This is a genomic window from Streptomyces sp. NPDC044984 (assembly GCF_040646935.1).
Taxonomy (GTDB): Bacteria; Actinomycetota; Actinomycetes; order Streptomycetales; family Streptomycetaceae; genus Streptomyces.
Genome location: NZ_JBEZBE010000014.1, coordinates 56,272 through 110,742, shown reverse-complemented (window position 1 = coordinate 110,742; position 54,471 = coordinate 56,272). Strand labels below are relative to the sequence as shown.

The 54,471-nt window shown below is 71.7% G+C and carries 58 protein-coding genes and 1 pseudogene (2 of these 59 cut by a window edge); 27 read left to right on the top strand and 32 right to left on the bottom strand.

What is annotated here, in order from left to right; translation table 11 throughout:
* Window positions 1-175, bottom strand: the 5' portion of a protein-coding gene (locus AB0A94_RS17505; RefSeq protein WP_030219886.1) for a WhiB family transcriptional regulator. 83 nt of this gene lie to the left of the window's left edge; the window shows 175 of its 258 coding nt (coding positions 1-175); it begins with the start codon at window positions 173-175; its stop codon lies off the left edge, out of view.
* Between the two features lie 318 nt (window positions 176-493).
* Window positions 494-1,462, bottom strand: a complete 969-nt coding sequence (locus tag AB0A94_RS17500) for a diacylglycerol kinase family protein (RefSeq protein ID WP_361745176.1) — start codon at window positions 1,460-1,462, stop codon at window positions 494-496.
* A 115-nt stretch (window positions 1,463-1,577) separates the two neighbouring features.
* Here AB0A94_RS17500 and AB0A94_RS17495 point away from each other — a divergent pair, with 115 nt between their 5' ends.
* Entirely contained in the window at window positions 1,578-2,021 is a 444-nt protein-coding gene (locus tag AB0A94_RS17495; RefSeq protein ID WP_361745174.1) for a hypothetical protein, read from the top strand.
* 21 nt (window positions 2,022-2,042) lie between these two features.
* On the opposite strand, the gene AB0A94_RS17490 is transcribed toward AB0A94_RS17495, so the two are convergent.
* From AB0A94_RS17490 to AB0A94_RS17480, 3 genes are all read right to left on the bottom strand, one after another.
* A complete protein-coding gene (locus AB0A94_RS17490) occupies window positions 2,043-3,179 on the bottom strand; it encodes an RNA polymerase sigma factor SigF (RefSeq protein ID WP_361745172.1) in 1,137 nt (378 codons plus the stop codon).
* Between the two features lie 17 nt (window positions 3,180-3,196).
* Window positions 3,197-3,610 carry an anti-sigma regulatory factor gene (locus AB0A94_RS17485; RefSeq protein ID WP_004925829.1) on the bottom strand — a complete coding sequence of 138 codons (414 nt, stop codon included), beginning with the start codon at window positions 3,608-3,610 and terminating at the stop codon, window positions 3,197-3,199.
* 258 nt (window positions 3,611-3,868) lie between these two features.
* Window positions 3,869-4,129 carry a UBP-type zinc finger domain-containing protein gene (locus tag AB0A94_RS17480; RefSeq protein WP_217129570.1) on the bottom strand — a complete coding sequence of 87 codons (261 nt, stop codon included), beginning with the start codon at window positions 4,127-4,129 and terminating at the stop codon, window positions 3,869-3,871.
* Between the two features lie 60 nt (window positions 4,130-4,189).
* On the opposite strand from AB0A94_RS17480, the gene AB0A94_RS17475 reads away from it, so the two are divergent.
* Window positions 4,190-5,782 carry a Na+/H+ antiporter gene (locus tag AB0A94_RS17475; protein ID WP_361745170.1) on the top strand — a complete coding sequence of 531 codons (1,593 nt, stop codon included), beginning with the start codon at window positions 4,190-4,192 and terminating at the stop codon, window positions 5,780-5,782.
* Between the two features lie 4 nt (window positions 5,783-5,786).
* Here the strand turns inward: AB0A94_RS17475 and AB0A94_RS17470 are convergent, their stop codons facing one another.
* The 3 genes from AB0A94_RS17470 to AB0A94_RS17460 all read right to left on the bottom strand — a co-directional run bounded on the left by AB0A94_RS17470 (window position 5,787) and on the right by AB0A94_RS17460 (window position 7,853).
* Window positions 5,787-6,707 (bottom strand): pyridoxal-phosphate dependent enzyme, encoded by a 921-nt coding sequence (locus AB0A94_RS17470; RefSeq protein ID WP_361745168.1) that lies wholly within the window; start codon window positions 6,705-6,707, stop codon window positions 5,787-5,789.
* Window positions 6,704-7,129 (bottom strand): DUF6010 family protein, encoded by a 426-nt coding sequence (locus tag AB0A94_RS17465; RefSeq protein WP_361745166.1) that lies wholly within the window; start codon window positions 7,127-7,129, stop codon window positions 6,704-6,706. The genes AB0A94_RS17470 and AB0A94_RS17465 overlap by 4 nt, the downstream gene beginning before the upstream one ends.
* Before the next feature lie 133 nt (window positions 7,130-7,262).
* Complete coding sequence (locus AB0A94_RS17460) at window positions 7,263-7,853, bottom strand: N-acetylmuramoyl-L-alanine amidase (RefSeq protein ID WP_361745165.1); 591 nt, start codon at window positions 7,851-7,853, stop codon at window positions 7,263-7,265.
* Window positions 7,854-8,147: 294 nt separating this feature from the next.
* Between AB0A94_RS17460 and AB0A94_RS17455 the strand changes: the two genes are divergently transcribed.
* From AB0A94_RS17455 to AB0A94_RS17415, 9 genes are all read left to right on the top strand, one after another.
* Window positions 8,148-9,554, top strand: a complete 1,407-nt coding sequence (locus AB0A94_RS17455) for a family 2B encapsulin nanocompartment shell protein (RefSeq protein WP_361745163.1) — start codon at window positions 8,148-8,150, stop codon at window positions 9,552-9,554.
* Between the two features lie 133 nt (window positions 9,555-9,687).
* Entirely contained in the window at window positions 9,688-10,800 is a 1,113-nt protein-coding gene (locus tag AB0A94_RS17450; RefSeq protein WP_361745161.1) for a family 2 encapsulin nanocompartment cargo protein polyprenyl transferase, read from the top strand.
* A gap of 193 nt (window positions 10,801-10,993) precedes the next feature.
* Window positions 10,994-11,608, top strand: a complete 615-nt coding sequence (locus AB0A94_RS17445; RefSeq protein ID WP_361745159.1) for a GNAT family N-acetyltransferase — start codon at window positions 10,994-10,996, stop codon at window positions 11,606-11,608.
* 247 nt (window positions 11,609-11,855) lie between these two features.
* Window positions 11,856-12,392 (top strand): hypothetical protein, encoded by a 537-nt coding sequence (locus AB0A94_RS17440; protein ID WP_361745288.1) that lies wholly within the window; start codon window positions 11,856-11,858, stop codon window positions 12,390-12,392.
* Between the two features lie 124 nt (window positions 12,393-12,516).
* Window positions 12,517-14,226, top strand: a complete 1,710-nt coding sequence (ctaD, locus tag AB0A94_RS17435) for a cytochrome c oxidase subunit I (RefSeq protein WP_361745157.1) — start codon at window positions 12,517-12,519, stop codon at window positions 14,224-14,226.
* A gap of 3 nt (window positions 14,227-14,229) precedes the next feature.
* Window positions 14,230-14,754: a hypothetical protein gene (locus tag AB0A94_RS17430; protein ID WP_361745155.1), complete on the top strand. Its 525-nt coding sequence runs from the start codon at window positions 14,230-14,232 to the stop codon at window positions 14,752-14,754.
* 146 nt (window positions 14,755-14,900) lie between these two features.
* On the top strand, window positions 14,901-15,485 hold the full coding sequence (locus tag AB0A94_RS17425) for a dihydrofolate reductase family protein (RefSeq protein WP_361745153.1): 585 nt from the start codon (window positions 14,901-14,903) through the stop codon (window positions 15,483-15,485).
* A 26-nt stretch (window positions 15,486-15,511) separates the two neighbouring features.
* On the top strand, window positions 15,512-15,745 hold the full coding sequence (locus AB0A94_RS17420; RefSeq protein ID WP_361745151.1) for a hypothetical protein: 234 nt from the start codon (window positions 15,512-15,514) through the stop codon (window positions 15,743-15,745).
* 9 nt (window positions 15,746-15,754) lie between these two features.
* Complete coding sequence (locus tag AB0A94_RS17415; RefSeq protein ID WP_361745149.1) at window positions 15,755-15,997, top strand: hypothetical protein; 243 nt, start codon at window positions 15,755-15,757, stop codon at window positions 15,995-15,997.
* On the opposite strand, the gene AB0A94_RS17410 is transcribed toward AB0A94_RS17415, so the two are convergent.
* The 4 genes from AB0A94_RS17410 to AB0A94_RS17395 are packed head-to-tail and all read right to left on the bottom strand — an operon-like array spanning window position 15,994 to window position 18,947.
* Complete coding sequence (locus AB0A94_RS17410) at window positions 15,994-16,737, bottom strand: VOC family protein (RefSeq protein WP_361745147.1); 744 nt, start codon at window positions 16,735-16,737, stop codon at window positions 15,994-15,996. The two genes, AB0A94_RS17415 and AB0A94_RS17410, sit on opposite strands and share 4 nt — an antisense overlap.
* Entirely contained in the window at window positions 16,734-17,162 is a 429-nt protein-coding gene (locus AB0A94_RS17405; RefSeq protein WP_361745145.1) for a VOC family protein, read from the bottom strand. Before AB0A94_RS17405 ends, AB0A94_RS17410 begins: the two co-directional genes overlap by 4 nt.
* Before the next feature lie 9 nt (window positions 17,163-17,171).
* Window positions 17,172-17,594 carry a helix-turn-helix transcriptional regulator gene (locus AB0A94_RS17400; RefSeq protein WP_361745143.1) on the bottom strand — a complete coding sequence of 141 codons (423 nt, stop codon included), beginning with the start codon at window positions 17,592-17,594 and terminating at the stop codon, window positions 17,172-17,174.
* 57 nt (window positions 17,595-17,651) lie between these two features.
* Window positions 17,652-18,947, bottom strand: a complete 1,296-nt coding sequence (locus AB0A94_RS17395) for a hypothetical protein (protein WP_361745141.1) — start codon at window positions 18,945-18,947, stop codon at window positions 17,652-17,654.
* Window positions 18,948-19,143: 196 nt separating this feature from the next.
* Between AB0A94_RS17395 and AB0A94_RS17390 the strand changes: the two genes are divergently transcribed.
* Together AB0A94_RS17390 and AB0A94_RS17385 are read left to right on the top strand one after the other, a co-directional pair.
* Window positions 19,144-19,707, top strand: a complete 564-nt coding sequence (locus AB0A94_RS17390; RefSeq protein WP_361745139.1) for a hypothetical protein — start codon at window positions 19,144-19,146, stop codon at window positions 19,705-19,707.
* Window positions 19,708-19,715: 8 nt separating this feature from the next.
* Window positions 19,716-19,850: pseudogene (locus AB0A94_RS17385) on the top strand (site-specific integrase); the annotation flags it as partial.
* Window positions 19,851-19,857: 7 nt separating this feature from the next.
* Here the strand turns inward: AB0A94_RS17385 and sodN are convergent.
* Window positions 19,858-20,253, bottom strand: a complete 396-nt coding sequence (gene sodN, locus AB0A94_RS17380; protein ID WP_004983535.1) for a superoxide dismutase, Ni — start codon at window positions 20,251-20,253, stop codon at window positions 19,858-19,860.
* A gap of 146 nt (window positions 20,254-20,399) precedes the next feature.
* Between sodN and sodX the strand changes: the two genes are divergently transcribed.
* Window positions 20,400-20,834 carry a nickel-type superoxide dismutase maturation protease gene (sodX, locus tag AB0A94_RS17375; RefSeq protein ID WP_217129586.1) on the top strand — a complete coding sequence of 145 codons (435 nt, stop codon included), beginning with the start codon at window positions 20,400-20,402 and terminating at the stop codon, window positions 20,832-20,834.
* Here sodX and AB0A94_RS17370 read toward each other — a convergent pair.
* On the bottom strand, window positions 20,717-21,367 hold the full coding sequence (locus tag AB0A94_RS17370; protein ID WP_361745137.1) for a CGNR zinc finger domain-containing protein: 651 nt from the start codon (window positions 21,365-21,367) through the stop codon (window positions 20,717-20,719). The genes sodX and AB0A94_RS17370 overlap by 118 nt on opposite strands.
* 100 nt (window positions 21,368-21,467) lie before the next feature.
* On the opposite strand from AB0A94_RS17370, the gene AB0A94_RS17365 reads away from it, so the two are divergent.
* Window positions 21,468-22,238, top strand: a complete 771-nt coding sequence (locus tag AB0A94_RS17365; protein WP_361745135.1) for a class I SAM-dependent methyltransferase — start codon at window positions 21,468-21,470, stop codon at window positions 22,236-22,238.
* A gap of 58 nt (window positions 22,239-22,296) precedes the next feature.
* Here AB0A94_RS17365 and AB0A94_RS17360 read toward each other — a convergent pair whose 3' ends face one another.
* Genes AB0A94_RS17360 through AB0A94_RS17350 form a run of 3 tightly spaced genes read right to left on the bottom strand, consistent with a single transcriptional unit; the run spans window position 22,297 to window position 25,027 of the window.
* Window positions 22,297-23,106, bottom strand: coding sequence for an amino acid ABC transporter ATP-binding protein (locus AB0A94_RS17360; protein ID WP_361745133.1), 810 nt, complete (start codon window positions 23,104-23,106; stop codon window positions 22,297-22,299).
* Window positions 23,103-24,038: an amino acid ABC transporter permease gene (locus AB0A94_RS17355; RefSeq protein WP_361745131.1), complete on the bottom strand. Its 936-nt coding sequence runs from the start codon at window positions 24,036-24,038 to the stop codon at window positions 23,103-23,105. The genes AB0A94_RS17360 and AB0A94_RS17355 overlap by 4 nt, the downstream gene beginning before the upstream one ends.
* A gap of 32 nt (window positions 24,039-24,070) precedes the next feature.
* On the bottom strand, window positions 24,071-25,027 hold the full coding sequence (locus tag AB0A94_RS17350) for an ABC transporter substrate-binding protein (RefSeq protein WP_361745129.1): 957 nt from the start codon (window positions 25,025-25,027) through the stop codon (window positions 24,071-24,073).
* Between the two features lie 583 nt (window positions 25,028-25,610).
* Between AB0A94_RS17350 and AB0A94_RS17345 the strand changes: the two genes are divergently transcribed.
* The 4 genes from AB0A94_RS17345 to AB0A94_RS17330 all read left to right on the top strand — a co-directional run bounded on the left by AB0A94_RS17345 (window position 25,611) and on the right by AB0A94_RS17330 (window position 28,860).
* Window positions 25,611-26,849, top strand: coding sequence for an NADP-dependent malic enzyme (locus AB0A94_RS17345; protein WP_361745127.1), 1,239 nt, complete (start codon window positions 25,611-25,613; stop codon window positions 26,847-26,849).
* A 165-nt stretch (window positions 26,850-27,014) separates the two neighbouring features.
* Window positions 27,015-27,980, top strand: coding sequence for a zinc-binding dehydrogenase (locus AB0A94_RS17340; RefSeq protein WP_361745125.1), 966 nt, complete (start codon window positions 27,015-27,017; stop codon window positions 27,978-27,980).
* Between the two features lie 107 nt (window positions 27,981-28,087).
* Window positions 28,088-28,297 (top strand): helix-turn-helix domain-containing protein, encoded by a 210-nt coding sequence (locus AB0A94_RS17335; protein WP_361745123.1) that lies wholly within the window; start codon window positions 28,088-28,090, stop codon window positions 28,295-28,297.
* Window positions 28,297-28,860 (top strand): Clp protease N-terminal domain-containing protein, encoded by a 564-nt coding sequence (locus AB0A94_RS17330; RefSeq protein WP_361745121.1) that lies wholly within the window; start codon window positions 28,297-28,299, stop codon window positions 28,858-28,860. Before AB0A94_RS17335 ends, AB0A94_RS17330 begins: the two co-directional genes overlap by 1 nt.
* Window positions 28,861-28,906: 46 nt before the next feature.
* Here AB0A94_RS17330 and AB0A94_RS17325 read toward each other — a convergent pair whose 3' ends face one another.
* The 7 genes from AB0A94_RS17325 to AB0A94_RS17295 all read right to left on the bottom strand — a co-directional run bounded on the left by AB0A94_RS17325 (window position 28,907) and on the right by AB0A94_RS17295 (window position 38,252).
* Complete coding sequence (locus AB0A94_RS17325) at window positions 28,907-29,944, bottom strand: helix-turn-helix transcriptional regulator (protein WP_361745119.1); 1,038 nt, start codon at window positions 29,942-29,944, stop codon at window positions 28,907-28,909.
* 1 nt (window position 29,945) lies between these two features.
* Window positions 29,946-30,818: a DUF4097 family beta strand repeat-containing protein gene (locus AB0A94_RS17320; protein ID WP_361745117.1), complete on the bottom strand. Its 873-nt coding sequence runs from the start codon at window positions 30,816-30,818 to the stop codon at window positions 29,946-29,948.
* Between the two features lie 397 nt (window positions 30,819-31,215).
* Complete coding sequence (locus AB0A94_RS17315; RefSeq protein WP_003992906.1) at window positions 31,216-31,395, bottom strand: DUF6104 family protein; 180 nt, start codon at window positions 31,393-31,395, stop codon at window positions 31,216-31,218.
* A 79-nt stretch (window positions 31,396-31,474) separates the two neighbouring features.
* A complete protein-coding gene (locus AB0A94_RS17310) occupies window positions 31,475-35,296 on the bottom strand; it encodes a multifunctional oxoglutarate decarboxylase/oxoglutarate dehydrogenase thiamine pyrophosphate-binding subunit/dihydrolipoyllysine-residue succinyltransferase subunit (protein WP_361745115.1) in 3,822 nt (1,273 codons plus the stop codon).
* A 291-nt stretch (window positions 35,297-35,587) separates the two neighbouring features.
* Window positions 35,588-36,700, bottom strand: coding sequence for a HAMP domain-containing sensor histidine kinase (locus AB0A94_RS17305; protein ID WP_361745113.1), 1,113 nt, complete (start codon window positions 36,698-36,700; stop codon window positions 35,588-35,590).
* Entirely contained in the window at window positions 36,697-37,437 is a 741-nt protein-coding gene (locus tag AB0A94_RS17300) for a response regulator transcription factor (RefSeq protein ID WP_028959305.1), read from the bottom strand. The genes AB0A94_RS17305 and AB0A94_RS17300 overlap by 4 nt, the downstream gene beginning before the upstream one ends.
* A gap of 125 nt (window positions 37,438-37,562) precedes the next feature.
* Window positions 37,563-38,252: a spermidine synthase gene (locus AB0A94_RS17295; protein WP_361745111.1), complete on the bottom strand. Its 690-nt coding sequence runs from the start codon at window positions 38,250-38,252 to the stop codon at window positions 37,563-37,565.
* Between the two features lie 150 nt (window positions 38,253-38,402).
* On the opposite strand from AB0A94_RS17295, the gene lon reads away from it, so the two are divergent.
* On the top strand, window positions 38,403-40,817 hold the full coding sequence (gene lon, locus AB0A94_RS17290) for an endopeptidase La (RefSeq protein WP_361745109.1): 2,415 nt from the start codon (window positions 38,403-38,405) through the stop codon (window positions 40,815-40,817).
* 80 nt (window positions 40,818-40,897) lie between these two features.
* Here the strand turns inward: lon and AB0A94_RS17285 are convergent, their stop codons facing one another.
* Entirely contained in the window at window positions 40,898-41,722 is an 825-nt protein-coding gene (locus AB0A94_RS17285) for a lysozyme (RefSeq protein WP_361745107.1), read from the bottom strand.
* 261 nt (window positions 41,723-41,983) lie between these two features.
* Here AB0A94_RS17285 and AB0A94_RS17280 point away from each other — a divergent pair, with 261 nt between their 5' ends.
* Window positions 41,984-42,478: a MarR family transcriptional regulator gene (locus AB0A94_RS17280; RefSeq protein ID WP_361745105.1), complete on the top strand. Its 495-nt coding sequence runs from the start codon at window positions 41,984-41,986 to the stop codon at window positions 42,476-42,478.
* 17 nt (window positions 42,479-42,495) lie between these two features.
* Here the strand turns inward: AB0A94_RS17280 and AB0A94_RS17275 are convergent, their stop codons facing one another.
* Window positions 42,496-43,290: a hypothetical protein gene (locus AB0A94_RS17275; protein ID WP_361745103.1), complete on the bottom strand. Its 795-nt coding sequence runs from the start codon at window positions 43,288-43,290 to the stop codon at window positions 42,496-42,498.
* Window positions 43,291-43,685: 395 nt separating this feature from the next.
* Here AB0A94_RS17275 and AB0A94_RS17270 point away from each other — a divergent pair, with 395 nt between their 5' ends.
* From AB0A94_RS17270 to AB0A94_RS17250, 5 genes are read left to right on the top strand one after another with little or no spacing between them, the layout of a single operon-like run.
* Window positions 43,686-46,838, top strand: coding sequence for a nitrate- and nitrite sensing domain-containing protein (locus tag AB0A94_RS17270; RefSeq protein ID WP_361745101.1), 3,153 nt, complete (start codon window positions 43,686-43,688; stop codon window positions 46,836-46,838).
* A complete protein-coding gene (locus tag AB0A94_RS17265) occupies window positions 46,835-47,338 on the top strand; it encodes a roadblock/LC7 domain-containing protein (protein ID WP_361745099.1) in 504 nt (167 codons plus the stop codon). Before AB0A94_RS17270 ends, AB0A94_RS17265 begins: the two co-directional genes overlap by 4 nt.
* Window positions 47,335-47,754 carry a DUF742 domain-containing protein gene (locus tag AB0A94_RS17260; protein WP_361745097.1) on the top strand — a complete coding sequence of 140 codons (420 nt, stop codon included), beginning with the start codon at window positions 47,335-47,337 and terminating at the stop codon, window positions 47,752-47,754. The genes AB0A94_RS17265 and AB0A94_RS17260 overlap by 4 nt, the downstream gene beginning before the upstream one ends.
* Window positions 47,735-48,373, top strand: a complete 639-nt coding sequence (locus tag AB0A94_RS17255) for an ATP/GTP-binding protein (protein ID WP_361745095.1) — start codon at window positions 47,735-47,737, stop codon at window positions 48,371-48,373. Before AB0A94_RS17260 ends, AB0A94_RS17255 begins: the two co-directional genes overlap by 20 nt.
* Before the next feature lie 54 nt (window positions 48,374-48,427).
* Complete coding sequence (locus AB0A94_RS17250; protein WP_361745093.1) at window positions 48,428-49,690, top strand: styrene monooxygenase/indole monooxygenase family protein; 1,263 nt, start codon at window positions 48,428-48,430, stop codon at window positions 49,688-49,690.
* Here the strand turns inward: AB0A94_RS17250 and AB0A94_RS17245 are convergent.
* From AB0A94_RS17245 to AB0A94_RS17230, 4 genes are all read right to left on the bottom strand, one after another.
* Window positions 49,654-50,817, bottom strand: a complete 1,164-nt coding sequence (locus tag AB0A94_RS17245; protein WP_361745091.1) for an NlpC/P60 family protein — start codon at window positions 50,815-50,817, stop codon at window positions 49,654-49,656. The genes AB0A94_RS17250 and AB0A94_RS17245 overlap by 37 nt on opposite strands.
* 103 nt (window positions 50,818-50,920) lie before the next feature.
* Complete coding sequence (locus AB0A94_RS17240) at window positions 50,921-51,235, bottom strand: hypothetical protein (protein ID WP_217129608.1); 315 nt, start codon at window positions 51,233-51,235, stop codon at window positions 50,921-50,923.
* 29 nt (window positions 51,236-51,264) lie between these two features.
* Window positions 51,265-51,918, bottom strand: a complete 654-nt coding sequence (locus AB0A94_RS17235; protein WP_361745089.1) for a helix-turn-helix domain-containing protein — start codon at window positions 51,916-51,918, stop codon at window positions 51,265-51,267.
* 170 nt (window positions 51,919-52,088) lie between these two features.
* A complete protein-coding gene (locus AB0A94_RS17230; protein WP_361745087.1) occupies window positions 52,089-53,027 on the bottom strand; it encodes a diiron oxygenase in 939 nt (312 codons plus the stop codon).
* A gap of 224 nt (window positions 53,028-53,251) precedes the next feature.
* Here AB0A94_RS17230 and AB0A94_RS17225 point away from each other — a divergent pair, with 224 nt between their 5' ends.
* A complete protein-coding gene (locus AB0A94_RS17225; protein WP_361745086.1) occupies window positions 53,252-53,854 on the top strand; it encodes a Uma2 family endonuclease in 603 nt (200 codons plus the stop codon).
* Here AB0A94_RS17225 and AB0A94_RS17220 read toward each other — a convergent pair.
* The gene (locus AB0A94_RS17220; RefSeq protein ID WP_361745084.1) at window positions 53,851-54,354 is read right to left on the bottom strand and encodes a DUF3291 domain-containing protein; all 504 of its coding nucleotides are present in this window, start codon (window positions 54,352-54,354) and stop codon (window positions 53,851-53,853) included. The genes AB0A94_RS17225 and AB0A94_RS17220 overlap by 4 nt on opposite strands.
* A gap of 66 nt (window positions 54,355-54,420) precedes the next feature.
* Window positions 54,421-54,471 carry the 3' end of a penicillin-binding transpeptidase domain-containing protein gene (locus AB0A94_RS17215; protein ID WP_361745082.1) on the bottom strand. 1,407 nt of this gene lie beyond the right edge of the window, so 51 of the gene's 1,458 nt are visible here — the last part of the coding sequence; the start codon falls outside the window, past its right edge; the stop codon is at window positions 54,421-54,423.

Below are 54,471 nucleotides of genomic sequence, written 5' to 3'. Positions count from 1 at the left end.
CGCCGCTGTCCTGACCGGACTCGAGCGCCCACTGCAGGCAGCTCTCGATCACCGGGCAGCGACGGCAGACGGCCTTGGCTTCCTCGATCTGCAGCAGCGCAGGACCGGTGTTGCCGATGGGGAAGAAGAGCTCGGGGTCTTCCTCGCGGCAAACGGCGTTGTGACGCCAGTCCATGGCTGCTACCTCTCCTGGGTATGTAATGCGATTGCTTGTGAATGTGAACGCTTTCACGAATCCCTCAACAAGGGAAGGGCCGACCGCCAGGTTCGCTGGCGTGGTCCTTGGGTTTGAAGAGGGGTTCCGGTGATCTGTGGAGGCCGGTGTTGCGGGCCGTCCCGATCGCCAAGAAGAGACTCGCAAACCTCGGCGGCGGATACAACCCCTTCCGGAAAGTTTTTTTTGATTCTTCGGTGTCGACTAGGTCACAGCCGTACTTCCATGGGGTGGATCCTGGCCTAAACGTTCGACTGAAAGGACTTTGGCCCTTTCTGCTCACACAATCACACGCAGTGCACGGCGTACGCCTGTGAACGTCACGCTGGTTCGCAGCCCCAGGTGGTCACCGTCCATCTGGAGGGGCAACGGCACCTTCGAATGCAAGGTGAAGCGCGTCAGATCGTGCCGGGAGACCGCATGCCTGCCGCGGGGTCCGCGCTCCGGGGACGAAGTGAGCAACTGGGTGCCATACCGGGCAACCGCGGCGGTGGAAAGCCGGCTCAGGCCGAAGAGATCGAGGCCCGTATCGAACGAGGCCTTAGGTGACGCGTAGATCGGGCGATTGCCGAGAAACGTCCACGGCGAGGTGTTCGAGACTATGGAGAGCACCAGATCGGTGACCGGCTCCTCGCCCGGATGCTCCAGGGTGATCACCCCGCGCCGCCGGTGCGGCTCGCCGAGCAGCTGACGGACCACCTGGCGCATGTACAGCGCGTGGGTCGACTTCCTGCCGCGCTCCCGCTGCTGCTCCACCCGGCCGACCACGCCGGCGTCAAAGCCCAGCCCCGCGTTGAAGGTGAACCAGCGGGCCGGTACGGCCTCGTCTTCCGAGCCCGGCGTGCCCGAGGTCAGCCCCAGGCCGACGGTGCGCTCGCGGCCCTCGCGCAGCGCGTCCAGCAGGACGCCGGTGGCCTCCACGGGCTGGTTGGGCAGGCCCAGGGCGCGGGCGAAGACATTGGTGGAGCCGCCGGGGACCACGGCGAGACCGGGCAGGTGCTCCGGGTCGGGCCCCGCGTGCAGCAGACCGTTGACGACCTCGTTGACCGTGCCGTCCCCGCCGAGGGCCACCACCAGGTCGATGTCGTCGCTCTCCGCGGCCTGCCGGCCCAGGTCGCGGGCGTGTCCGCGGTACTCGGTGGTGACCGCCTCCAGCTTCATCTCGCTGGCGAGCGCGTGGATCAGCACATCGCGCGTGCGCGCACTGGTGGTGGTTGCCGCCGGGTTGACCACGAGAAGTGCACGCATGACGTGCAGGGTACCTACTGAGGGGTACCGGGCCCAGACCGAGGCGGGGGCGGAGAGGGAGACGGGGCGTGAACCTCGACACGGGGGCGCGCACGGCGAGGGCTACCCTTCAGGGGTGAGCAGTGAGCAGACCCCCACCACCGCCCCGGACGCCACCGGCCCCCGCCCGCGCCGTCTGACGTACGCCGCGGCACTGGCCGCCCTGGAGGGGCTCGCGCTGGTGGCCGGCGGCGTGTGGATGTCGGTCCTCGCCCTCACCGGCGAACCGGACGACCGCCGGCAGGCCGTCACCGGCGGGGTGACGCTGATCGTGCTCGCGCTGCTCCCGCTGCTCGCCGCGCGGGGACTGTTCGCCCGGCGGAGCTGGAGCCGCGGCCCCGCCGTGATCACACAGATCGTCGCGCTGCCGGTGGCCTACAACCTGCTGCGTTCCGACAGCGTGGCCATCCCCGCCGGAATCCTGCTCTCCGTCGTGGCCGTCACCGCGCTCGTCCTGCTGCTCAACCCCGAGACGACCCGGGCCCTCGGCATCCGGGGACCCGGGAACGCCGGGAAGTAGCGCCCCGGCGGCCGCGCCGGGTCACTCCTCCACGAGCAGCTTCTCCCGCAGCTGGGCCAGGGTGCGGGCCAGCAGCCGGGAGACGTGCATCTGCGAGATGCCGACCTCCTGCGCGATCTGCGACTGGGTCATGTTGCCGAAGAAGCGCAGCAGCAGGATCCGCTTCTCGCGCGGCGGCAGGTCCTCCAGCAGCGGCTTGAGCGACTCCCGGTACTCCACGCCCTCCAGCGCCTCGTCCTCGGCGCCGAGGGTGTCGGCGACCGCCGGGGACTCGTCGTCGGTGTCGGGGACGTCCAGGGACAGCGTGGAGTACGCGTTCGCGGACTCCAGGCCCTCCAGGACCTCCTCCTCGGAGATGGCCAGCTTCTCGGCCAGCTCGTGCACCGTGGGGGAGCGGCCGTGCAGCTGGGACAGCTCCGCCGTGGCCGTGGTGAGCGACAGCCGCAGCTCCTGCAGCCGGCGCGGCACCCGCACCGCCCAGCCCTTGTCGCGGAAGTGCCGCTTGATCTCGCCGACGACCGTCGGGGTCGCGTACGTCGAGAACTCCACCCCCCGGTCGGGGTCGAAGCGGTCGACCGACTTGATCAGCCCGATGGTGGCGACCTGCGTCAGGTCGTCCAGCGGCTCCCCGCGGTTGCGGAAGCGGCGCGCGAGGTGCTCGACGAGCGGCAGGTGCATGCGCACCAGGCGGTTGCGCAGCTCCGCGTACTCGGGAGTGCCGTCCTGCAGCGTGCGCAGCTCGAGGAACATGGCGCGCGCCCCGCTGCGGTCCTGCGGGTCGTGGTGCGCGTACCCGCCCTGGGTGCCCGAAGCACCGGGGGTGCTCCGCGCGCCCCGGGTGGCGGGCGCCCGCGGCGCCTCGTCCTCGGCGTGTCGCTCGTGCTCGCTCATCGTCCCGCCCGTCGCCCTTCCCCGAGCGCTCGCCTCGTCCCCCGCCGGGTTGGCCCTGGCGGGGGCGCCCCCTCGACCCGGAGCGACCCCGGCCGACCCGGCCGCGGGCGTGCTCCGCCCGGCACCCCCGGACTGCCCGCCGCCCGGGGTGACGGCCTCCGTGGAGTCGTCCTCCGGGTGCGGCCGGGCCTGCTCGGGGATGCCGTCGATGCCGTCCGGCACGCGCTCGGCCGGCAGCTCCCGTGTGCCGCGTTCTTCGTCCCGCACCGGCCCGTCCTCGCTCCTCACGCCGGCCCGGGTCCCGCGCCGCGCTGTTTGTAGAGGCTGATCGACACGGTCTTGTCCTCGTCCACGGCGGAGGAGACCTTGCCCGCGAGCGCGGACAGCACGGTCCAGGCGAAGGTGTCCCGCGAAGGGGCGTGACCGTCCGTGGTCGGCGCCGAGACGGTCACCTCGAGCGAGTCGTCGACGAGCCGGAAGACACAGCTGAGCACCGAACCCGGCACGGCCTGCTGGAGCAGGATCGCGCAAGCCTCGTCGACCGCGATGCGCAGGTCCTCGATCTCGTCGAGGGTGAAGTCCAAACGGGCCGCGAGGCCGGCCGTGGCCGTACGCAGCACCGACAGGTAGGCCCCCGCGGCCGGCAGCCGGACTTCCACGAAGTCCTGGGTCGCGGGCTCGCCTGCGATCTGGGACACCCTCACCTCCAAGGTGGTACAAGCGTTTCAGGGCCTGGTTCGCCCCCGGGTAACGCGCTACGTGGTTCAGCGGTGACGCTATCGCGCTCTCGACGGTCCTGTCCCCGGGACCCCGACCCGCATGCTGTCACTCATAGTAAAACTATGAATACGCTCCGTGGCTAGGGGTCTGCGGCTCCCAAATGGGAAGAGCGCGCGCCGCATTGACGTACCCAGACGTCAGACGGTCGAACCGTCCGGCACCGGGGTCACGCCGGGTCACACGAGTACGTGGTCGACGAAGCACCAGCGCCAGTCCTCGCCGGGCTCGTGGGTCCGCATCACGGGGTGGCCGGTCTCGTTGTGGTGCTCAGTGGCGTGCCGGTTCGGCGAGGAGTCGCAGCACCCGACGTGACCGCAGGTGAGGCAGAGGCGCAGCTGCACCGGATCGGTGCCGTCCCGCAGGCACTCCGGACACGTCTCACCGAGCGGGACGGGTTCCGGGTGCGGCAGCGCGTCGGCGTGCGTGCACTGTTTCATGATTGCCAGATTACGACGCCCGCGCGGAGAGCCGCGCGGAAAAACGAGGGTGGGCCGGACATGGACGTGATGCCGCTGCTGTTGCTGGTGGCGGGCAGTGCCGCGATCGCCGCGGCCGCCCGCCGCACCCCGGTGCCGCCGCCGCTGCTGCTGGTCGCCGCCGGGCTGGTGGTCAGCTACCTCCCCGGGGTGCCCGCGTACACGCTCGACCCGCACATCGTCCTGCCGCTCGTCCTGCCCCCGTTGCTGCACACGGCGGCCACCGAGAGCTCCTACCTCGACCTGCGGGCGCAACTGCGGCCGGTGGCGCTGCTGTCGGTGGGGTACGTGCTGTTCGCGACGTTCGCCGTCGGCTGGGTCCTGTACCTGATCGTGCCGGGCCTGCCGCTGACCGCGGCGCTGGTGTTCGGCGCCGTGGTGGCCCCGCCGGACGCGGTCGCGGCGACGGCGGTGGCGCGCAGGGTGGGGCTGCCCTCCCGGATCACCACCATCCTCCAGGGCGAGTCCCTGCTGAACGACGCCACCGCGATCACCGCGTTCCGGGTGGCCGTGGCGGCCGCGGTCGGCGAGGGCGCGACCTGGGCCGGGGGGATCGGCGAGTTCCTGCTCGCGGCGGTCGGCGGACTGGTGGTCGGCCTGGTGCTGATGGCACCGCTGCACTGGCTGCGCACCCGTGTGAAGGAGGCGCTGCTGCAGAACACGCTCTCCCTGCTGATCCCGTTCGTCGCGTACGCCGCCGCCGAGCAGGTGCACGCCTCCGGCGTCATCGCCGTGGTGGTCGTCGCCCTCTACCTGGGGCACCGCGCGTGGGAGGTCGACTTCGCCACCCGCCTCCAGGAGGACGCGGTGTGGAAGATGGTCGCGTTCGTCCTGGAGTCCGCGGTGTTCGCGCTGATCGGACTGCAACTCCCCGTCGTCCTGAGAGGACTCGGCGAGTACGAGGGCGCCGACGCCGCCTGGTACGCGGTCGCCGTCTTCGCGGTGGTCGTCGTCATGCGGTTCGTCTGGGTGTACCCGGCCACCTGGCTGCCGCCGCTGCTGTCGGCGAAGATCAGGGAACGCGAGGGGAGACCCGGCTGGAAGGCGCCGTTCGTCATCGCGTGGGCCGGAATGCGCGGCGTGGTCTCGCTGGCCATCGCCTTCTCGATCCCGGTCACCGCCGAGGGCGAGGACTTCCCGCAGCGCAACCTGCTGCTCTTCCTGACCTTCACCACCGTCATCGGCACCCTGGTCGTGCAGGGCCTGACACTGCCCCCGCTGATCCGGGCGCTCAAGCTCCCCGGACGCGACGCGCGGGCCGAGACCCTGGCCGAGGCCAACGCCCAGGCGCAGGCCTCCCGGGTCGCCGAGCAGCGTCTGGACGAGCTCCTGGCCGACGGGCGCAACACCCTGCCCGCACCGCTCGCCGAACGCCTGCGCACCGTCCTGGAACGCCGCCGCAACGCCGTCTGGGAACGGCTCGGGCAGGTCAACCCGGTCACCGGGGAGTCGGTGGACGACACCTACCGGCGGCTGTCACGGGAGATGATCAGCGCGGAACGCGAGGTGTTCGTCCGGCTGCGCGACGGCCGTCACATCGACGACGAGATGCTGCGCACGCTGCTGCGCCGGCTGGACCTGGAGGAGGCGGCGGCGTTCCGGGAGACGACCTGACCGCTCACGGGAAGGGCCGGCCGGTGATCACCGCGGCGACCGTGCTCCCGCGCGGGAACGCGTCTTCCTCCGCGAGGGCGACAAGGGCGTAAAGCAACTTGGCGACATAGAGACGTTCGACCGGGATGCCGTGGCGGTGCTCGAAGTCCTCGGCGAACGCGTCGAGTTCCGGGGGGATGCGGGCGTAGCCGCCGAAGTGGAAGCGGTCGTCGAGGCTCCAGTCGCCGCGCGGGCCGCCGAACGCCTCGCCCTGCAGGGCCCGTATGTCATCGGCCAGGAAGCCGCCCCTGAGCACGGGTATGCCCAGCGCGCGCGTTCCGCCGCCGAGCCCGGCGGCCAGTCCGGCCAGCGTGCCGCCGGTGCCGCAGGCCACCGCCGCCACGTCCGCCCGGCCGGCCAGCTCCTCCCCGAGCGCCCGGCAGCCGCGCACGGCGGCGGGGTTGCTGCCGCCCTCGGGCACGACGTACGCGTCCTCGGCGCCCGCCGCGCGCAGCACGGCCGCCAGGGTCTCCGGCTCGGTCTTGCGGCGGTACGTCGACCGGTCGACGAAGTGCAGCCGCATCCCGTCGGCCGCGCACCGGGCCAGCGAGGGATTGAGCGGGCGGCCGGCGAGTTCCTGCCCGCGCACCACGCCGACGGTGCGCAGGCCGAGCAGCCGGCCGGCGGCGGCCGTGGCCCGCAGGTGGTTGGAGTACGCGCCCCCGAAGGTGAGCACGGTCCGCCCGGCCGCCTCGGCGAGGTTCGGCGCGAGCTTGCGCCACTTGTTGCCGACCAGTTCGGGGTGGATCAGATCGTCCCGCTTCAGCAGCAGCCGCACCCCGTGCCGCTCGAACCGCCCGTCCGCGGCCTCCCGCAGCGGGGAGGGCAGCCGTGGACGCAGGCCCGCGGGGGCGTCGCGGGGGACGGGGGTGTCGGAGCCGGTCACGGGACCATTGTCGCCCGCGGCTCCTCGCGGCCGCGGTCGCGGTCGCGGAGCACGTCGATCAGGGAGGGGCCGCCCCACAGGCACCACAGCGCGATCACCGGGTCGCAGATCGCGCAGCCCAGGGAGGACGTGTGGGCGAACGGGATGATGGGGTTGCCCTTGACGTGGTGGACGATGTCCCACGCGGTGTGCAGCAGCCAGCCGACGCCGATGAACGTCCAGGACTCCAGGCCGCGGAACGCGACCCAGGTGACCAGCGCCGTGAAGGCGAACTCCCAGCCGCCCAGGTCGCCGCCGCTGAGGTAGGCGGCGCCCGCACCGGCGACCATGAGGGCGTTCAGGCGCCGCCGGTGCGGTTCGCGGACGAGGGACATCAGCAGGGCGTAGAGGACACCGATGCCGACCGGGGCGACGTACTGCATGGCGAGGCCTTCTCCTGGGACCGTCAGGGACGGTTCACCACGCTAGGAGCGGACCGCCGCGGGCCCCAGGGGAGCGGGCGACAGCTTCCGACGGGTTGTCGCCAGGCGGGCCGCGCGCCGTCGCGCCCGCGCGTCACTTCAGCCGGTCGCCGATCCGCTTCCGCATCGAGCCCATCGTGAACCCGCGCGGGTCCACCTTCCCCGGCTGCCACTCCTTGTGCCCGATCACCGACCGCTCGTTCCAGCCGTGATGACGGCACACGGCGGCCGCGGCCCTCTCGACGGCCTCCAGCTGGGCCGCCGGCCAGGGGTCCTCGCCGTCGCCCAGGTTCTCGCACTCGAATCCGTAGAAGTGCCGGTTGCCGTCGGTGTTCGCCTCGTTGTCCTTCGGCAGCGCCCGCTCCGCGATCACCGCCCGGAGCACCTCGTCGTCGCCGAGCCCCGCGTGGTTGGCCCTGCCGTAGCCGACGAGGTGGACCCGGCCGTCCTTGGTGATGACGCCGTGGCACAGGGGTCCGGGCAGGCCCTCGTAGCCCTTGCGGCAGATGTCGACCGTGCGGGCGCTGCCCTTGGTCACGGTGTGGTGGATCATCACGCCGTGGACCGGGCCCCACGGGCCCTTGTGGTCGCGGTTGTGGTCGCGCCAGTCGCCGACCTCGACGACCGTGAGTCCTTCCGCCTTCAGCGCGCGCAGGAACGCGCTCGCGGACATGGGTGGGGCCATGACCGCCCTCCTTCGTGCCGGGCGGCGGCCACCCTTCGCGACCGCTCGCTACCGGGCCTATACCGAAAAGGAGCGCGTTCAACTACTGGTTCGTCCCCTGTGCGAGCCGATCCGGACAATTTCCTTCCGGTACGGCCCCATCGGACGGGTGCCCCATGTGTGCCCAGCCCTCCCAAGATCCAATCCCGCTCGATCGGGTAATGGTGTGCGCACGCTCCGTGAGGAAGGCTTGATCGCGCAATGCCGCGCCCGGCACGACCGGGTGCGGGATCACCATTGGGGAGGGCATTCTCTATGTCGGTAGGCGAAGAGGTCCGTTCGGAGCAGGCCGGGCAGCAGCAGAGCCTCGGCACGGCGGCCGCGCGGAACCTGGCCACCACGACCAAGTCCGTGCCGCAGATGCAGGAGATCAGCTCGCGCTGGCTGCTGCGCATGCTGCCCTGGGTCGATGTGCAGGGCGGTACGTACCGTGTCAACCGGCGGCTGACGTACGCCGTGGGTGACGGCCGGCTGACGTTCGTGAAGACCGGCGACCGCGTCGAGGTCATCCCCGCGGAGCTGGGCGAGATTCCGGTGCTGCGGTCGTACGAGGACGAGGAGGTGCTGGCCGAGCTGGCCGCCCGCTGCCGGCAGCGGGAGATCGGGGCCGGTCAGGTCATCGCCTCCTTCGGCAGCCCGGCCGACGAGGTGTACCTGCTGGCGCACGGCAGGGTGGAGCGGGTCGGCACCGGGCCCTACGGCGAGGACGAGTCCCTCGGAGTCCTCGCCGACGGCGCCTACTTCGGCGAACAGGCGCTGCTGGGCGAGGACGCCATCTGGGAGTACACCGCCCGCACCCTCACCGCCTGCACCGTGCTCGTGCTGCCGCGCGAGGCCGTCGAACAGGTCGCCGAGCGGTCGGACACCCTGCGCGAACACCTCCGCCGGCGACTCACGGTCCCGGGGCAGCGCACCAACAAATACGGCGAGAAGGAGATCGACCTCGCGGCCGGTCACAGCGGAGAGCCGGACATCCCGCACACCTTCGTCGACTACGAGGCCAGGCCGCGCGAGTACGAACTCAGTGTCGCCCAGACCGTGCTGCGCATCCATACCCGCGTGGCCGACCTCTACAACCAGCCCATGAACCAGACGGAGCAGCAGATCCGGCTGACCGTCGAGGCACTGAAGGAGCGCCAGGAGCACGAACTCGTCAACAACCGCGACTTCGGTCTGCTCCACAACTGCGAGTACGACCAGCGGATCCAGCCCCACGACGGCGTGCCGAGCCCCGACGACATGGACGAGCTGCTCAGCAGGCGGCGCGGGACCAGGCTGCTCCTCGCCCACCCGCGCGCGATCGCCGCGTTCGGCCGTGAGCTCAACAGGCGGGGACTGGTCCCGGAGACCATCGACATGGGCGGCAACCGCATCCCCACCTGGCGGGGGGTGCCGATCTTCCCGTGCAACAAGATCCCGGTGACCGAGGCCCGGACGACCTCCGTCATCGCCCTGCGTACCGGTGAGGAGGACCAGGGCGTCATCGGACTGCGGGCCGCCGGCATCCCCGACGAGATCGAGCCGAGTCTGTCCGTGCGGTTCATGGGCATCAACGAACAGGCCATCATCAAGTACCTGGTCACGACCTACTACTCGGCCGCGGTCCTGGTACCGGACGCGCTCGGCGTCCTGGAGAACGTCGAGATCGGCCGTTGGCGATGACCTGCCGCCGGCTCCCGTCCCGCACACCGTGTCCCCGCCCGCCCGGGCGGGTACACCTCGGAGGTATGCGCTCGACGGGTGCGGAGGCGCCATCCTTCCGCTCCTTCACCGAGTCGGTCCCAGGGGGGAGTCGATGACGGAGTCCATCACGGAGCCGAAGACGGGGCGTGCGACGGAGAGCACGGCCACGGTGCCGGCCGTGCCGGAGCAGCGGCCCGGTGACGGGCACGAGGCGACGGTGCTGCTGGAGCGGGCGCGGGCCGCGGTCGACCCGGTGCTGCGGGCCGCCGTCGGCTCGCTGCCCGGCCCGATGCGCCGCATCGCGCTCCACCACTTCGGCTGGGACCAGACGGACGGCACCCCGGCCGGGGGCGGTTCGGGCAAGGCGATCCGCCCCGCCCTGGTGCTCGCCGCGGCCTCCGCCCTGGGCGGGCCCGTGGCCCGGGCGGCCGCCGTACGGGCGGCGGCCGCCGTGGAACTGGTCCACAACTTCACGCTGCTGCACGACGACGTGATGGACCGGGACACCACCCGCCGCCACCGGCCCACCGCCTGGACCGTGTTCGGGGACGCCGGCGCGATCCTCGCCGGGGACGCCCTCCAGGCGCTCGCCCTGCGGCTGCTCGCCGAGGACCCCCATCCGGCGGCCTCGGCGGCGGCGGCCCGGCTCGCGGACTGCGTGGTCGAACTGTGCGCGGGGCAGCACGCCGACACGGCCATGGAGCAGCGGGGCCCCGACGAGGTCACCCTCGCCGAGACGCTCGCCATGGCCGAGTCCAAGACCGGCGCGCTGCTCGGCTGCGCCTGCGCGATCGGGGCACTGTACGCGGACGCCGGGGACGCGGACGTGGCGGCACTGGACGGGTTCGGCCGGAAGGCGGGACTGGCCTTCCAGCTCATCGACGACGTGATCGGCATATGGGGTGATCCGCGCCGCACCGGCAAGTCGGCCGGCGCGGACCTGGCCGCCCGCAAGAAGTCGCTTCCGGTGGTCGCCGCGCTCACCTCCGGCACCCCGGAGGCCGCGGAACTCGCCGCCGTGTACGCGACCCCGCACCACGAGGAGGACGACCTGGAGGAGCTCGCACTGGCCGTGGAACGGGCGGGCGGCCGGGACTGGGCGCAGACCCAGGCGGCCGACCGGATGGCCCGGGCGATGCAGGAAGTGGCCCGCGCGGTTCCCGATCCGGAGGCGGCGGGCGGGCTGCTGTCCCTGGCCGAGTTCGTGACACGGCGCACCACCTGACGGCCCGCCGGCCGTCTCCCCGGCCCCGGAGTCACAGGGTGCCGTGCGGCTCCTGACCCCGCACGGCACCGTGGCTCCGGTCCGGCGGGTCCCGCACTTCCCCACGGTGTGCGGGGCCCGCCCTCCCCGCGACGGCCGTCCCGCTACGCTCAACGTCCGTACGTGCAACGTCGGTTGAGGTGAAGGGGCGGACATGGGCGTGGCGATCCGGACGGCTGGGGACGGGGACCGGGAGCTGGTCGTCCGGCTCCTGGACGAGGCGTTCCAGGACGACCCGGTCAGTGGCTGGGTCTTCCCCGGCGACGAGTACCGCCGTACGACGCACCACAGGCTCATGGCCGCCTTCACCGACGTCGTGCTCGCCGAGGGGCGTGTCGACCTCACCGAGGACGGCTCGGCGTGCGCCCTCTGGATGTCCGTACCGGCGGACGAGCCCGGGCACGGCGAGGAGCAGCCGGACGACGACGGTTTCGCCCGGATGCGCCAGGCCGTCGACCCGGACAACGAGCGCGTGGAGCTGATCGGCCGGCTCACCGCGGAGATCCACCCCTCGGGGCGGGCCCACGAGTACCTGTGGATGATCGGCGTGGCACCCGGTCGCCAGGGCGAGGGGCTCGGCACCGCGCTGATCGGCTCCGTCCTCGACCGCTGCGACCGGGAAGGGCTGGCGGCGTACCTGGAGGCGAGCAGCGAGCGCAGCGCCCGGTTGTACCGGCGCCTCGGCTTCGAGGCGTCCGGTGAGCCCCTGATCCTCCCGGACGGCCCGCGCATGTGGCCCATGTGGCGCGAACCCCGCACCACCGGCTGACGGACCGGCCGGGAGGGACCGATTCCCGCCCCGTACTTCCGGCCCTTGCCCCCGCCCCGTGCTCCCGGTCCGAGGCCGCGCGGCCGGCTGTCGGTGGGTCCGGGTCCTCGAATCCGGGTCCTCGGAAGGGACGTTCGGCCCTGGCGGCCGGCGTGCGTCCGGACTTCACTGGCTCGCGGGCAGCGCCCGCCGGCCGTACCGAGGGGTCCGGCGGGTGTCGGACGACGAGGCCGGCGGGGACGGGACGATGACAACGGCGGGCGACGACGGCACGACGGGCGGGCACATCGCGGTGGTGGGGCACGCCGACCTGACCCCCGCCACGCTCCTGCTGGTGGAGGACGCGTTGCGGGCCCGGCTGGCGCGGCGGCCCGCCCCGGCCGTGGCCATGGTGCGCACCGGCGCGGGAACGCCGCCGGCGTCCGGCCGGGCCGCGCGGGCGGCGGGGTGTTCGCTGGCCGTGGTGATCCCCACGCGTATCGGGGTGCCGGCCATGCCGCCCCGGCGGGACCGGATGGCGGCCGGCGAGCTGCTGACCCTCGCCGACGAGGTGCGCCTGCTGACCTACGACCCGGCGGAGCGCGACTCCTGCGTCGGCGTGGACGAACGGCTCGTCGCCGCCGGCGGCCTCCTCCTGGCCGTCCGGGACGGCTCCCCGTCCAACGGCCGCGACGCCACCGCCCACCTGGTGACCTACGCCCGCGCCCGGGGCGTCCCCGTGGAGATCGTGTGGCCCGCGGGGGCCGCCCGGGAAGCGCCGCCCGCCCTCCACGCGGAGCGCTGACGGCGGGAACAGGGACCATCGACCCCTGCCCGGAGACCCGTACAGGGACCCTTCGCCCCATGCGGACCCCTCTCCCCGCCGCCGATCATGGGCGCGCGGAACAGCCTGGGGAGGAAGACGTCCGGTGGACGAGATACGCATGGAGAAGGTCGGAGCCACGGAGGACGGACGGCCCCGTCCGGTGCCGCCGTCGTCCGGAGGGACCGCCTCGGTGGGGACGCCTGTGGTGCGCCGGGCCGCGTGGGTGGACTGGCTGACCACCACCGACCACAAGAGGATCGGCACGCTGTACCTGGTCAGCGCGTTCGTGTTCTTCGTCGTCGGCGGGGTGATGGCGCTGATGATGCGCGCCGAGCTCGCCCGGCCGGGTCTGCAGATCATGTCGAACGAGCAGTTCAACCAGGCGTTCACGATGCACGGTTCGATCATGCTGCTGATGTTCGCGATGCCGCTGTTCACGGGCTTCGCGAACTGGATCATGCCGCTGCAGATCGGCGCGCCCGACGTCGCGTTCCCGCGGCTGAACATGCTGGCCTTCTGGCTGTTCCTGTTCGGCTCCTCGATCGCCGCCGCCGGTTTCCTCACCCCGGGAGGAGCCGCCGACTTCGGCTGGTTCCTGTACGCCCCGCTGTCGAACGCGGTCTACTCACCGGGCATCGGCGCCGACCTGTGGATCATGGGCGTGGCCCTGTCCGGCTTCGGCTCGATCCTGGGCGCGGTCAACTTCATCACCACGATCATCTGCATGCGCGCTCCGGGCATGACGATGTTCCGCATGCCGATCTTCACCTGGAACGTGCTGCTGACGGCGCTGCTGGTGCTGATCGTGTTCCCGGTGCTGGCGGCGGCGCTGTTCGCGCTGGAGTGCGACCGGAAGTTCGGCAGTCACATCTTCGACTCGGCCACCGGCGGAGCGCTGCTGTGGCAGCACCTGTTCTGGTTCTTCGGCCATCCCGAGGTGTACATCCTGGCGCTGCCGTTCTTCGGCATCGTCTCCGAGGTGATCCCGGTCTTCTCCCGCAAGCCGATGTTCGGCTACATGGGACTGGTCGGCGCGACGATCGCGATCGCGGGTCTGTCGGTGACGGTGTGGGCGCACCACATGTACGTCACGGGCGGTGTGCTGCTGCCGTTCTTCGCCTTCATGACGATGCTGATCGCGGTGCCGACGGGCGTGAAGTTCTTCAACTGGATCGGCACCATGTGGAAGGGCTCGCTCAGCTTCGAGACGCCGATGCTGTGGACGCTGGGCTTCCTGACCACCTTCCTCTTCGGCGGCCTGACCGGCGTCGTCCTGGCCTCGCCCCCGCTGGACTTCCACGTCTCCGACACCTACTTCGTCGTGGCGCACTTCCACTACACCGTCTTCGGCACGGTCGTGTACGCGATGTTCGCCGGGTTCCACTTCTGGTGGCCGAAGTTCACCGGCAAGATGCTCGACGAGCGCCTCGGCAAGATCACCTTCTGGACCCTCACGGCCGGCTTCCACCTGACTTTCCTGGTCCAGCACTGGCTGGGTGTCGAGGGCATGCCGCGCCGCTACGCCGACTACCTCGCCGCCGACGGCTTCACCGCCCTGAACACCCTCTCCTCCATCGGGTCGTTCCTGCTCGGCCTGTCGATCCTGCCGTTCTTCCACAACGTCTGGAAGACGGCCAAGTACGGCGAACCGGTCGGCGTCGACGACCCCTGGGGCTACGGCCGCTCGCTGGAGTGGGCGACCTCCTGCCCGCCGCCGCGGCACAACTTCCGCACCCTGCCGAGGATCCGCAGCGAGTCCCCGGCGTTCGACCTGCACCACCCCGAGATCGCCGCGCTCGAACCGGCGAGGTGAGCCGTGCCGCAGCCCGTACTGGCCCTGGGGTGCGCGGCGGCGACGGCCGCCGGCTGCGTCTGGTACCTGCCGGCCCTCGCCGACCTGCGCGCCGGAGCCGACCGGCCGCTGTCCCGCCGTACGGCGGCGATCGCCTGCCTGACCGGCTGGGGCACGCTCGCGACGGTCGCTCCGGTGCTGCTCCTGGCCGCCGCGTGGTGGGTGCCGGCCGTCGTGGCGGCCGCGGGCGGCACGGCCGCGGCCGTTCTGTGGACCGGCACCGCCGTGCGGCGCGCCGGTGAGCGGCGGGAGGCGGCCCGGCAGTGGGCGCGGTTGCCGTACGAGCCGCCGCCCACCGCCCGTCACCCCCGCGGGACGGTCGCCGCGCTGGTCGTCGCCGGCCCGGTCGCGGCAGTGACGGCGGTCGTCGCCCCCGTCGTGGTCGTCACGGTTCCCGCGCTGGTCGTGGGCCTGCTCCTCATGATCGCCGTACGGCACACCCGCATGGTCCGCCGTACGGCGGCGAGCCGCGGCCGCCCCCCGGGATAGCGGGCGGTCGCCCGGGCGCGGCGCCGACACATACGGAATCCCTCTCCTCACTTGCCCCGGGTTCCGCTTATTCCCTTGCACCACTACAACTGAAGTACTACAAATGGAGTTGTTCGAAAGAGGGCAGTCCACGGAAAGAGGCCGCTTTGCGCAAGCTCACGTACTACATCGCCTGCTCCATCGACGGCTTCATCGGGGACCCGGAGGGTGACGCGTCGGCGATGTACGCCTTCGTCGACGAGGAGTTCCTCGGCTTCCTCGTGGCGGAGTACCCGGAGACCATCTCGACCCCCGGCCGCCGGCAGATGAACATCGACGACCTGCCGAACAAGCGGTTCGACACGATCGTCCAGGGCCGGGGCAGCTACGACATCGCCCTGAAGGAGGGCATCACCAGCCCCTACGCCCACCTGCGCGAATACGTCGCCTCCCGCACGCTGGGGGAGTCGCCCGACCCCAACGTCGAGATCATCGCGGACGACCTGGTCGGCCGGGTGCGCGCGCTGAAGGCGGAGGACGGCGAGCTCGGCATCTACCTGTGCGGCGGGGCCGAGCTCGCCGGCGCACTGGTCGACGAGATCGACGAGCTGGTCATCAAGACGTACCCCATCGTGCAGGGCTCCGGCATGCCGATGTTCGGCTCCGGCTTCGCGATCACGCAGTTCGCGCTGGAGTCGGTGCGCTCGTTCGGCAACGGCGTGCTGGTGCGGACGTACAGCAGGAAGCGCTGAACCCGCTCCGGGCCTACCCTGGGGGCATGGACAGCGAACGACCCGTCTGTCCCGCCTGCGGGCAGCCGGTGGAGACGGTGGTCCGGCGCCACAAGACGCTGGGCGCGTGGGTCCCGGTGTGGGTGCGCGGCCCGTGCCGCAACCCGAGATGCGAGGAATCCCACGAGGCCGGGGAGACCGGACGAGCCGAACGCCCCGGTGACACCGAGGCGGGACCGGTACGGAAGGACACCGTGCGCCAGGCTCACACCCGGCGCTAGCGTTGCGGCATGGGCGCGGTGTGGCGGTGGGGCGTGGGCATCTGGACGGTCGTCGTGATCGTCGGGGGCGGACTGACCCTGTGGTTGCGGGACACGGCCGAACCGCCGCCCCCGGCAGGCTGGGAGAGGACGGGGACCGACCCGGCCCCCGGCCTCCCGGAGGGCTGGGAGACGAGGTGCCCCGTCCCCGAGCCGCCGCCCGGCGTCGAGGACGGCGCGGTGGTCACCGCCTGCCTCCTCACCACCGACTAGTCCGGCCGGCGGGCGAGTCCGCCCGTCTCCGGGTCCCGGCCGGTCAGACAGTACGTACCGCCCGCCGGATCCCGCATCACCGTCCAGTGGCCGAACACGGCCACGCACACGGCGCCGAGCTCCTCGTGCCGCACCCGGGTCGCACCGATGTCGGCGCAGGCGAGGTCCAGATGTGCGGCAGCCGGCCGTTCCTCCTCCAGCCGCTGGAGCAGGATGCGTACGGGCAGCCCGGCCGGCGGCCTGATCACATGGAACTCGGGGCGTGAACCGGGCACCGCGTCCCAGCCGGGCAACAGCCCGCTCCAGAAGGCGACGTCCGCGTCGTAGCCGGACGGCGGGAGATCGAGGCACACCTGGTCCAGACGGCTGCCGTGGACTACGGGCGGCCGTACCGACTCCCCGCGCCAGGGCACCGCGCAGAACAACTGCCCCGCGGGCGACCGCAGTACGGCCCACCCCTCGTGCTCGCCGACCGCCTCCGCGCCCAGCCGCAGCGCGTCCGCGACGAACCCGGGCAGGTCGTCCACGGAGAAGTCGAGATGAGCGCCGCCCCGGCCCGAGACGACCCTCTGCATCCCCACGCAGGCGTCGGCACCGTCCGCCGACAGGGTCACGAACTCCCCGCTGTCGCCGCTCGGTTCGGACAGCCGGGTCCCGGTGACGGCCGTCCAGAACCCACCGGCCCGGCCGGCCCCGGACGCGGGCCGGTCGATGAAGGCGTACGTCCAGCGGACGCTCACCGCCGGGGCCGTTCCATGAAGCGCAGCATGTTCCCCGCCGGGTCGCGGAACGCGCAGTCACGCACCCCGTACGGCTGGTCCACCGGCTCCTGGAGCACGTCCACACCGGCGGCGCGGACGCGCTCGAAGAGGGCGTCGCAGTCGGTGGTGGTGAAGTTGACCCCGCGCAGCATGCCCTTGGCCAGCAGCTCGGCCATCGCCTGCCTGTCACCGGGGGAGGCGTCCGGGTTCGCGGCGGGCGGCTCCAGCACGATCTCCACGTCCGGCTGCTCCGGCGAGGCGACCGTCACCCAGCGCATCCCCTCGAACCCCACGTCGTTGCGGACCTCGAGCCCCAGCACGTCACGGTAGAAGGCCAGCGCCTTGTCGTGGTCGTCGACGGCGATGAAGCACTGGGCGAGCCGTACATCGTTTCCTGTGTCCATGTGCCCACGCTAAGAGGTTTCGCTCGGATCGACCCGCGCCCGGCCCCGGACCGGCCGGGTGTACATCCGCGCCACGCACGGCGGGATGACCGCGCTCTCCTCGTGCGACCGGGCCCGGTACGCGCTCGGCGTCTCCCCGACCAGCTCGGTGAACCGCGCGCTGAACGACCCGAGCGAGGTGCAGCCGACCGCCAGGCACACCTCCGTCACCGTGAGGTCGCCCCGCCGCAGCAACGCCTTGGCACGCTCGATGCGCCGGGTCATGAGGTAGGAGTACGGCGTCTGCCCGTACGCCGCGCGGAAGCTGCGCTGGAAGTGCCCGGGTGACATCAGCGCGGTCCGCGCCAGCTCCGTGACGTCGAGCGGCTCGGCGTACTCCCGGTCCATCCGGTCCCGGGCCCGCCGCAGCCGCACCAGATCCTCCAGCTCCATCCGCCCAGCATCCCACGCCCCGCGACGGTGCGCGGAGCGCCGTCACGGAAAGGCGGATCAGGGCGGAGCCGGCAGCGCTGCCGCCTGGGACAACAGAGGAGGCATCTCCCGCTCGACCAGGGGTTTGAGCAGGTTGAGCGCCGCGCCGCGTGGGGGCGCGAGAGGGCTCGGGACCCTCCGGGGAGGAACGGCACCGCTCTCGACGACGCCGCGGAGAACGGCGGCCACCTCCGCGTCGTCGGCTTCGGCCAGGACGGCCGCAAGACGCAGAGCATCCGTCCGGGGCCCCGTGGGCCGGCGCTCGGCCAGGCGCCGGATGCGTGTACCCGAGGCGCTGTGCCGGGTCGCCGCCGCGAGGGCTGCGAGGGTGAACCGTACGGCTTCGTCCTCGCCGTCCCAGCGGTCCAGAAGGTGCGGCGCCGCGGCTTCGACCGCACGGCGGGCGGCGAGTTCGTCCACCGTCTCCTCCAGCGGAAGGCCCAGGGCGACCCTGCGGTCGGCTCCGGAAGCAGCCAGGCGCTGCCCGATGGTGGCCGCCTCGAACAGGAACGTGGTGAGGACGGCTCGATGCGCGGGGTGGATGCCCTCGTGGCGTGCGAGACCGGCCAGCAGGGGAATCTCCTCGGCGGTGTGCGGGTAGCAGGTGCCCTGGTGCATGACCGAGTCGGCCAGTTCGAAGACGACTTCGCGATCGCCGGAGAAGCCGTCGGCCTCGGCGGTGAGCCACCAGGCGGTTCCGTCGGGCAGCTCCCCCTGCTGGGCTTCCTGGTCACGGGCGACTTGCCGCACGCACTCGAGCACGGGCGGAAAGGGACGTCCGGCGGTGGCGCACCGAAGCGGCGTGGCCGGATCCGGTTCTTCCACCGGTGGCGGGAAGCCCGAGATCACGTCGCGCCGCATGCGGTGGGCGTGCTTCTGGTCGAGTTCGTGGACCAGCCCCCGGCGGTCGAATCCGGACAGCATGGTCTTCCGGTTGGCCTGGGATCCGCCGTTCCGGAAACCGCCGTGCGCCCTGCCGACGGCTTCGACAGCCGCCCTCTCGCAGTCGTGCTGGTGGAACTCCGAGGCCCGGTCGGGAGCTTCCTCGTCCACCAGGCTGTCGACGCTCCACCAGCCCTCCAGTTCGGGCCGGGAGAACTCGGGCTTGCCGAACAGGAGGTTCCCGGGGTCCAGATGCGGAAGGTACACCGGGCGCACGGTCACCCACCGGTGTCCACGTCGCGTCAGTGCCGAGGCCACCGAGCGGGCGTCCGCTTCACTCGGAGCGGCGACGGAGTGGTGGACCACCGTCTCGGAGGCCGGCCAGGAGGCCGGCTCGTCGACGCCATGACGTGACGTGAGTTCGTTCGGCATACGGCGAAGCATAGGAAGCAGGTCGGACAACGGGCCGCCCAGCGCCCCCTGCGTCCGCTCACGAAGCACCTTGAGCCCGACACGGCGAGCGTCCTCCCCGAGGGGTACGCCGCCCGGTACGGCGTCCTTCGCGCGGGGTAGTGGTTCGGCCCGTAGGGGTGATCCCCGGCTGTGCCCGCTTCACGAGGATGAGGCCATGAAGCTGGAGATCCTGCACACGCCCCCGCCCGTCAGCGACACCGAGCGACCCGTTCCCCGCTGGGCCGTGGGCCTGGCCTACGCGCTTCCGCTGCTCCTGCTGCCGTCGTGCCTGTGGCGGCTGCCCTTCGCCCTGCACTTCGAGATGGGGCAGGTGCAGGATCTCGACATGCCGCCCTACTGGGTGAGCATCCCGTACGTCCTCGGGCTCAGCGTGTTATCGGAAGTGATCGCGATCCTGACCATCGGGCTGGTCCGGGGCTGGGGAGAGGTGGCACCCACCTGGATCCCGGTCATCGGCGGCAGACGCGTCCGGCCGATGGCGGCCGCCGTCCCCGCCGTCCTCGGCGGCCTGATCCTCACCCTGCTGTTCACCAATGTCCCGATCGGCGACGGTCGCAAGCTCACCCTGTACGGCATCGCCGACAACGCCGGATACACCAACGACGCCTGGCAGGCGCTCGCGACGGTGTGCCTCACCCCCGTCGCCGCATGGGGACCCGTCACCATCGCTCTCGGGATCGCCTACTACCGCCGCCGAACCGCGCCGTCGCAGGGGTAGCGGTCCGGCGGATCCGCACCCACCTGTGGCCGGGCGAAGAGGACCGCACCCGGGCCGTCATGGACGCCGTGCTCGGCGGCCTGCGGACCGGGTGCGGACTCGGAGACACTGCAACCAAGGAAATCGCAGGTCAAAAGGCATGACCGAAGGTCAGGCCTTCTTGGTCTCCCAGAAGATCTTGTCGATCTGGGCGATGTAGTCCAGGGCCTTCTGGCCGGTCGCCGGGTCCGTCGACGCCTTGGCGGCCGAGAGGGCCTTCAGGGTGTCGTTGACCAGCTGGTGCAGCTCCGGGTACTTCTCGAAGTGCGGGGGCTTGAAGTAGTCGCTCCACAGCACGGAGACGTGGTGCTTCGCCAGCTCGGCGCGCTGCTCCTTGATGACCGTGGCACGGGCCTGGAAGTGCGGGTCGTCGTTGCCGGCCATCTTCTCCTGGACGGCCTTCACCGACTCCGCCTCGATGCGGGCCTGGGCCGGGTCGTACACGCCGCAGGGCAGGTCGCAGTGGGCGCTGACCTTGACCTTGGGGGCAAACAGGCGGGAAAGCATGGAGCGTTTCCTTCCTCGTGATCGTCTTCTCACACTGGACATTACTCCGTGGCGGACGGCTTTTCGCGGGTGCCCCCGCGGGCTTAGGACAAAAGTCCGGGGTGAGACTGGGACTGGTGGAGGACGAACCGGGGAGGTGCCGGGTGATGCCGGAGCTGTCGCAGGACGCCGAGCGGGCGAGGGCGCCGCTGCCCTTCGGGGTGGCCGAGGTGACCGGGCCGTCCATGGTGCCCACGCTGCACCACGGGGACCGGCTCCTGGTGCACTACGGCGCCCGGGTCAAACGCGGGGACGTGATCGTGCTGCGGCATCCGTTCCAGCAGGACCTGCTCGTCGTCAAGCGGGCCGCCGAGCGGCGGGAGGGCGGCTGGTGGGTGCTCGGGGACAACGCGTTCGCGGGCGGCGACAGCACCGACTACGGGGTGGTGCCCGACGAACTGGTGCTCGGCCGGGTCCGGTTCCGTTACCGGCCGCGCGGCTCCGAGCGGCGTTCGCCGCTGGCCGTGGTGGGCTGGGCGCTGTCGTCGGCCCGGCCCGTGCTCTCCGGCCGGTCGGCCTCCAGGCGCTTGCGGGCGCGGTAGGCGGCCACGTTGGCGCGGGTGGCGCAGCGGTCGGAGCAGTAGCGGCGGGAGCGGTTGGTGGAGGTGTCCAGGTAGGCGTTGCGGCAGGGCGGCGCCTCGCACAGGCCGAGGCGGTCCACGCCGTACTCGGTGAGGTGGAAGGCCAGGCCCATCGCGGCGATGGCGGCGTAGCCGGCGGTGGCGTTGGACGGGTGGTCGGCCAGGTGCATGTGCCACAGCGGGCGGCCGTCGTCGTCGCGGAAGTCGTGGCCGGAGATCTGCGGGCTGACCGGGAACTCCAGCAGCAGTGAGTTCAGCAGGTCGACGGCGAGGGTCTCGTCGCCGCCGTCCGCCGCCTCGAAGACCGAGCGGAGCCTGGCCCGGACCGAGCGGAACCGCGTCACATCGGCGTCGGCGGCGCGCCGGGCGGCCGACTGGTTCCCGCCGAACAGATCGCGGACGGCCTCGACGGAGGTGAGCGTGTCCTTGCCCCGGGCCGGTTCCTCCGTGTTGACGAGGCGCACGGCGTAATCCGAGTAATAGGCCAGTTCCACTTGTAGTCCTTACGCAGGGGATCTATCGTCGGGAGCGCGGTCGGGTAACAGACGATTCCGCATCCAGGGTATTACGGGACGTACGTGAGGGAGGCGCTCGATGACGGACGCGGACACCACCACGGCCACCGCCGACTGGCGGGCCTGGCAGGAGAGCTGGGACCGGCAGCAGGAGTGGTACATGCCGGACCGCGAGGAACGCTTCCGGGTCATGCTCGACATGGTGGAGGCCCTCGTCGGCACCGCACCGCGCGTGCTCGACCTCGCCTGCGGCACGGGCAGCATCACCGCCCGGCTGCTCGACCGGTTCCCGGACGCCACGAGCACCGGCGTCGACCTGGACCCGGCGCTGCTCGCCATCGCGGAGGGCACGTTCGCGGGGGACGAGCGGGTCTCCTTCGTGACGGCCGACCTCAAGGACCCCGAGTGGCCGGCGAAGCTGCCCCACGACTCCTACGACGCCGTACTGACCGCGACCGCCCTCCACTGGCTGCACCGGGAACCTCTCGCGGACCTCTACGGGCACGTCGCGGGGCTCGTCCGCGACGGCGGTGTCTTCATGAACGCGGACCACATGATCGACGACACCACGCCCCGGATCAACGCGGCCGAGCGCGCCCTGCGCCACGCCCGCATGGATCAGGCCAAGGCGGAGGGCGCCCTCGACTGGACCCAGTGGTGGCGGCTCGCCGCCGAGGACCCGGTCCTCGCCGGGCCGACGGCCCGCCGGTTCGAGATCTACGGCGAGCACGCCGAAGGCGACATGCCGTCGGCCGCCTGGCACGCGCGCGTGCTGCGCGAGAAGGGGTTCGGGGAGGCGCGGCCGGTGTGGTGCTCGCCGTCGGACACCCTGCTGCTGGCGCTGAAGTAGCCGGAGGGGAACGCGAAGGGGCGGTACGCACCGGCGTACCGCCCCTTCGCGTGTCCGCTCAGAGCACCTTGGACAGGAACGCCCTCGTGCGCTCGTGCTGCGGGTCGGTCAGGACGTCGCGCGGATTGCCCGACTCGACCACCACACCGCCGTCCATGAAGACCAGGCTGTCGCCCACCTCGCGGGCGAAGCCCATCTCGTGGGTGACGACGACCATCGTCATGCCGGACTCGGCGAGGTCGCGCATGACGTCGAGGACGTCACCGACCAGCTCCGGGTCGAGCGCCGAGGTCGGCTCGTCGAAGAGCATCAGCTTGGGATCCATGGCGAGCGCCCGCGCGATCGCCACGCGCTGCTGCTGGCCGCCGGAGAGCTGCGCGGGGTAGTTCCCGGTCTTGTCGCCGAGGCCCACGCGCTCCAGGAGCTGCATCGCGCGCTCCCGGGCCTGCCCCCTGCTCACGCCCTTGACCTGGACCGGCGCCTCCATGACGTTCTCGACGGCCGTCATGTGCGGGAACAGGTTGAAGCGCTGGAAGACCATGCCGATGTCCCGGCGCTTCAGGGCGACCTCGCTGTCCTTGAGCTCGTACAGCTTGTCGCCCTTCTGGCGGTAGCCGACCAGCTCCCCGTCGACGTACAGACGTCCGGCGTTGATCTTCTCGAGGTGGTTGATACACCTGAGGAAGGTGGACTTGCCGGAGCCGGAGGGGCCGATGAGGCAGAACACCTCGCCGGTCTTCACCTCCAGATCGATGCCCTTGAGGACCTCGACGTGGCCGAAGGACTTGTGCACGCCCTCCGCCTTGACCATGGGGACGACGGAACCCTTCACGGGCGTGTCCGTCCTGCCGAGCTTCCGCTCGCTCATGCCATGCCTCCCTTCGGGCGGCCGAGGGAGAGCATGTTCGCCCTGACCTTCTGCCACGGCGTCGGCGGCAGCTGGCGCGTGGAGCCCTTGGCGTAGTAGCGCTCCAGGTAGTACTGGCCGACGCTGAAGACCGAGGTCAGCAGCAGGTACCAGGCCGCGGCGAGGAACAGCATCTCGGCCGGGGCACCGGAGCTCTGGCCGATGTCCTGCGCGACCCGGAACAGTTCGGAGTACTGGACGACCGAGACCAGCGAGGTCGTCTTCAGCATGTTGATGACCTCGTTGCCCGTCGGCGGCACGATCACGCGCATCGCCTGCGGGATGACGATCCGGCGCAGCGTCTTCGCGTGGCTCATGCCCAGCGCGTGCGACGCCTCGGTCTGGCCCTCGTCGACCGAGAGCAGACCGGCCCGGCAGATCTCGGCCATGTACGCGGCCTCGTTGAGGCCGAGACCCAGCAGCACCGTCAGGAGCGGGGTCATGAACTGCGACCACTCGTCCTTGTAGACCGGTCCCAGGTTGATGTACTCGAAGACCAGGCCCAGGTTGAACCAGACCACCAGCTGCACCAGGACCGGGGTGCCGCGGAAGAACCAGATGTAGAACCACGCGATCGTCGAGGTCACCGGGTTCTTCGACAGGCGCATCACGGCCAGCAGGATGCCGCCGAAGATGCCGATCGCCATGGCCAGCACGGTGATCAGCAGCGTCTTGCCGACGCCGTCGAGGACGCGGTCGTCGAGGAAGTACTCGGGGATCGCGTCCCAGTTGATCCTGCCCTGGGAGAACGCGTAGACGATCCCGCCGAGCAGGACGAGGGCGATGACGGCGGAGACGTACCGCCCGTAGTGCCGGACCGGGATGGCCCTGATGGCCTCCGGACCGGCCGGGGGTGTGCCGGCCGGGCCCGTCGTCTTGTCGATGTCAGTCACGGGTGTTGCCTTTCAGTGCCGCTCGGCCGCGGTCACTTGCCGCCGTTGATGGTGGCTTCCTTCACGGCGCCCTCCGCGACGCCCCACTTGTCCAGGACCTTCTGGTACTCGCCGTTCTTGATGATCTCGTCCAGCGCGGCCTTGAGGGCGTCCCGCAGCTGCGTGTCCTCCTTGGCGACCGCGATGCCGTACGGGGCGGCCTCGACCTGCTCGCCGACCAGCTGGAAGTCGTTGCCGCCGCCCGAGGTCTTCACGGCGTACGCGGCGACCGGGAAGTCGGAGGAGCCGGCGTCGGCACCGCCCGCGCGCAGGCGGGTCTGGGCCTGCTGGTCGTTGTCGTAGGCCTCGATGGTGAGCTTCTCGCCCTTGGGGCACTTCTCCGCCTCGGCCTTGGCGAGGTCCTCCGAGACCGTGCCGCGCTGGAGCACGATCTTCTTGCCGCACAGGTCGGACCAGGTCTTGATGCCCTGGTCGTCGCCCTTCTTGGTGTAGATCGAGACACCCGCGGTGAAGTAGTCGACGAAGTCGACGCCCTCGCCGACCTTCTTGCCGGTCTCGGAGTCGACGCCCTCCTGGCGGTCCTTGGTGTCGGTCATCGCGGACATGGCGATGTCGTACCGGTCGGAGCGCAGACCGGTGATCAGGGTGTCGAAGGTGCCGTTCTCGAACTCGAACTTGACGCCGAGCTGCTTGCCCATGGCGTCCGCGAGGTCGGGGTCGATGCCGACGGTGTTGCCGGAACCGTCCTTGAACTCGACCGGGGCGTACGCGATGTCCGAGCCCACCTTGATGACGCCCGCCTTGCGGATGTCGTCCGGGAGCTTGTCGGCGAGGGGGGCGGCGGACGTCTCGGAGGTGCCGACGTCGTTGCCCTCGTCCGTCTGGTCACCGCAACCGGTGAGAAGCAGTGCGCCTGCGACCGCGATCGCGCCGACCGCTGCTGTCCGGGACCTCGCGGCGGTGGTACGACGGGTGGTGCTTGCGGTCATGGTGGGTTCCTCCGGCGGATGGGTGGAGATGCCGATGGGTGGGCCACTGCCGACGGGTATCGGCAGCGCCGCAGGTCGACGAGAACACACGTCTTCGAGTGTCGCGACCTCGTGCGATTACGGCATCTTGCCATTCGGTCTGAGCCATTCAGGGGGCCCGCGATGTCAAAATCAGATAACGGGCGACACCCGAACCGCATCACTCCAGGACATCCGACCGGACAGTCTGCGGAAATCCTTCGCTCCAGCCGGAAGATCTTCGGCTCATTCCAGGATGTGGACTCGTTCGCCGTGGTTTTTGTTCCGATTGTGGGCTTGCCGGTGGTTGACGCCGACCTTGTCCTTGTATCGGGTGACAATGCGGGGCGGTGGTATGTGACCTTCGCGTTATGGACTCGTCGCCGGTGGCGTCCGTCCGGTAAGAAGGTTCTTTACACCCCTCATCCGGGGCTCAGGGCGCGTGTGCGGCGCGCCCGTCGTGTTCGGCCCGTACGCATCAACCCTCCGGGCCTTGCGCGGTCCCGCCCACCCCTCACCAGGAGTGGCAACCCTCAAACCATGAATATTTAAGGGGTAAAACCAAGTGGCAGCGGAGATTGTCAATCCTCGCAGCGACAGCGAAAGCCGGAACGGTCGTGCGGAGCAGGGCGACGGGGCCGAGCCCCTCGACTCCTTCGACCCGGCGTTCGCGCTGCACCGCGGCGGCAAGATGGCCGTGCAGGCCACCGTGCCGATCCGCGACAAGGACGATCTGTCCCTGGCGTACACGCCCGGCGTCGCGAAGGTGTGCAGCGCGATCGCCGAGCAGCCGGAACTCGTCCACGACTACACGTGGAAGTCGCAGGTCGTCGCCGTCGTGACGGACGGCACGGCCGTGCTGGGGCTCGGTGACATCGGGCCCGAGGCCTCCCTCCCGGTGATGGAGGGCAAGGCCATCCTCTTCAAGCAGTTCGGCGGCGTGGACGCGGTCCCGATCGCCCTGAACTGCACCGACGTGGACGAGATCGTCGAGACCGTGGTCCGGCTCGCCCCGTCCTTCGGCGGGGTGAACCTGGAGGACATCTCCGCGCCCCGCTGCTTCGAGATCGAGAAGCGGCTGCAGGAGCGGCTGGACATCCCGGTCTTCCACGACGACCAGCACGGCACGGCGGTCGTGACGCTGGCGGCGCTGCGGAACGCCGCGCGGCTGAGCGGACGCGCCCTCGGTGATCTGCGCGCCGTGATCTCGGGCGCGGGCGCCGCGGGTGTCGCCATCGCCAAGATGCTGATCGAGGCCGGTGTCGGTGATGTCGCCGTGGCCGACCGCAAGGGCGTCGTGTCGCGGGACCGCGAGGACCTCACGCCGATCAAGGCGGAGCTGGCGTCGTTCACCAACAAGGCCGGCCTCTCCGGATCGCTGGAGTCGGCGCTGGCCGGTGCCGACGTCTTCATCGGGGTCTCCGGCGGCACGGTGGCGGAGGCCGCGGTGGCGTCGATGGCCGAGGGCGCGTTCGTCTTCGCCATGGCCAACCCCGACCCCGAGGTGCACCCGGAGGTCGCGCACAAGTACGCGGCGGTCGTGGCCACCGGGCGGTCGGACTTCCCGAACCAGATCAACAACGTGCTGGCGTTCCCCGGCATCTTCGCGGGCGCGCTGCAGGTGCGGGCCTCCCGGATCACCGAGGGGATGAAGCTGGCCGCCGCCGAGGCGCTGGCCTCGGTGGTCGGTGACGACCTCGCCGCCGACTACGTCATCCCGTCCCCGTTCGACGAGCGGGTCGCCCCCGCGGTGACGGCGGCGGTGGCCGCGGCCGCCCGGGCGGAGGGCGTCGCCCGCCGCTGAGACGCGCGGATCGCCGGTCGGCCCCGTCCCCCGGTGGGGGCGGGGCCGATTTTCTTTCCGGGGCCTTGGGCCGCCCGGGTGGCGGGTCCCGCCGGGTGGCAAGAGGGCGTGTCTCACAGTCGGGCCTGGTTCCTTCGGCGGGGCGGGGAACCTATCGTCAAGGTCATGTTCGCCGTCTACGCCGCCCGAATCGACCGCGACCAGCCGCTCGCCGGTCTGGAGCTGGGAGAGCGTCCCGCTCCCGAGTCCCGGCCCGGCTGGAGCACCGTCACGGTCAAGGCCGCCTCCCTCAACCACCACGACCTCTGGTCCCTGCGGGGCGTGGGCCTCGCGGAGGACAAGCTGCCGATGATCCTCGGCTGTGACGCCTCCGGCGTCGACGAGGACGGCAACGAGGTCGTCCTGCACTCGGTGATCGGACAGAGTGGCCACGGGGTGGGCCCCCGCGAGCCCCGGTCCATCCTGACCGAGCGCTACCAGGGCACGTTCGCCGAGCAGGTCGCCGTGCCCACCTGGAACGTCCTGCCCAAGCCGAAGGAACTCTCCTTCGAGGAGGCCGCCTGCCTGCCGACCGCCTGGCTGACCGCGTACCGGATGCTGTTCACCAACGCCGGGGTGCGGCCCGGGGACTCCGTCCTGGTGCAGGGGGCGGGGGGTGGCGTCGCCACCGCCGCGATCGTGCTCGGCAAGGCGGCTGGGCTGCGGGTCTTCGCCACCAGCCGGGACGAGGCCAAGCGCAAGCGGGCGCTGGAACTCGGCGCCGTGGAGGTGGTGGAGACCGGGGCGCGGCTGCCGCAGCGGGTCGACGCCGTGATCGAGACCGTGGGGGCGGCCACCTGGTCCCACTCGGTGAAGTCGCTGCGCCCCGGCGGCACGCTGGTGATCTCCGGCGCCACCAGCGGTGACCGGCCCTCGCACGCCGAGCTGACCCGGATCTTCTTCCTGGAGCTCAAGGTCGTCGGGTCGACCATGGGCACCAAGGACGAGCTGGAGGACCTGCTCTCCTTCTGCGCCGCCACCGGTGTACGGCCCGTCATCGACGAGGTGCTGCCCATGGACCGGGCGCGGGAGGGCTTCGAACGGATGGAGTCCGGGGGGCAGTTCGGCAAGATCGTGCTCACGAATCCCTGACGGCGGGGTTCCGCCCGCTCTTCTCACGGCCGGTCCGGGTCTCCGGGCCGGCCGTCGGCATGTCAACCCTGGTTGACATCGGAAGGGTGTCAACGTAAGTTGACACCATGACTGAGGCAACCGACCTCGCCGAGCGTGCGGGCGATCGCGACCCACGGGTCGGCCTGCGGGCCGTCGCCGCCCTGCGCCGGCTGCTGGAGCAACTGGAGACCGTGCAGGTGCGCAACGCGCGCCAGCAGGGCTGGTCGTGGCAGGAGATCGCCACCGAGCTCGGGGTCAGCAGGCAGGCCGTGCACAAGAAGTACGGGAGGCATTGATGTTCGAGCGGTTCACGAAGGACGCCCGGGACGTGGTGAAGGGGGCGGTCGAGCACGCGGAGGGGACGGGAGCCGAACGGGTCGGTGCCGAGCACCTGCTGCTGGCCCTGCTCGACCGGGAAGGGAGCCGGGCCTCGTTCGCACTGGCCGCCCTCGGTGCCGGTGAGCGACGGGAGTCGGTGCGGGCGGCACTGGGGGAGGCCCGGCGGCGGGCCGGGCTGACACAGGCCGAGACCGACGCCCTCGCCGGGCTCGGCATCGACGTGTCGGAGATCGTGACCCGGGTGGAGGAGGCGCACGGGGCCGGGGCCCTGTCCGGCCACCGGAAGGCCGGGGGGCGGAGGTCGGGACACCGACCCTTCGACCGTGCGGCCAAGGACGTCCTCACGGGCGCCCTGCGCGCCGCCACCGCCCTGCGCGACCGCCGTATCGGCGACGAGCACATCCTGCTCGCCCTCACCGCCCGCCCCGGCGTCCCCGCCGAGGTCCTCGCCGATCACGGGGTGACGTACGAGTCCGTGACCCGGGTCCTTCACGGGGGCGGCGAGGCGAAGGCGGGCTGACGCCGACGCGGGCCCGGCCCGGTCGGAGTGGGCCGGGCCCGGAGACTCACCGCTTCGGCGCGCGCAGTATCACCCCGATGTGGGCCGCCGCCGTGGACAGATGGCGGCGGGCGTCGCGGAGCTGGTCCGCCGTGACGCCGTGGTCGCGGGCCGCGTCACGGATGTCGTCCCGGAAGCGGTCCAGCAGGCGGTCCAGGTCGCGGGCCGGGTCGCCGGTGGAGTCCGAGGCGTCCTCGTGCGCCCAGGACGGGGTGTAGTCGGCGGGGAAATCCTCGGGGGTCCGGGAGTACGACGGCTCCGGGGCCTTGCCGGAGGTCCCCGCGCCGGTGCGGCCGAAGGCGAAGTCCTTGCCGAACTCGCTCATCTCCTTGGCCAGTTCGCCGAGGCCCTCACGCAGCCCCGTCGGCCAGTCGCCCCGGGCGAAGTGGTCCTGCACCTGTTCCTGGACCTGGCGCGCGATGCGCTGCACCTCCTCCTGTGCCCTGTCCTGGGCCTCCTTGGCCTGGCGGCGGGCGCGCTGCGCCTCCTCACGGGAGCGCCGGCTCTCGTCCTTGGCGCGGCGGGCCTGTTCCTTCCACTCCTGCCTGGCGCGGCGCATCTCCTCCTTGGCGGCGTGCCAGGCGTCCTTGTTGCCGAACACCCCGAACTCGCCGAAAAGGCCGTCCTCCTCGGCGGACGCCCCGCCCGTACGGCTCTGACGGGCCTTGCCGGCCGCGGCCCGCATCTCGCGGCGCAGATCGCCCGCCGCGCCGCTGACGTCGGCCCGGATCTCGGCGGCCAGTTCGGCGACCGACTCCCGGATCTCCAGCTCCAGATCGGCCAGCTCGCCGCTGCGGTCGGCCAGTTCGGCGCGTCCGGCGTCCGTGATGGAGTACACCTTGCGGCCGCCCTCGGTGGTGTGGGTGACCAGGCCCTCCGCCTCCAGCTTGGCCAGGCGCGGGTAGACCGTGCCCGCCGACGGTGCGTACAGCCCCTGGAAGCGCTCCTCGAGGAGGCGGATCACCTCGTAGCCGTGGCGCGGGGCCTCGTCCAGCAGCTTCAGCAGGTAGAGGCGGAGGCGTCCGTGGGCGAAGACGGGAGGCATGTCAGAGCACCTTCTTGTCGGTCGTACCGGCATTGTCCCCCGAGCCGTCCCGCGGTTCGGGTCCGTCCTCCCCGGCCGGGCGGCGCAGCAGGGCGATGGAGCCGGAGACGGTGGTGGCGCGCAGTTTGCCGCTGCCCGAGCCGAGCCGGCCGGTGAGCTTGTGGGCGCCCCACATGCCCTGCACCCGGAGGCCGTCGAAGGCGTTGGAGATCGCGCCGCTCGCGGTGTTGGCCTCCACCTCGGCGTCCGCCGGGTCCGGCAGCCGGATGGCGATCTCGCCCGAGACGCTGGTCAGCTTGACGTCGGTGGGGCCGTCGGGGTCGAGGTCCACGATCATGGATCCGCCGACCGTGTCCGCCCGCACGGAGGAGCCGGAGCCCTCGACGACGGTGAGGTCGCCGGAGACGGAGGCGAAGCGGAGGTCGCCGGTGACGGACTGGGCCTCCACGCTCCCGGACACGGTCTCCGCGCGGACCGGGCCGGACAGGGCGACCAGGGTGGTGTCGCCGGCGACGCCCTTCACCGTGGCGGGGCCCCGGATGCCGGATATCACGGCGCCGGCGCCGACCACGCCCACCTCGACCCGGGTCCGGGCCGGGACGGCCAGGGAGACCACCGCGCTGCGGCGCCAGCCCTTGCGGTCCAGCCACTTGAGGAAGCCCTTCCAGGGGAGGTCGTCGTAGGCCACCGTGAGGGTGCCGTCCTTCTGGGTGACGACCAGGGGTGGGCCCTCGACCTCGGAGATCTGGAGGTGGGCGGAGTCCTCGTCGGTGCCCACGACGTTCACGGTGCCGTTGACGATGCGGACGTGCAGGTCGCTCACGGGGGTGTCGAAGGTGAGTTTCGTGGGTTCCGCGACGGACCATTCGGGCATGGGTGGACCTCCTGGGAACGAAGCGGTCGACGACTACGCGGCATATCGCGTCTTACGTGATTCACGATATATCGCGGCAGGGGAAAGTCAAGACACTCGTTCTGGTGATCCGTCGGCTTGTGAGGTGGGGGGTGTGCCGAGGGTGATGTGGCGGTGGTGTCGGTGCTGGGCGGGGGTGTTCGCGCAGCCCGGCGCTTGCGGGGTGCCGTCGCGCCCACCCGTGCCGCCCTGCGGCACGATTGCCCGCGGGAACGGGAACGGGGGCACGCAGGGGCGTGGCTGTCCGTGGGGACTGGGAGCGGGGACGCGGGGTGCGTGGCTGCCCGTGGGAACGGGGGCGTGGCCGCCTACGGGAACGGGTAACGGGGTGTGCGGCTGCCCGTGGGCAGCCGCGGGTCTACTCGTCGTCCTCGTCGTCCAGGCGGGCCAGCCAGGTGGCCAGGCGTTCCACCGGGACCTCGAAGTCGGGGTTGAGGTCCACGAACGTGCGCAGCTGCTCGGCCAGCCACTCGAAGGTGACCTCCTCCTCCCCGCGCCGCTTCTCCAGTTCCTCGATGCCACGGTCCGTGAAGTACATGAGGACAAGGATATGTGCAGGAAAACGGGCGGGCCGCACCCCGTGAGAGGGGTGCGGCCCGCCCGCGTACGGCCTCCGGTTACGCCTCGAAGACCTCGCGCACCAGCTGCTCCTGCTCGGCCTGGTGGCGCTTCGCGGAGCCGACCGCCGGCGACGAGCCGTGCGGCCGCGAGATGCGGCGCAGACGCTCGGCGTGCGGGAGGTCGGCACCGACCGCCAGGTCGAGGTGGTCGATCAGGTTGAGCGCGATGAACGGCCAGGCACCCTGGTTCGCCGGCTCCTCCTGGGCCCACAGGTACTTCTCGGCGTTCGGGTACTTCTTGATCTCCGCCTGGAGCTCCGCACCCGGCAGCGGGTACAGGCGCTCGATGCGGATGATCGCCGTGTCCGTGGCGCCGCGCTTCTGCCGCTCGGCCTCCAGGTCGTAGTAGACCTTGCCGGCCGTGAAGACGACCTTCTTCACCGCGGCCGGGTCGACCGAGGCGTCGCCGATGACCGGGCGGAACTGGCCCGTGGTGAACTCCTCCGCCTTCGAGGCCGCGGCCTTCAGGCGCAGCATCGACTTCGGGGTGAAGACGACCAGCGGCTTGTGGTGCGGGTTGTGCACCTGCCACCGCAGGAGGTGGAAGTAGTTCGACGGCGAGGTCGGCATCGCGACCGTCATGTTGTTCTGGGCGCAGAGCTGCAGGAACCGCTCCGGGCGGGCCGAGGAGTGGTCCGGGCCCTGGCCCTCGTAGCCGTGCGGGAGGAGCAGGACCACACCGGAGGTCTGGGCCCACTTCTGCTCCGCCGACGAGATGAACTCGTCCACGACCGTCTGCGCGCCGTTGACGAAGTCGCCGAACTGCGCCTCCCACAGCACGAGCGCGTCGGGGCGGGCCAGCGAGTAGCCGTACTCGAAGCCCATCGCCGCGTACTCGGACAGCAGGGAGTTGTAGACGTTGAGCCGCGCCTGGTCCTCGGAGAGGTACTGCAGCGGCGTGTACTCCTCGCCCGTGCTGCGGTCGATGATGACCGCGTGGCGCTGGCCGAAGGTGCCGCGCTGGGAGTCCTGACCGGCCAGGCGGACCGGGACGCCCTCGAGGAGCAGCGAGCCGAAGGCGAGGGTCTCGCCCATGCCCCAGTCGATCGTGCCGTCCTCGACCATCGTCGCCCGGCGCTGCAGCTGCGGCAGCAGACGCGGGTGGACGGTGATGTGGTCGGGGATGTTGACCTGGGACTCGGCGATCCGCTTGACGGTCTCCGTGGTCACCGCGGTGTTCACGGCGACCGGGAACTCGGCCTGCGGGTCCGAGGGCTCGGCCGCCGTCGGCTGCGAGGTGGCCTCGCGGACCTCCGTGAAGACCTTCTCCAGCTGGCCCTGGTAGTCCTGCAGCGCCTGCTCGGCCTCTTCCAGGGTGATGTCGCCGCGACCGATGAGCGACTCGGTGTACAGCTTGCGCACCGAGCGCTTCTTGTCGATCAGGTCGTACATCAGCGGCTGGGTGAAGGCCGGGTTGTCCGACTCGTTGTGACCGCGGCGGCGGTAGCAGATGAGGTCGATCACCACGTCCTTGTTGAACGCCTGGCGGAACTCGAAGGCGAGCCGCGCGACGCGGACCACGGCCTCCGGGTCGTCGCCGTTCACGTGGAAGATCGGGGCCTCGATCATGCGGGCCACGTCCGTCGCGTACATCGACGAGCGCGACGACTCCGGGGCGGCGGTGAAGCCGACCTGGTTGTTGATGACGACGTGGACCGTGCCGCCGGTGCGGTAGCCGCGCAGCTGCGACATGTTCAGGGTCTCGGCCACCACGCCCTGGCCCGCGAAGGCCGCGTCGCCGTGGATCGCCACCGGCAGGACGGTGAAGTCCGTGCCGCCCTTGCCGATGATGTCCTGCTTGGCGCGGGCGACGCCCTCCAGGACCGGGTCCACCGCCTCCAGGTGCGAGGGGTTCGCGACCAGGGAGACCTTGATCTGCTCGCCGTCCAGGCCGGTGAAGGTGCCCTCGGCGCCCAGGTGGTACTTCACGTCGCCGGAGCCGTGCATCGACTTCGGGTCGAGGTTGCCCTCGAACTCGCGGAAGATCTGCGCGTACGACTTGCCGACGATGTTGGCCAGCACGTTCAGCCGGCCGCGGTGGGCCATGCCGATGACGACCTCGTCCAGGCGGGACTCGGCGGCCGAGTCCAGCACCGCGTCCAGCAGCGGGATGACGGACTCGCCGCCCTCCAGGGAGAAGCGCTTCTGGCCGACGTACTTCGTCTGCAGGAAGGTCTCGAAGGCCTCCGCCGCGTTCAGCCGGCGCAGGATGCGCAGCTGCTCCTCGCGCTCCGGCTTGGTGTGCGAGCGCTCGATGCGGTCCTGGATCCACTTGCGCTGCTTGGGGTCCTGGATGTGCATGAACTCGACGCCGGTGGTGCGGCAGTACGAGTCGCGCAGCACGCCGAGGATGTCGCGCAGCTTCATCAGGGACTTGCCGGCGAAGCCGCCGACGGCGAACTCGCGCTCCAGGTCCCACAGGGTGAGGCCGTGCTCGACGATGTCCAGGTCGGGGTGCTTGCGCTGGCGGTACTCCAGCGGGTCGGTGTCGGCCATGACGTGGCCGCGGACCCGGTAGGAGTGGATCAGCTCGAAGACGCGGGCGGCCTTGGTGACGTCGTCGTCGTGCGAGGCGTCGATGTCCTTGAGCCAGCGGACCGGCTCGTAGGGGATGCGCAGCGCCTCGAAGATCTCGTCGTAGAAGCCGTTCTCGCCGAGCAGCAGGTTGGCGACCTGGCGCAGGAACTCGCCGGAGGCGGCGCCCTGGATCACCCGGTGGTCGTAGGTCGACGTGAGCGTCATGACCTTGGAGATGCCGAGCTTGTTCAGGGTGTCCTGGGAGGTGCCCTGGAACTCCGCCGGGTAGTCCATGGAGCCGACGCCCATGATCACCGACTGGCCGGGCATCAGCCGCGGCACGGAGTGGACGGTGCCGAGGCCGCCGGGGTTGGTCAGGGAGACCGTGACGCCGGTGAAGTCGTCCATCGTCAGCTTGTTGTCGCGGGCGCGGCGGACGATGTCCTCGTAGGCCTGCCAGAACTCGAAGAAGTTCAGCGTCTCGGCCTTCTTGATGGCCGCGACGACCAGCTGGCGGTCGCCGTTGGGCTTCACCAGGTCGATGGCCAGACCGAGGTTGACGTGCTCCGGCTTCACCAGGGTCGGCTTGCCGTCCACCCGCGCGAACGAGTGGTTCATCGCCGGCATGGCCTTGATGGCCTGCACCATCGCGTAGCCGATGAGGTGCGTGAAGGAGATCTTCCCGCCCCGGGCCCGCTTGAGGTGGTTGTTGATGACGATGCGGTTGTCGAACAGCAGCTTCACCGGGACCGCGCGCACGGACGTGGCCGTGGGCAGCTCCAGGGAGGCGTCCATGTTCTTCGCCACGGCGGCGGACGGGCCGCGCAGGGTGACCTGCTCGGGACCGGCCTTGGCCTCGGCGGCGGGCTCGGCCTTCGGCTTCGCGGCGGCCGGCTTGGCGGCGGGCGCGGCGGCCTTCGCCGGGGCGGGAGCCTGGGCCGGGGCGGCGGGCGCCTCCGCGGCCGGCTGGGCGGCGGGCTGCGCGGGCGCGGCGGGCTGGGCCGGAGCGGCCGGCTGGGCCGGGGATGGGGGTCCCCCCGCGCGAGTGGATTCGAGCGTGGGGGAGGTTCCCGCGGCCCCCGCGGCCGCGGTACCCGCCGGAGCCGAGGCCGCAGGCGCGCCCGGCTTGTAGTCGGCGAAGAAGTCCCACCAGGCTCGGTCCACCGAGTTCGGGTCCTGGAGGTACTGCTGGTAGATCTCGTCGACGAGCCATTCGTTGGCACCGAAGGCCGCGGCGGGGTTCTTACCCGCTTGGTCGGTGTCGGTCGAGATGCTCGAGTTACTGGGGGACTGTGGCGACACGGCGTCAACCGCCCTCTTCCGCTTCGCAAGATGATGGACAGCGGAAATAAAGGCTACGCCCCCAAGAGCGAGAAGGTCAGGCCGGGCCCGTTCATCGTCGCGTAAGTCACATCACGGCAGGTGTTTCGGCGCGGGAAATGGCGGGAAACAACCGTGGTTTCGATTCTTCGGCCCATGTCAGGGATCGCCCGGGCGGGCCCCGGCGCGCAGTTCGCGCGGGCCTCTGCCTGATCACACGTGTCCGTCAGCGCGAACACGGATGGATCTTGCGGCTCCGCTTCGAACTTTACGTCAACTTGGTGCGGACGACTCTCCCGGAAGGGTGATGAGCATCCGGCAGCCCCGCTCGGATTCGGCCACGCGGATCCGGCCGCCGTGCAGATCGACGGCCCAGCGGGCGATCGCCAGGCCGAGACCGGTGCCGCCGTCGCTGCCCGGACCGTGCGGCCGGTTGACGTTGCCCCGGTTGAACCGCTCGAAGACGCGGTGCCACTCGGCCCGCGGAATGCCGGGCCCCTCGTCCAGCACCTCCAGCTCCAGCGACTCCGGCCGGTCCCCGCGCCGCGCCCGGACCGTCACCCGGCCGTGCGGCGGGCTGTGCTTGACCGCGTTGTCGATCAGGTTGGCGACGACCTGGTGGATGCGTTCGGGATCGGCGTGCGCGACGAGCTCCGGCGGCGACACGTCGAGGTGCAGATGGACGTCCGTACGGGTGTGGCTGCCCGATCCGGAGGCCATGCCCGCGCGGGCCGAGGCGACCATGTTGGCCTCCTTCAGCACGCCGGACAGGTACGGCCACACCTCGAACCGCCGCTTCTTCAGCGGGACCACGCCGTTGTCCAGGCGGGACAGGTCGAGGAGCGTCTCCACGAGGCGTCCGAGGCGCTCGGTCTGCTTCAGGGCCGTGCGCATCGTCTCGGGATCGGCCTGCGTGACGCCGTCGACGATGTTCTCCAGCACCGCGCGCAGGCCCGCGATGGGCGTGCGCAGTTCGTGCGAGACGTTGGCGACCAGCTCCTTGCGCCGGAGGTCCTGGGCCTCCAGCTCGTCGGCCATGACGTTGATCGTCTGGGCCAGGTCGCCGAGCTCGTCCCGGCGGTTCTCCCGCACCCGGCGGGTGTAGTCGCCGTGCGAGATGGAGCGGGCCACGGCGTTCATGTCGTCCAGCGGCGCGGTGAGCGAGTGCGCCACGAACTGCGTGATGAGCAGCGTCGCGATCATCGAGAAGATCGTGATGAAGCGCAGCTCCGTCTTGGTGTGCACGGCGATCACCGACAGGCCCGTGGTGATCAGGACCGAGACGACGACCAGCGCACCCAGCTTGGTCTGGATCGAGAACGGGCGTACACCGCCCCAGGGCTGCCGCGCCCCGGGGCCTCTGCGTCCGGCCGGCCCGTCGCTCATGGCGTCGGCGTCTCCAGGGCGTACCCCACGCCGTGCACGGTGCGGATGCGTTCGGCGCCGATCTTCCGGCGCAGCGCCTTGATGTGGCTGTCGACCGTGCGGGTGCCGGAGGCGTCCGCCCAGTCCCACACCTCGGCCAGCAGCTGCTCGCGGGAGAGCACCGCGCGGGGGGTGTTCGCCAGGCACACCAGGAGGTCGAACTCGGTGGGGGTCAGATGGACGTCCTCGCTGCGCACCCGCACCCTGCGCTGCGCGTGGTCGATCTCCAGTTCGCCCAGGCGCAGGATGCCGCTGCGCGGGGTCGTCGCCGCGAGGGCCGCCCGCTCCATGCGGCGCAGCAGCACGTGCACGCGGGCCGCCAGCTCCCGCATGGAGAAGGGCTTCGTCATGTAGTCGTCGGCGCCGACGCCCAGCCCGACCAGCATGTCGGTCTCGTCGTCGCGCGCGGTGAGCATCAACACCGGCACCGGCCGCTGGGCCTGCACGCGCCGGCAGACCTCCAGGCCGTCGAAGCCGGGCAGCATGATGTCGAGGATCAGCAGGTCGGGCTGCCAGGCCTCCGCCGTGTCGACCGCGGACGGGCCGTCGCCCGCCGTTTGCACCAGGAATCCCTCGGCGCGCAGGCGCGTCGCGATGGCGTCCACGATCGTCGCGTCGTCCTCCACCACCAGGACCCTGCGCTGGGCGCCGGGGGTGGTCGTGGCCGTGCCGTTGTGGGAGGTCTGTGTCTGCTCCATCGCCCGCCCCTGAGGTGTGCTTTTTCCGGAATCCGTGGGGTGATCCGTCGTCTGCGCATCACTGCGATTGACGCTTGAATGATCCGCGTCAGGGCAGCAGCGTACGGGGAGTCACCGCGCCTTTGCTATCCAGGGCGGACGCCGAGGTGCACGACGTCCGGAACGCCCCGGGCAACGGGGATCTCTTCGGTACGCACCTGTTGGAACCCGGCATTCCGCAAGGTTTCTTCGAAATCCGGGGAGGGCTTGGCCGACCACACGGCGAGTACCCCGAGCGGCCTCAACACCCTTGTGCAGGCGGCCAGTCCGGCCGGTGAGTAGAGGCCGTCGTTGTCTTCGGTGACGGTCCAGTCGGGCCCGTTGTCGATGTCGAGGCAGAGCGCGTCGAACGTGTCCGATGTCTCATCGAGATAACGGACGAGGTCCGTCTCGACGATCTCCGTGCGCGGGTCGGCGAGGGCCTGCGCGGAGAGCCCGGACAGCGGCCCCGCGCGGTGCCACCCGATGATCGCCGGTTCGCGTTCCACCACGGCGATCCGTCCCCAGCGGGGCTGCCCTGCGGCGTGTGCGAGCGAGAAGCCGACCCCGAGGCCGCCGATCAGGACGTGCGGGTCCGCCGTGCGCGCGTCGAGGGCCGCGAGGGCGGCGTCGACGAGGCGCCGCTCCGAACGGCCGTCGGAGGTGTCCATCAGGAAGCAGCCGTTGGCGATGATCTGCAGCAGGTCGCCGTGCCTGCGCAGCACGACCTCGCCGTACGGGCCCTCGCGGCGGTCCAGGACTTCGGGGGGTTCGGGAATGTCGTACGGGGTGGACATGCGTTCATCCTGGCAGCTCCCTTTTCGCGGCGGCCATGCCCTTCCGCACCCCGGGGGATGATCGCTCAGAGCGAACGCGGCTTCGGGAACATTCGGCGGCTCACCAGCATTGAGTCGGCATAACTCAACTTGACTGCCGAAGGGGAGATCATGGCTGCTGAGTCCACACCGCTCGCCCTGCCTGTGCTGCCGCTCGACGACGAGGTCGTGCTGCCCGGGATGGTGGTTCCGCTGGACCTGAGCGACTCCGAGGTGCGCGCCGCGGTGGAGGCCGCCCAGGCCGCCGCCCGGACCGAGCCGGGGAAGCCCAGGGTGCTCCTGGTGCCACGCGTCGACGGGACCTACGCCGGTACCGGCGTACTGGGCACGATCGAGCAGGTCGGCAGGCTGGCCGACGGCGATCCGGGCGCCCTGATCCGCGGCCGGGGCCGCGTGCGGATCGGCGCCGGGACCACCGGGCCGGGCGCGGCGCTGTGGGTGGAGGGCACCCGCGTCGACGAGACCGTGCCCGACCCGCTGCCGGGCCACGTGACCGAGCTGGTCAAGGAGTACAAGGCGCTCGCCACCGCCTGGCTGCGCAAGCGCGGCGCCTGGCAGGTCGTCGACCGGGTCCAGGCCATCGACGACGTCTCCGCGCTCGCCGACAACTCCGGCTACTCGCCGTTCCTGACCACCGAGCAGAAGGTCACCCTGCTGGAGACCACCGACCCGGTGGCCCGGCTGCGGCTCGCCACCCAGCAGCTGCGCGACCACCTCGCCGAGCAGGACGTCGCCGAGACCATCGCCAAGGACGTCCAGGAGGGCGTCGACAAGCAGCAGCGCGAGTTCCTGCTGCGCCGCCAGCTCGAAGCCGTCCGCAAGGAGCTGCGCGAGCTCAACGGCGACCAGGAGGGCGAGGAGTCCGACGACTACCGGGCCCGCGTCGAGGCCGCCGACCTGCCGGAGAAGGTCCGCGAGGCCGCGCTCAAGGAGGTCGACAAGCTGGAGCGCTCCTCCGACCAGTCGCCCGAGGGCTCCTGGATCCGCACCTGGCTCGACACGGTCCTGGAGCTGCCGTGGAACGAGCGCACCGAGGACGCCTACGACATCCAGGGCGCCCGCGCCGTACTGGACGCCGAGCACGCGGGACTGCAGGACGTGAAGGAGCGGATCACCGAGTACCTGGCGGTGCGCAAGCGGCGCAGCGACCGGGGCCTGGGCGTCGTCGGCGGACGGCGCGGCGGCGCCGTGCTGGCCCTGGTGGGCCCGCCCGGCGTCGGCAAGACCAGCCTCGGCGAGTCCGTCGCCCACGCGATGGGCCGCAAGTTCGTCCGCGTCGCCCTCGGCGGCGTCCGCGACGAGGCCGAGATCCGCGGCCACCGCCGCACGTACGTCGGCGCGCTGCCCGGCCGGATCGTGCGGGCGGTCAAGGAGGCCGGGTCGATGAACCCGGTCGTGCTCCTCGACGAGATCGACAAGGTGGGGTCGGACTTCCGCGGCGACCCGGCCGCCGCGCTGCTCGAGGTCCTCGACCCGGCGCAGAACCACACCTTCCGGGACCACTACCTGGAGGTCGAGCTCGACCTGTCCGACGTCGTGTTCCTCGCGACGGCCAACGTCCTGGAGGCCATCCCGGAGGCCCTGCTCGACCGCATGGAGCTGGTCCGCCTCGACGGCTACACCGAGGACGAGAAGGTCGTCATCGCCCGCGACCACCTGCTCCCGCGCCAGCTGGAGCGCGCCGGACTGGACGAGGACGAGGTCACGATCGACGAGGGCGCGCTGCGCAAGCTGGCCGGCGAGTACACCCGCGAGGCGGGCGTGCGCACCCTGGAGCGGTCCGTCGCGCGGCTGCTGCGCAAGATCGCGGCCCAGCACGAACTGGGGGAGCGGACGCTGCCCTTCACCGTGACCGAGGGCGACCTGCGGGACCTGATCGGCCGGCCGCACCACGTGCCCGAGTCCGCCCAGGACCCGGCCGAGCGCCGCACCGCCGTCCCCGGTGTCGCCACCGGCCTCGCGGTGACCGGCGCCGGCGGGGACGTCCTCTACGTGGAGGCCTCCCTGGCCGACCCGGAGACGGGTGCCGCGGGGCTGACCCTGACCGGCCAGCTGGGTGACGTGATGAAGGAGTCCGCGCAGATCGCGCTGAGCTTCCTGCGCAGTCACGGCGCCGAACTGGAGCTCCCGGTGGGCGACCTGAAGGACCGGGGCGTGCACATCCACTTCCCGGCGGGCGCGGTGCCCAAGGACGGCCCGAGCGCGGGCGTCACGATGACCACCGCCCTGGCCTCGCTGCTCTCCGGCCGGCTGGTCCGCACCGACGTGGCGATGACCGGCGAGGTCTCGCTGACCGGGCGGGTGCTGCCGATCGGCGGGGTGAAGCAGAAGCTGCTCGCCGCGCACCGGGCGGGGATCACCACCGTGATCATCCCCAAGCGCAACGAGCCCGACCTGGACGACGTCCCGGCGGAGGTGCTGGACAAGCTGGACGTCCACGCCGTCACCGACGTCCGCCAGGTCCTGGAACTGGCGCTGTCGCCGGCCACCAGCGGCGCGGCGCCCGAGGTTCCGGTCGCGGCGTGACGGACGCGGCCGGATGAGGGAAGGCCCGGGTCCCGTGAGGGAGGCCCGGGCCTTCACCGCGTCCGGGGCCGGCCGGCCGGTCAGCCCAGCGCGAAGGCCCGTAGCCCGTCCGGGGTGCCGTTGAAGAGGTCGTGGTCCCCGACGGTCGGCCCGGTCGAGGTGTACTGCCACATCGTGTACGTGTCCCAGCCGGCGGGCAGTTCGCCCACGGTGGAGGCGTACCGGGCGATCCACAGCGGAGTGGTGGCGGCGAAGCCGGCGTAGTTGCCGGTGCACTGCTTCCACCAGCTGGTGGCCGTGTAGAGGACGGCGTCCCGGCCGGTGCGGTACCGGTACTGGTCCAGGAAGTCGCGGATCCAGCTCACCATCGCGCTCTGCGACTTGCCGTAGCAGGCGTCGCCGTACGGGTTCCACTCGATGTCGAGCACGCCCGGCAGGGTCCGGCCGTCCGCGGACCAGCCGCCGCCGCGGTCGACGAAGTAGTCGGCCTGGGCGGAGCCGCTCGCCGTGTCGGGCGTGCCGAAGTGGTAGGAGCCGCGGACCATGCCGACGTCGTGGGAGCCGTCGTACTGCTGGGGGTGGTACGGGTTGGTGTAGTACGTCCCCTCCGTGGCCTTGGTGTAGGCCCAGCGGACGCCGCTGTTCCACAGGGTCGTCCAGGCGACGTCGCCCTGGTGGCTGGAGACGTCCACGCCCTCCGTCCGGGTGGCGCGGACGGTGGGGAGTCCGCCGCGGCCGTCGTGGGCGAGCACGCCCGCGCCCATGCGGGCGGAGCCGCGCGGAGGGGCGCCGGGAGCGGATTCGGCCGCGACGGCCGTGCGGGGGAGGGAGACCACCGCGAGCAGGACCGCGCCGGCGGTCGCGAGTGCGCGTATGCGGGGGAGGCCGGATCTGTGCACAGGCATGACGCATCTCCGAAAGGTCGGTGTGGGGCGAACCCGGAATGTGACCCACGTCCCATGTGGTGGGCATGCCACGCAATCGCCTGGTGAGGAGACTGCGCACGTGGACCGCGGCGGGGGCGGGGCGTCCTCCCCACTGTCCGAAGGACGTGGGAGGTGCCCCGGCCGCCGTTGGTCTACGCCTGCGAAATACTGGTGGAGCTGCGGCGACGTCGCCACTTGGCGGGAAGCTCGTCGAACCGGAAAACCGAAGCAGGGGCAGACGTGCACGAACATGGACACCGCGGCGAAGAGCGCGCCGCCTCCCCGGAGCCCGCGCCGGGTGTGGACCAGCCCGGATTCCTCGCACTGGAACGCGAGTTGACGGTGCTGCTGCGGCGTGCCCGGGCCAGCCAGGGGGAGATGGCCCGCGCGGTCCACCCCGACCTGGAGCCGTCCGCGTACGGGCTGCTGGTCCGTCTGGATGAGTGCGGCCGGCAGCGGGCCACCGAGCTGGCCGCCTACATCGGCGTCGGCAAGGCCACGATGTCGCGCCAGCTGCGCGCGCTGGAGGAGCTCGGCCTCGTCGCCCGCGAGCCGGACCCCGCCGACGGCCGCGCCTGGCTGATCACCCTCACGCAGGAGGGCCACGCACGGGTCCGCAGGGTCCGCGAGGCCCGCCGCGCCCGCTACGCCGGCCGGCTCGCCGACTGGGACCCCGCCGAGGTCACGGAACTCGCCCGGCTGCTGAACCAGCTGAACCGGGGCATGGAGAATTGACCCCGTACGGAGTACCGCTAACGGGGTGACAGCTCGGCGTACACCACCGTCGCGTCGTCGTGCGTCTTGCCGCGGCGCGGCGGTACCCGGTCCGCGTCCGCCCGTTCCAGGGTCCGTACGCGTTCCACCAGGGACCAGGCGCCCTCCTCGCGGACCAGGGTGAGACAGTCCGCCCAGCCGCCCTCGCGGAACCTCTCCACCCAGCGCGCCGCACCGTCCGTCAGGGCGGCCAGGGCGCGCACCCCGTCGCGCGGCAGCGAACCGGTGACCGCGCGGGAGGCCACCGAGGGATCCGCCGCCGCCGTGAAGAAGCCCCCCTCCTTGTTGCGCAGCGTGGTGTCCACCAGGGTGTGGCTGGCCAGGGCCGAGCGGGGCAGCCGGTCCAGCCGGTCGTCCAGCAGCGCCGTGACCGAGCCGTCGGCGGACTCGACGAGCAGGGCCGAGTCGGAGAGCACCAGGTAGTCCACCGAGGCCGGTGACCAGCGGGCCAGCACCACCGTCGCCTGAGGCGTACGGGGGTGAGAAAGGTCACAGGTTGCCGCGTGGCTCCCGGCGGTACGCGCGAGGGCCCGGGACAGCAGCTCGGCCAGCGGAACATCCGGGAGGGAAACGGTCAGTTCGGTCAGCGCCCCGCCCAGCCGCGCGGTGAACCAGGGCACGGAATGCAGGCATCCGCCGCCGTCCCCCGGCGGTGTGACCCCGTCCAGCAGCACGAGCGAACCGCCCTGTCCGGAGGCCGGAAGTCCGACACTCGCGAAGTCCTCGTTGGGGCGGCCGGGATCACCGGGCTCCGACACCAGCTCCGTACGCATCCCGCCAGTCTGCACGAGCCCTTCACAAGGGCCGCGAAGGGCCTTCGTCGATCACCGGATCATCGAAGCCGCGCAGGTCAGACGCCTGATTTGGGAGGGAATGCAGTGCTCCGGGAAGACGTGGCGGCGAATATTGCCACCGCCCGCCGCAGACGTCCAACCGGCGTGCCGCGCGGGGCCGCTGCGAAAGACGGCGGAACTTGCCCCTCAACTCACCTCCGGGGTTCACTCCTTCGAGTGGCGGGTCAGGTGATGCGCATCCACTGTCCACGCTCACTGGGAGGGTCGGGGAGCGATGGGGGCGCCTCGCTGTCCGAGCGCGGTCAAGAGCTCGGGGTGAACGCCCGCACCCGTTGACGGAGCGTCACCCGGACCCACGGGTACACGAGTCAGGAATGCGAGCACCGGTGCAGAAGTCGCGGCCTCGTCGCACAGGCAAGCAGACGGCCCCCAAGGGGGACGCGGAGCGGACGACCGGCGTAGGCAGGGGCCGCCCCACCCATGTGCGCAACCGGCTCATCGTCGCCGTGGCCGTGGTGGCCGCCGCGATCGCCGCGGCCGGGGCACCCTCCGTGCTCACGGCCTCCGGGCAGCTCAAGGACGCGCAGGACCTGGTGACGCTCGCCGAGCAGACCCAGGACGCCCTCACCCTGGCGCACTCCCTCGCCGACGAGCGCGACGAGGTCGTCCCCTACATCGCGGCCGGCCGCCCCAGGTCCGAGGCGCCCTCCGAGGAGCACAGCGCCCGCGTCGACCGGCAGGTCGAGGAACTGCGCGCCGACACGGACCTCCCCCAGGAACTGCACGACGGCCTCGACGCCGTCGCCACCGTGCGCAGAGCGGCGCTCACGGGCAAGAGCAGCGCCCTCGAAGCTCACCAGGCGTACTCCACCGCCATCACGCGACTGCACCGGCTCGCCGAACAGCTGGCGGAGCGGACCCCGCCCCGCGCCAGCTCGGGCGCCCACGCGCTCACCGAGCTGGACTCCGCCGTCCAGCAGGCCGCTGCCACCCGCGGACTGCTGTTCGCCGCGCTGAACGTGCCGAGCACCACCCGGACGGTGATCGACCCGATCACCGGCCTGCCGTCCACCACCAGCAGCACCTCGGACGCCGACACCGAGCGGCGCGACGCGCTGACCGCCGCCGCGCTCCAGGCCCGGCTGCGCTCCGACGCGGCCCTCGCCGACTTCCGCGAGACCGCGCCCAAGGACGCTCGCGCCTCCTACGACTCCACGGTCACCGGCCCCGAGGTCGAGTCCGCCGAGAAGTACCTCGCCCGTCTCACCGACGAGCCGACGCTCTCCGACGACGACCTCGCCACCAGCGCCGAGAAGCTGCAGGCCGCGCTCACCGCGCGGGTCGAGACGATGCGCGGGGTGGAGTCCGCCCTCTTCGACCAGCGCACCAAGGACCTCGCCCAGCTGCGTGACGACGACGTCACCGCGCTGGAGATCCGGATCGCCGTCCTCGGCGCCCTGACGCTGCTCACGATCGGCATCGCCACGGCGATGGCCCGCACCCTGACGCGTCCGCTGTCGGTGCTGCGCCGGGGCTCCGCCCGCCTCGCCGAGGCGGAGGACCTCAGCGGCCAGGAGCCGATCGCCTTCACCGGCCGCAACGACGAGTTCGCCCAGGTCGTCCGCTCCGTCAACGCCCTGCACGCGCGCGCCGCCGCCCTCGCCGAGCGGATCGCCACGCTGGAGGCCGACCGCAAGCACCTCGTGGGCCAGCGGCAGAAGATGGCCGACGCCCGCGAGGAACTGCGCACCGAACTCGCCGAGTCCACCGCCCACCTGGAGCGGCTGCGCGCCGGCATCGGCGGCACGTTCGTCAACCTCGCGCTGCGCACCCTCGGACTGGTCGAGCGCCAGCTCGGCGTCATCGAGGGGCTGGAGGAGCGGGAGGACGACCCGGACCGGCTGGCCACCCTGTTCAAGCTCGACCACTTCGCCACGGTGATGCGCCGGCACAGCGAGAACCTCCTGGTCCTGGCCGGCACCGAGCACGTGCAGCACACGGCGGGCCCGGTTCCGCTGGTGGACGTCGTACGGGCCGCGGTGAGCGAGATCGAGCGGTACGAGCGGGTCCGTATCGCCGCGCTGCCGCCGCACGCGCACATCGCCGGGTTCGCCGCGGACGACCTGTCCCACCTGCTGGCCGAGCTCATGGAGAACGCCACCTCCTTCTCCCCGCCCGACCTGCCCGTCGAGGTCTCCGGCTGGCTGCTGGAGAACGGCGAGGTCATGCTCTCCGTCCAGGACGAGGGCATCGGCATGACCAGAGAGCGGCTGGAGCGGCTCAACTCCCGGCTGTCCGACTTCGACCCGGAGGTCACGTACGACGCGGAGGCCGAGGACGGTCTCGGTCTCGGCCTGTACGTCGTGGCCCGGCTCGCCCACCGGCACGGGGTGCGGGTCCGGCTGCGGGAGCAGAAGCAGGGCGGCATCGCCGCGGTCGTCGTCCTCCCCGACCCCCTCCTGGCGCCCGCCACCCCCGACGCGGTCCCCGCCTCCGTCGCCGGCGGCACTCCCGCGTACTCCCTCCCGGGAGCCGACGCCGAGGCCAACTCCAACGTCCTGCACGGCCGCACGGAGTCGGACGATCCGCTGGTCGCCCTGGCGGAGAAGGCGGTACGCCACCAGGGCTCGTCCGGTGGGGAGACGCCGGGCGAGCCGACGGGGACACCGGCGGCGGACGGCGCGGACGCGTCCTCGCCGGCCCCCGCGGAGGAACCGGCGGGAAGCCCCGCCGGGCGGCCCGGGGAGGCCCGTGCCGAGGATGCCGGCGAGCCGGCGGCGAGCGGTGCCGACGAGCCGGCGAAGGCGGAGGCCCCCGCCGGGGCGGCGGAGGCTTCCGCGCCGGGCGGTGGGGACGAGGCCGCACCGGACCGGGCGGGGCGCGAGGACGCGGAGGGCGCCGACGCGCCGGCCGAGCGGCCCGCCGAGGTCACGATGGAGCTGCTGATCCCGGCACAGCCGGAGGGCGAGAGCGTTCGCCCGGGGGCGGGCCACGCGGGCGGAGACGATGCCTCGGCCGGGGCCGCGGACGCCGCTTCACAGCCGTTCGGCGCGGGCGCGGACGCCGCCGTCCGCCCGGGCGCCGGTCACGCGGCCGGAGACGAGGAGGCCCCGTCCGGCGCCGCGGACACGGAGGGTGCCGCCCGCCCGGGCACGGCCCACAGGAACGTACCCGGAACGGACGCCGGATCCGGGGAGCACGCCGGAGCGGACGCCGAAGCCGAGGAGCACGCGCGCGTCGCCGACGGGGACGGGGACGGGGACGAGGAGCCGGTCACGGCCAAGGGCCTGCCCAAGCGCACGCCGAGGATCACCGCGCACGCCGAGGCCCCGCGCCCGCGTACCGGAGCCGTGGACGCCGAGGCCCTGCGCCGCCGGCTCGGCGGTTTCCGCCAGGGGGCGGACGCAGGGCGCCGGGACGTCGAGGCGGAACTCGCCGAACGGCCCGGCGGCCACCGGGCGCCGTCCGACCCGGCCGCCACATCCGAAGAGACCACGGGGGGCACAGTCGAGGAGGCAAGCAGTTGACCGCGACCGGTACTGTCGGACTGAGCAGTGAGGCCCGCAACCTGCACTGGCTGTTGAGCAATCTCGTCGAGGAGGTGCCCGGCATCCTCTCCGTCGCGGTGGTCTCCTCCGACGGCCTGCTCCTGCTCTCCTCCGACGACTCCCGCAACACCGCCGCCCGCGAGGCGCAGGGCGCGAAGCGCACCGGCCCCCGCGGCTCCGCCGCCGACCTGGCCACCGTCGTCTCCGGCATCGGCAGCCTCACCGTCGGCGCCTCGAAGCTGATGGACTTCGGCCAGGTCAAGCACACGATGGTGGCGATGGACGAGGGCAGCCTGTTCGTGATGTCCATCAGCGACGGCTCCCTGCTCGGCGTGCACGGCTCCGCGGACTGCGACATGAGCGTGGTGGCGTACCACATGGCCCTCTTCGTCGGCCGCGCCGGCCATGTCCTGACCCCGGAGCTCCGCAGCGAGCTGCGCCAGTCCCTGGAGAGCGAGTCCACCGGGGGGCCCCGATGAGCAAGTCCAGGAAACAGCTCCCGGTCCGTGGCGGCGACCGCAAACCCGCCCGGGTCCGCCCCTACTCGCTCACCGGCGGCCGTACCCGCTTCGGCCACGTCCTGCTCGTCGAGACGTTCGTCGGCGCCACCGCCGCGCTCGAAGCCGCCGAGGAGCGCAAAGAACTGACGAACGGCAACCTCACCTCCCGCGTGATGCCGGAGATGCGGGCCATCGTCGAGCTGTGCCGCCGTATGCGAACGGTGGCCGAGATCGCCGCGCTGCTGAAGATGCCGCTCGGCGTGGTCCGCGTGCTCCTGAGCGACCTCGCGGACCAGGGAAAGATCCGTGTCTACGGAACGGGGACCGGCCACGGCACGGGCCGCCCGGACCGCGCGCTGCTGGAAAGGGTGCTGAGTGGACTCCGCCGTCTCTGATGCCGCTCACGGCGTCTCCCCGCTCGTCGAGGACGACGAGCCCCTGCTGCCCTGGCAGAAGGACCGCACCCGCGCACCCGTCGCCACGAAGATAGTGGTGGCGGGCGGCTTCGGCGTCGGCAAGACCACGCTGGTCACCACGGTCTCGGAGATCACGCCCCTGGAGACCGAGGCGCTGATGACCGAGGCGAGTGCGGAGCACGACGACCTCACCGCCACGCCGGACAAGCTCACCACCACCGTGGCCATGGACTTCGGCCGCATCACGCTCGACGACGACCTGGTGCTCTACGTCTTCGGCACCCCCGGCCAGCAGCGGTTCTGGTTCATGTGGGACGACCTGGTGCGCGGCGCGATCGGCGCCGTCGTGATGGCCGACACCCGCCGCCTGAAGGACTGCTGGCCGGCGCTGGACTACTTCGAGAGCTGCGGACTGCCGTACGTCGTCGCGGTCAACCACTTCGACGGCAGTGAGCGGTTCGACGCCGAGGACGTGCGGGAGGCGTTGACGATCCCCGCGCACATACCTGTAATGATCATGGATGCGCGCCGCCGGATCTCGGTCATCGAGACCCTCCTGTCCCTCGTGGGCCACGCACTCGACGAAACCCCCGAGTAATCCCCGCGCAGCCCCCGAGCCGTCCCCGAGCAGCCCTCTTAGGAGCGTCCCCGTATGCGGAAGATACTCGTCGTCGGAGCCGGCCAGTCCGGTCTCCAGCTGGCCCTCGGCCTCCAGTCGCACGGGTACGAGGTCACCCTGATGTCCAACCGGACCGCGGACGAGATCCGCACCGGACGGGTGATGTCGACGCAGTGCATGTTCCACACCGCCCTGCAGCACGAGCGCGATCTCCAGCTGAACTTCTGGGAGTCCCAGGCCCCGAAGATCGAAGGACTCGGCGTCTCGGTCGCGGCCCCCGGCTCCTTCGACCCGGGCCCCTCGCAGCGCGCGATCGACTGGCTGGGCCGGCTCGACGGGTTCGCGCAGTCGGTGGACCAGCGGGTGAAGATGGCCGGCTGGATGGAGACCTTCGCCCAGCGCGGCGGCCAGCTGGTCATCCACGGCGCGGCGGTCGGCGACCTGGACTACTTCTCCCGCACGTACGACCTCGTGCTCGTCTCGGCGGGCAAGGGCGAGCTGGTGCAGATGTTCGCCCGCGACCCGGAGCGCTCCCCGTACCGCGAGCCGCAGCGCGCCCTCGCCGTCGCCTACGTCCACGGCCTCGGCCCGCGTCCGGAGCACCCGGACACGGAGGCGGTCCGCTGCAACCTGGTCCCCGGGGTCGGCGAGATGTTCATCATGCCGACGTTCACCACCTCGGGCCGCGCCGACATCCTGTTCTGGGAGGGCATACCCGGCGGCCCGCTGGACGCCTTCAAGGACGTCAAGGACCCGGCGGAGCACCTCTCCCTGACCCTGGAACTCATGGAGAGGTTCCTCCCCTGGGAGTACGCGCGGGCCACCAAGGTCGAGCTGACCGACGCCGGCGGCACCCTCGCCGGCCGCTACGCTCCCACCGTCCGCAACCCGATCGGCCGGCTGCCCTCCGGCGGCCTCGTCCTCGGCGTCGCCGACGTGGTCGTCGCCAACGACCCGATCACCGGCCAGGGCTCCAACTCCGCCTCCAAGTGCGCCGCCTCCTACCTCGCCTCGATCCTGGAACACGGGGAGAAGGAGTTCGACGAGACCTGGATGCAGGGCACCTTCGACCGCTACTGGGAGACGGCGCGGCACGTCACCAAGTGGACGAACGCCATGCTCGCCCCGCCGCCGGAGCACGTCCTGAACCTGATCGGCGCGGCCGGACAGCTCCAGCCGGTCGCGGACCGCTTCGCCAACGGCTTCAACGACCCGGCCGACTTCGAGAACTTCTTCTACGAACCGGAGAAGACCGAGGGCTACCTGATGGAGGTCTCGGGCGCGTCCGGCGCGTGACCGGGGGCGTACCCCTCGTCGGACCCCTCCGTCGCCCCCGCGGGGAGCTCCGGCGGCACGTACCGCCGTACGGGCTCCCCGGCCGGGTCGGGGCGTACGGCGCCCAGCACCGGGTTGGCCGCGATCGGGGAGACCTTGACCCGCGCACCCGGGCGGGGCGCCTGCACCACCATGCCGTCGCCGAGGTAGAGGGCGACGTGCGTGGCCTCCGGGAAGTACACGACGAGATCCCCCGGCCTCAGCTCCGCCAGCGGCACCCGCTCCAGCCGTGCCCACTGCTCCTGGCTGGTCCGGGGGATCGGCGTCCCGGCGGCGCCCCACGCCTCGGACGTCAGCCCCGAGCAGTCGTACGCGGCGGGCCCCTCCGCGCCCCACTCGTACGGCTTCCCGATCTGCTCCACGGCGTACCGCACGGCCCGCTCGCCCGCCGCCGACGGGGGAGTGCCGCCGCTGCCCAGCGCACCGGAGGACACCAGCTCCTCCTGCGCCTCGGCCACGTTGTCCCGCTCCAGCTCGGCCAGCGCGGTGAGCTGCTCGGCGGTGAGCGAGGCGAGGAGTTCCTCGACCGCGCGGAGCCGTGCGAGGACCTCGTCCCGCTCCTTCCTGCGCCGCTCGGTCAGGGCGAGCCGGACGTCGAGGGCCTCGCGGGCCCGGCGGGCCAGGGCGCCGGCCTCCTGCTCGTCGCCGGTCAGCCGGCCCACCGTCCGGGCCCGCTCCCGCGCCAGCCGCCCGATCACGTGCCCCTGGTCGAGCGCGCGCTGTGGATCGCGTGCGAGCAGCAGCCGTACGTAGGGGGAGAGGCCGGTGACGCTCTGGTACTGCTGGCGGGCCAGCCGTCCGGCGGCGCCCCGGCTGTCGCGCAGGGAGAGCCGGGTGCGGGCGAGGGCGCGTTCGAGCCGCTCGGCCTCGGCGCGCTGCCTCGTCAGCCGTTCCCCGGTGGCGTTGTAGGCCTCGGTGGCCTTCTCGGCCTCCCGGTACAGGGTCTGAAGCTCCGTCAGCAACTCGGCGACGGAACGCCCGCCGGTGCCGCCGCCCGGTTCCGGGACGGCCGTCGCGGGCACGGGCGCGAGAACGGCCCCGGTCGCCAGCGCCGCCGCGCACACCAGACGCAGAAGCCTTCCTGACACTCCATCACCTCCGGCGCGGGGCGGCCCGTCCGCTCCGCACCGCGAGCATCGGGCGGGTGCGCGCGGCCCGCGCGCCGAGTGTGCGCGGTTCGGCGCAACCCGGTCACCCGTCGGCGTCGTCCGGCTTGCCCTCCGGCGTGGCGTCCGGACCGGGCGCGGCCTTCGACCACGGCCACCTCCGGCGGTCGCCGGCCCGCCCCGTGGGGTCGTACAGGTACTTCCATCCCCGGGTCAGCCCGGTCCGCGCGCTCCGCGCCCGGGGCACCCGCCGGTAGACCAGCACGGTGGGCGGGCCGCCGTCCGGGGCCGGGACGGGGATGCGGTACGTCTTCGGCGGGTGCCCGGTGATGCCCAGCAGCACGGGCAGGACGCGCCCGTCCATGGGCCCGCCCTCGAACGGGGTGTCTTCGCTCTTCACGCCCTCAGTGTCGCGTGACGCGCGGGCCGTCAGAGGTCCGCGGCCAGCGTCCGCACCAGCGCGTCGGTCTGCGCGTCGCGCCGCGCGGTCACCGTCAGCACCGCCACGAACTGCTCCACGAGCCAGTCCCGCAGTTCGTCCACGGGTGGCTGTTTGTCCTCGTCGAGCCAGATCAGCGAGGCCGCCTCCACGGCGGTGATCCACATCCGGACCGTCATCCGCAGCCGGGGTCCGGGACCGGCGACCCCGAGGTGGCTGAGGATGTGCTCGGCGGCGGCCCGCCGCACGCCGTCCACGATGGCGGTCGTACGGGAGGTCTCCACGACGCTCCCGCCCTGGAGCAGTGCGCTGAACCCGGTGTCGTGCCGGCCGACGAAGGCGAGGTAGCGGTCGAGGGCCCGGGACAGCCGGGGCAGCAGCGGGCCCTCGTGCGGCTCGTCGAAGCAGTGCCGCAGCTGGTCGGCGGCGGACATCAGGGCGGCCTCGTACAGCTGTTGCTTGCCGCCCGGGAAGTACCGGTACACCAGGGGGCGCGACACGCCGGCCGCCTCCGCCACGTCGTCCAGGGAGACGTCCTCCGGGGCACGGTGGGCGAAGAGGGACAGCGCGGCCTCGAGCAGCTGGCTGCGGCGCTCCTCGACGCTGAGCCGCCGGTAGGCGGGGGTGGGGGCCTGCGGGGTCATGCCCGCAGGGTAACCGCCCGCCCGGCTGCGCGAGCAGCCCCGACGACTTCCACGGCCGCCGTCCGACCCCGCGCAGCACGCCGATGTCGTCCGGGCTGTGCCCGATGTGCGGCTGCGCCGCGTGGCGGTGAGCCGTTCGGGGATCGTGGTGGTCCGGTGCGAGCGCCTGTCTACGCGAGCAGCCCCGACGACTTCCACAGCTTCCGTCCGACCCCGCGCAGCACACCGATGTCGTCCAGGAAGTCGGTGAGCTTCTTCGCCCCCTGCTGCATCACGTCCCGGCGGTGGGCGCTCGCCCTGACCTGGGCGACGGCCGCACGTCTGTCCAGGCCGACGTTCGTGTACACCTCGGGGTTCACGAAGGCCACGGAGAACACCCGGGCGAACTCGCCCGAGGTGACCCGGGTGAACTCCTGCGACCACTTCGGCGCGGTCACCATCTGGCGCCGCAGCTCCTCACGGGCGTAGCGCACGTGCCGGGCCTCCTCCACGACGTGGATGCGCGTGACGCCCCGGATCAGCGGCTGGACCCGCTCGTCCGGGAAGGTCAGCCGCTGCATCCAGTCCAGGACCTCCTCGCCGAGCAGGGTCGCGGTGAAGGAGCCGGGGGTGGTGGAGACCGTCTTGAACAGCCGGCCGAGGTTCTGGTGGACGCGGCTCACCGGGTACCACGGGGTGCCGCCGCGGGTGATCACCCGGGCGAACATCCTGGAGTGCCGGCACTCGTCCTCGATCTCGGTGAGCGCGTAGCGCACGTGTGCGCTCGTGGCGGCCTTGTCGTAGATGTGCCGGACCAGCAGCTGCATCAGGATCAGCTCGAACCAGATGCCGAGCGAGGCGAGCGCTGCCGCCTCGTGCCGCGAGAGCAGGACGCGCTGCTCCTCGCTCATCCGCTTCCACATCGGGGTGCCGTACAGCGACACCAGCTCCGGCGGCCAGAACCACTTGCCCTCCTCGAAGGGGGCCTCCCAGTCCAGCTCCTCGTCGGGATCGAAGGAGTGCTTGGCGGAGGCGTCGAGCAGCCGCCGCGCCACCTGCTCCCGGTCCTTGAGCAGCCCGAGCGCGTCCCGCAGGCCGTCGAGCGCGTCGGCTTCCGACAGGGTCGTCATGACGGTTCCACCTCGGGGGCGTCTCGGGTTACCGGCGGGTCACCCACTTATGAGACTGCCTGTCAGCAAGGTCGTCAATCCCTCGTGCGGGACTTGTCGACGACCGGCCCACCGGGCGGACGTGTCAACGGCGCGTACTCCGGATCACCTCATGGGGCGTCGATCCGGCGTTCGCCCTGGGTACGCTGACGGTGTCGGTCAGACTGCAGCACATGGGAGCGATCATGAGCGCCGCACGCGACTACGGGCTGGGCGACGACTACGAGTGGCCTCGTCCGCCGGTGGGTGGCTGGACGGCGGACGACCTGGACAAGCTTCCCAATCTGCCTCCGCACACGGAGTTGATCGACGGGAGCCTCGTCTTCGTGAGTCCGCAGACCCGATTCCACACGCGCACCATGTGGCTGTTCGAGACCGTCTTGCGGGAGCAGGCACCAGACGGATGGGACGCCATCCGGGAGATGACCATCAAGCTCAATAAGCGTAATCGGCCGGAGCCCGACATCCTGGTGGTGCGTGAGGACGCCGACACCGGCCCGGGGCAGACCTGGTTCCGACCCGAAGAGGTCCTGGTCGCCGTCGAAGTCGTCTCCGACGATTCCGAGGAACGGGACCGTGAGGTGAAGCCGCGGAAGTACGCGACCGCGGGCATCCCGCACTACTGGCGCGTCGAGCAGAACGACGGACTCCCCGTGGTCTACGTCTACGAACTGGACCCCATGACCAAGTCGTACGTACCCATGGGCATCTTCCACGACCGGCTCAAGCTGACCGTCCCGTTCCCCGTCGACATCGATCTCACCGCCGTCGACGGTCGCCGCCGCTAGACCGAGCAGCCCAGCCCCTCCGGCACCTCCCCGGTCAGCGGCTCCGCGCCGCCCGGCGGGAACGACGTGCGCAGGGTGAACGCGTACGGGGTCGGGCCGTTGGTGCGGAGGTGGAGGAGGCGGGACTCGGCCTCCGCGACCGTCGGGCGGTGGCCCGCCGGGACCCACCACAGCGCCGCCATCGCCTCCTCGACACGCTCGAACCACTCCCGGCGCCGCGCCAGCATCTCGCGGTGGCGGCCCTGGTACATGAACGCCGTCAGGGCGTCGGTGTTCCGCCACACCGACATGTTGATGATCAGCCAGGAGTCGCCGAAGACGGCGATGTCCGTCGCGTCGCCCCCCTCGCTCTGCAGGCGCCAGACGAAGCCGTCGGCGGCGTCGGCGTCCGCGTTCACCGGGTCGAGGCCGTCGACGAAGTCCTTCAGCCGCGGGGAGTCCAGCGGGGCCTTGAGGCGGGCGATGTTCACCTGGGCGAGTTCGTACGCGGTCCCGGTCATGTACCGAACGGTAGGTCGGGAACGCGGCGCTCCGACACCCCCGTCTCACCAAGTGGGCGCTGACGCCTACGACTTCAGCACCGCCTCCATCACCGCCCGCGCGATCGGCGCCGCCGT

What these genes read in the sequence shown, in the direction of transcription:
- AB0A94_RS17500 (WP_361745176.1), bottom strand. Translation starts at nt 1,462, where the DNA reads ATGCGTGCACTTCTCGTGGTCAACCCGGCGGCAACCACCACCAGTGCG.
- AB0A94_RS17480 (WP_217129570.1), bottom strand. Translation starts at nt 4,129, where the DNA reads ATGAAACAGTGCACGCACGCCGACGCGCTGCCGCACCCGGAACCCGTC.
- AB0A94_RS17475 (WP_361745170.1), top strand. Translation starts at nt 4,190, where the DNA reads ATGGACGTGATGCCGCTGCTGTTGCTGGTGGCGGGCAGTGCCGCGATC.
- AB0A94_RS17465 (WP_361745166.1), bottom strand. Translation starts at nt 7,129, where the DNA reads ATGCAGTACGTCGCCCCGGTCGGCATCGGTGTCCTCTACGCCCTGCTG.
- AB0A94_RS17460 (WP_361745165.1), bottom strand. Translation starts at nt 7,853, where the DNA reads ATGGCCCCACCCATGTCCGCGAGCGCGTTCCTGCGCGCGCTGAAGGCG.
- AB0A94_RS17455 (WP_361745163.1), top strand. Translation starts at nt 8,148, where the DNA reads ATGTCGGTAGGCGAAGAGGTCCGTTCGGAGCAGGCCGGGCAGCAGCAG.
- AB0A94_RS17450 (WP_361745161.1), top strand. Translation starts at nt 9,688, where the DNA reads ATGACGGAGTCCATCACGGAGCCGAAGACGGGGCGTGCGACGGAGAGC.
- AB0A94_RS17445 (WP_361745159.1), top strand. Translation starts at nt 10,994, where the DNA reads ATGGGCGTGGCGATCCGGACGGCTGGGGACGGGGACCGGGAGCTGGTC.
- AB0A94_RS17440 (WP_361745288.1), top strand. Translation starts at nt 11,856, where the DNA reads ATGACAACGGCGGGCGACGACGGCACGACGGGCGGGCACATCGCGGTG.
- AB0A94_RS17420 (WP_361745151.1), top strand. Translation starts at nt 15,512, where the DNA reads ATGGACAGCGAACGACCCGTCTGTCCCGCCTGCGGGCAGCCGGTGGAG.
- AB0A94_RS17415 (WP_361745149.1), top strand. Translation starts at nt 15,755, where the DNA reads ATGGGCGCGGTGTGGCGGTGGGGCGTGGGCATCTGGACGGTCGTCGTG.
- AB0A94_RS17405 (WP_361745145.1), bottom strand. Translation starts at nt 17,162, where the DNA reads ATGGACACAGGAAACGATGTACGGCTCGCCCAGTGCTTCATCGCCGTC.
- AB0A94_RS17400 (WP_361745143.1), bottom strand. Translation starts at nt 17,594, where the DNA reads ATGGAGCTGGAGGATCTGGTGCGGCTGCGGCGGGCCCGGGACCGGATG.
- AB0A94_RS17395 (WP_361745141.1), bottom strand. Translation starts at nt 18,947, where the DNA reads ATGCCGAACGAACTCACGTCACGTCATGGCGTCGACGAGCCGGCCTCC.
- AB0A94_RS17390 (WP_361745139.1), top strand. Translation starts at nt 19,144, where the DNA reads ATGAAGCTGGAGATCCTGCACACGCCCCCGCCCGTCAGCGACACCGAG.
- sodN (WP_004983535.1), bottom strand. Translation starts at nt 20,253, where the DNA reads ATGCTTTCCCGCCTGTTTGCCCCCAAGGTCAAGGTCAGCGCCCACTGC.
- sodX (WP_217129586.1), top strand. Translation starts at nt 20,400, where the DNA reads ATGCCGGAGCTGTCGCAGGACGCCGAGCGGGCGAGGGCGCCGCTGCCC.
- AB0A94_RS17365 (WP_361745135.1), top strand. Translation starts at nt 21,468, where the DNA reads ATGACGGACGCGGACACCACCACGGCCACCGCCGACTGGCGGGCCTGG.
- AB0A94_RS17360 (WP_361745133.1), bottom strand. Translation starts at nt 23,106, where the DNA reads ATGAGCGAGCGGAAGCTCGGCAGGACGGACACGCCCGTGAAGGGTTCC.
- AB0A94_RS17350 (WP_361745129.1), bottom strand. Translation starts at nt 25,027, where the DNA reads ATGACCGCAAGCACCACCCGTCGTACCACCGCCGCGAGGTCCCGGACA.
- AB0A94_RS17340 (WP_361745125.1), top strand. Translation starts at nt 27,015, where the DNA reads ATGTTCGCCGTCTACGCCGCCCGAATCGACCGCGACCAGCCGCTCGCC.
- AB0A94_RS17335 (WP_361745123.1), top strand. Translation starts at nt 28,088, where the DNA reads ATGACTGAGGCAACCGACCTCGCCGAGCGTGCGGGCGATCGCGACCCA.
- AB0A94_RS17330 (WP_361745121.1), top strand. Translation starts at nt 28,297, where the DNA reads ATGTTCGAGCGGTTCACGAAGGACGCCCGGGACGTGGTGAAGGGGGCG.
- AB0A94_RS17325 (WP_361745119.1), bottom strand. Translation starts at nt 29,944, where the DNA reads ATGCCTCCCGTCTTCGCCCACGGACGCCTCCGCCTCTACCTGCTGAAG.
- AB0A94_RS17320 (WP_361745117.1), bottom strand. Translation starts at nt 30,818, where the DNA reads ATGCCCGAATGGTCCGTCGCGGAACCCACGAAACTCACCTTCGACACC.
- AB0A94_RS17315 (WP_003992906.1), bottom strand. Translation starts at nt 31,395, where the DNA reads ATGTACTTCACGGACCGTGGCATCGAGGAACTGGAGAAGCGGCGCGGG.
- AB0A94_RS17305 (WP_361745113.1), bottom strand. Translation starts at nt 36,700, where the DNA reads ATGAGCGACGGGCCGGCCGGACGCAGAGGCCCCGGGGCGCGGCAGCCC.
- AB0A94_RS17300 (WP_028959305.1), bottom strand. Translation starts at nt 37,437, where the DNA reads ATGGAGCAGACACAGACCTCCCACAACGGCACGGCCACGACCACCCCC.
- AB0A94_RS17295 (WP_361745111.1), bottom strand. Translation starts at nt 38,252, where the DNA reads ATGTCCACCCCGTACGACATTCCCGAACCCCCCGAAGTCCTGGACCGC.
- lon (WP_361745109.1), top strand. Translation starts at nt 38,403, where the DNA reads ATGGCTGCTGAGTCCACACCGCTCGCCCTGCCTGTGCTGCCGCTCGAC.
- AB0A94_RS17285 (WP_361745107.1), bottom strand. Translation starts at nt 41,722, where the DNA reads ATGCCTGTGCACAGATCCGGCCTCCCCCGCATACGCGCACTCGCGACC.
- AB0A94_RS17275 (WP_361745103.1), bottom strand. Translation starts at nt 43,290, where the DNA reads ATGCGTACGGAGCTGGTGTCGGAGCCCGGTGATCCCGGCCGCCCCAAC.
- AB0A94_RS17270 (WP_361745101.1), top strand. Translation starts at nt 43,686, where the DNA reads ATGCGAGCACCGGTGCAGAAGTCGCGGCCTCGTCGCACAGGCAAGCAG.
- AB0A94_RS17260 (WP_361745097.1), top strand. Translation starts at nt 47,335, where the DNA reads ATGAGCAAGTCCAGGAAACAGCTCCCGGTCCGTGGCGGCGACCGCAAA.
- AB0A94_RS17250 (WP_361745093.1), top strand. Translation starts at nt 48,428, where the DNA reads ATGCGGAAGATACTCGTCGTCGGAGCCGGCCAGTCCGGTCTCCAGCTG.
- AB0A94_RS17235 (WP_361745089.1), bottom strand. Translation starts at nt 51,918, where the DNA reads ATGACCCCGCAGGCCCCCACCCCCGCCTACCGGCGGCTCAGCGTCGAG.
- AB0A94_RS17230 (WP_361745087.1), bottom strand. Translation starts at nt 53,027, where the DNA reads ATGACGACCCTGTCGGAAGCCGACGCGCTCGACGGCCTGCGGGACGCG.
- AB0A94_RS17225 (WP_361745086.1), top strand. Translation starts at nt 53,252, where the DNA reads ATGAGCGCCGCACGCGACTACGGGCTGGGCGACGACTACGAGTGGCCT.
- AB0A94_RS17220 (WP_361745084.1), bottom strand. Translation starts at nt 54,354, where the DNA reads ATGACCGGGACCGCGTACGAACTCGCCCAGGTGAACATCGCCCGCCTC.